General features: G+C 61.1%; 55 protein-coding genes (2 of these 55 running past the window's edge). 27 read left to right on the top strand and 28 right to left on the bottom strand.

Annotated features, from left to right (window positions below; all coding sequences use genetic code 11):
• Positions 1–569, bottom strand: the 5' portion of a protein-coding gene (locus tag G7Y31_RS03780; RefSeq protein WP_165007817.1) for a 3-hydroxyisobutyryl-CoA hydrolase. It extends 490 nt beyond the left edge of the window; only the first 569 of its 1,059 coding nucleotides appear in the window; its start codon is at positions 567–569; its stop codon lies off the left edge, out of view.
• A gap of 44 nt (positions 570–613) precedes the next feature.
• Here G7Y31_RS03780 and G7Y31_RS03775 point away from each other — a divergent pair, with 44 nt between their 5' ends.
• The 4 genes from G7Y31_RS03775 (at position 614) to G7Y31_RS03760 (ending at position 6,623) form a co-directional block, all read left to right on the top strand.
• Complete coding sequence (locus G7Y31_RS03775) at positions 614–1,402, top strand: HAD-IIB family hydrolase (RefSeq protein ID WP_268896610.1); 789 nt, start codon at positions 614–616, stop codon at positions 1,400–1,402.
• Between the two features lie 96 nt (positions 1,403–1,498).
• Positions 1,499–3,508, top strand: coding sequence for a site-specific DNA-methyltransferase (locus tag G7Y31_RS03770; RefSeq protein WP_165007819.1), 2,010 nt, complete (start codon positions 1,499–1,501; stop codon positions 3,506–3,508).
• On the top strand, positions 3,508–6,099 hold the full coding sequence (locus G7Y31_RS03765; protein ID WP_165007821.1) for a DEAD/DEAH box helicase: 2,592 nt from the start codon (positions 3,508–3,510) through the stop codon (positions 6,097–6,099). The genes G7Y31_RS03770 and G7Y31_RS03765 overlap by 1 nt, the downstream gene beginning before the upstream one ends.
• A gap of 86 nt (positions 6,100–6,185) precedes the next feature.
• Positions 6,186–6,623: a hypothetical protein gene (locus G7Y31_RS03760; RefSeq protein WP_165007823.1), complete on the top strand. Its 438-nt coding sequence runs from the start codon at positions 6,186–6,188 to the stop codon at positions 6,621–6,623.
• A gap of 77 nt (positions 6,624–6,700) precedes the next feature.
• Here G7Y31_RS03760 and G7Y31_RS03755 read toward each other — a convergent pair whose 3' ends face one another.
• Positions 6,701–7,024, bottom strand: a complete 324-nt coding sequence (locus G7Y31_RS03755; protein WP_165007825.1) for a putative quinol monooxygenase — start codon at positions 7,022–7,024, stop codon at positions 6,701–6,703.
• Between the two features lie 131 nt (positions 7,025–7,155).
• The gene (locus tag G7Y31_RS03750) at positions 7,156–9,033 is read right to left on the bottom strand and encodes an ABC-F family ATP-binding cassette domain-containing protein (RefSeq protein WP_165007827.1); all 1,878 of its coding nucleotides are present in this window, start codon (positions 9,031–9,033) and stop codon (positions 7,156–7,158) included.
• Between the two features lie 88 nt (positions 9,034–9,121).
• On the opposite strand from G7Y31_RS03750, the gene G7Y31_RS03745 reads away from it, so the two are divergent.
• A complete protein-coding gene (locus G7Y31_RS03745; RefSeq protein ID WP_165007829.1) occupies positions 9,122–10,444 on the top strand; it encodes a hypothetical protein in 1,323 nt (440 codons plus the stop codon).
• 83 nt (positions 10,445–10,527) lie between these two features.
• Here the strand turns inward: G7Y31_RS03745 and G7Y31_RS03740 are convergent, their stop codons facing one another.
• From G7Y31_RS03740 to G7Y31_RS03725, 4 genes are all read right to left on the bottom strand, one after another.
• Positions 10,528–11,472 (bottom strand): 4-(cytidine 5'-diphospho)-2-C-methyl-D-erythritol kinase, encoded by a 945-nt coding sequence (locus tag G7Y31_RS03740; protein ID WP_165007831.1) that lies wholly within the window; start codon positions 11,470–11,472, stop codon positions 10,528–10,530.
• Positions 11,473–12,333: a 16S rRNA (adenine(1518)-N(6)/adenine(1519)-N(6))-dimethyltransferase RsmA gene (gene rsmA, locus G7Y31_RS03735; RefSeq protein ID WP_165007833.1), complete on the bottom strand. Its 861-nt coding sequence runs from the start codon at positions 12,331–12,333 to the stop codon at positions 11,473–11,475.
• Positions 12,334–12,413: 80 nt separating this feature from the next.
• The gene (locus G7Y31_RS03730) at positions 12,414–13,490 is read right to left on the bottom strand and encodes a resuscitation-promoting factor (RefSeq protein WP_165007959.1); all 1,077 of its coding nucleotides are present in this window, start codon (positions 13,488–13,490) and stop codon (positions 12,414–12,416) included.
• Between the two features lie 385 nt (positions 13,491–13,875).
• Positions 13,876–14,703, bottom strand: a complete 828-nt coding sequence (locus tag G7Y31_RS03725) for a TatD family hydrolase (protein ID WP_165007835.1) — start codon at positions 14,701–14,703, stop codon at positions 13,876–13,878.
• 26 nt (positions 14,704–14,729) lie between these two features.
• Between G7Y31_RS03725 and G7Y31_RS03720 the strand changes: the two genes are divergently transcribed.
• Positions 14,730–15,230, top strand: coding sequence for a GNAT family N-acetyltransferase (locus G7Y31_RS03720; protein WP_165007837.1), 501 nt, complete (start codon positions 14,730–14,732; stop codon positions 15,228–15,230).
• 9 nt (positions 15,231–15,239) lie between these two features.
• Positions 15,240–15,740, top strand: a complete 501-nt coding sequence (locus G7Y31_RS03715) for a GNAT family N-acetyltransferase (protein ID WP_165007839.1) — start codon at positions 15,240–15,242, stop codon at positions 15,738–15,740.
• A 396-nt stretch (positions 15,741–16,136) separates the two neighbouring features.
• Here the strand turns inward: G7Y31_RS03715 and G7Y31_RS03710 are convergent, their stop codons facing one another.
• The 4 genes from G7Y31_RS03710 to rsmI all read right to left on the bottom strand — a co-directional run bounded on the left by G7Y31_RS03710 (position 16,137) and on the right by rsmI (position 22,381).
• Complete coding sequence (locus tag G7Y31_RS03710) at positions 16,137–17,363, bottom strand: MFS transporter (protein WP_165007841.1); 1,227 nt, start codon at positions 17,361–17,363, stop codon at positions 16,137–16,139.
• A 128-nt stretch (positions 17,364–17,491) separates the two neighbouring features.
• Positions 17,492–19,345, bottom strand: a complete 1,854-nt coding sequence (metG, locus tag G7Y31_RS03705) for a methionine--tRNA ligase (RefSeq protein WP_165007843.1) — start codon at positions 19,343–19,345, stop codon at positions 17,492–17,494.
• 136 nt (positions 19,346–19,481) lie between these two features.
• Positions 19,482–21,155: a BCCT family transporter gene (locus G7Y31_RS03700; protein WP_413227969.1), complete on the bottom strand. Its 1,674-nt coding sequence runs from the start codon at positions 21,153–21,155 to the stop codon at positions 19,482–19,484.
• Between the two features lie 329 nt (positions 21,156–21,484).
• Complete coding sequence (rsmI, locus tag G7Y31_RS03695) at positions 21,485–22,381, bottom strand: 16S rRNA (cytidine(1402)-2'-O)-methyltransferase (RefSeq protein ID WP_165007847.1); 897 nt, start codon at positions 22,379–22,381, stop codon at positions 21,485–21,487.
• Between the two features lie 84 nt (positions 22,382–22,465).
• Between rsmI and G7Y31_RS03690 the strand changes: the two genes are divergently transcribed.
• Positions 22,466–24,034 (top strand): dolichyl-phosphate-mannose--protein mannosyltransferase, encoded by a 1,569-nt coding sequence (locus G7Y31_RS03690; protein ID WP_165007858.1) that lies wholly within the window; start codon positions 22,466–22,468, stop codon positions 24,032–24,034.
• 4 nt (positions 24,035–24,038) lie between these two features.
• Here the strand turns inward: G7Y31_RS03690 and G7Y31_RS03685 are convergent, their stop codons facing one another.
• Positions 24,039–24,728 carry a hypothetical protein gene (locus G7Y31_RS03685; protein WP_165007860.1) on the bottom strand — a complete coding sequence of 230 codons (690 nt, stop codon included), beginning with the start codon at positions 24,726–24,728 and terminating at the stop codon, positions 24,039–24,041.
• Positions 24,715–25,128, bottom strand: coding sequence for a DoxX family protein (locus tag G7Y31_RS03680; protein WP_165007863.1), 414 nt, complete (start codon positions 25,126–25,128; stop codon positions 24,715–24,717). The genes G7Y31_RS03685 and G7Y31_RS03680 overlap by 14 nt, the downstream gene beginning before the upstream one ends.
• 59 nt (positions 25,129–25,187) lie before the next feature.
• Between G7Y31_RS03680 and G7Y31_RS03675 the strand changes: the two genes are divergently transcribed.
• Positions 25,188–25,721, top strand: coding sequence for a methylated-DNA--[protein]-cysteine S-methyltransferase (locus tag G7Y31_RS03675; protein WP_165007865.1), 534 nt, complete (start codon positions 25,188–25,190; stop codon positions 25,719–25,721).
• Between the two features lie 34 nt (positions 25,722–25,755).
• The gene (locus G7Y31_RS03670; protein WP_165007867.1) at positions 25,756–26,382 is read left to right on the top strand and encodes a DNA-3-methyladenine glycosylase I; all 627 of its coding nucleotides are present in this window, start codon (positions 25,756–25,758) and stop codon (positions 26,380–26,382) included.
• Between the two features lie 114 nt (positions 26,383–26,496).
• Here G7Y31_RS03670 and sepX read toward each other — a convergent pair whose 3' ends face one another.
• From sepX to G7Y31_RS03650, 4 genes are all read right to left on the bottom strand, one after another.
• Positions 26,497–27,702, bottom strand: a complete 1,206-nt coding sequence (gene sepX, locus G7Y31_RS03665; RefSeq protein WP_196823612.1) for a divisome protein SepX/GlpR — start codon at positions 27,700–27,702, stop codon at positions 26,497–26,499.
• A gap of 104 nt (positions 27,703–27,806) precedes the next feature.
• Positions 27,807–28,478: a GNAT family N-acetyltransferase gene (locus G7Y31_RS03660; RefSeq protein ID WP_235923012.1), complete on the bottom strand. Its 672-nt coding sequence runs from the start codon at positions 28,476–28,478 to the stop codon at positions 27,807–27,809.
• A 10-nt stretch (positions 28,479–28,488) separates the two neighbouring features.
• Entirely contained in the window at positions 28,489–29,778 is a 1,290-nt protein-coding gene (gene glp / locus G7Y31_RS03655) for a molybdotransferase-like divisome protein Glp (RefSeq protein WP_165007869.1), read from the bottom strand.
• A 61-nt stretch (positions 29,779–29,839) separates the two neighbouring features.
• The gene (locus tag G7Y31_RS03650) at positions 29,840–30,760 is read right to left on the bottom strand and encodes a UTP--glucose-1-phosphate uridylyltransferase (protein WP_165007871.1); all 921 of its coding nucleotides are present in this window, start codon (positions 30,758–30,760) and stop codon (positions 29,840–29,842) included.
• A gap of 67 nt (positions 30,761–30,827) precedes the next feature.
• Here G7Y31_RS03650 and G7Y31_RS03645 point away from each other — a divergent pair, with 67 nt between their 5' ends.
• From G7Y31_RS03645 to mscL, 3 genes are all read left to right on the top strand, one after another.
• Positions 30,828–31,406, top strand: coding sequence for a 5-formyltetrahydrofolate cyclo-ligase (locus G7Y31_RS03645; protein WP_235923013.1), 579 nt, complete (start codon positions 30,828–30,830; stop codon positions 31,404–31,406).
• Positions 31,407–31,422: 16 nt separating this feature from the next.
• Complete coding sequence (locus G7Y31_RS03640) at positions 31,423–32,088, top strand: SAF domain-containing protein (RefSeq protein ID WP_165007875.1); 666 nt, start codon at positions 31,423–31,425, stop codon at positions 32,086–32,088.
• A gap of 103 nt (positions 32,089–32,191) precedes the next feature.
• Positions 32,192–32,596: a large conductance mechanosensitive channel protein MscL gene (mscL, locus tag G7Y31_RS03635; RefSeq protein ID WP_165007877.1), complete on the top strand. Its 405-nt coding sequence runs from the start codon at positions 32,192–32,194 to the stop codon at positions 32,594–32,596.
• Positions 32,597–32,606: 10 nt separating this feature from the next.
• Here the strand turns inward: mscL and G7Y31_RS03630 are convergent, their stop codons facing one another.
• From G7Y31_RS03630 to G7Y31_RS03600, 7 genes are all read right to left on the bottom strand, one after another.
• A complete protein-coding gene (locus G7Y31_RS03630) occupies positions 32,607–32,831 on the bottom strand; it encodes a hypothetical protein (protein WP_165007879.1) in 225 nt (74 codons plus the stop codon).
• A gap of 9 nt (positions 32,832–32,840) precedes the next feature.
• On the bottom strand, positions 32,841–33,440 hold the full coding sequence (locus G7Y31_RS03625; RefSeq protein ID WP_165007882.1) for a MogA/MoaB family molybdenum cofactor biosynthesis protein: 600 nt from the start codon (positions 33,438–33,440) through the stop codon (positions 32,841–32,843).
• A gap of 68 nt (positions 33,441–33,508) precedes the next feature.
• Positions 33,509–34,687 carry a S1C family serine protease gene (locus G7Y31_RS03620; RefSeq protein WP_165007884.1) on the bottom strand — a complete coding sequence of 393 codons (1,179 nt, stop codon included), beginning with the start codon at positions 34,685–34,687 and terminating at the stop codon, positions 33,509–33,511.
• A 322-nt stretch (positions 34,688–35,009) separates the two neighbouring features.
• Positions 35,010–36,548, bottom strand: coding sequence for a HAMP domain-containing sensor histidine kinase (locus G7Y31_RS03615; protein ID WP_165007886.1), 1,539 nt, complete (start codon positions 36,546–36,548; stop codon positions 35,010–35,012).
• Positions 36,545–37,249, bottom strand: coding sequence for a response regulator transcription factor (locus G7Y31_RS03610; RefSeq protein WP_165007888.1), 705 nt, complete (start codon positions 37,247–37,249; stop codon positions 36,545–36,547). Before G7Y31_RS03610 ends, G7Y31_RS03615 begins: the two co-directional genes overlap by 4 nt.
• A gap of 157 nt (positions 37,250–37,406) precedes the next feature.
• A complete protein-coding gene (gene rpmF / locus G7Y31_RS03605) occupies positions 37,407–37,580 on the bottom strand; it encodes a 50S ribosomal protein L32 (protein WP_136140826.1) in 174 nt (57 codons plus the stop codon).
• 15 nt (positions 37,581–37,595) lie between these two features.
• A complete protein-coding gene (locus tag G7Y31_RS03600) occupies positions 37,596–37,865 on the bottom strand; it encodes a type B 50S ribosomal protein L31 (protein WP_165007890.1) in 270 nt (89 codons plus the stop codon).
• 384 nt (positions 37,866–38,249) lie between these two features.
• On the opposite strand from G7Y31_RS03600, the gene rpmB reads away from it, so the two are divergent.
• From rpmB to G7Y31_RS03570, 6 genes are all read left to right on the top strand, one after another.
• Complete coding sequence (gene rpmB, locus G7Y31_RS03595) at positions 38,250–38,486, top strand: 50S ribosomal protein L28 (protein WP_165007892.1); 237 nt, start codon at positions 38,250–38,252, stop codon at positions 38,484–38,486.
• A 3-nt stretch (positions 38,487–38,489) separates the two neighbouring features.
• Positions 38,490–38,654, top strand: a complete 165-nt coding sequence (rpmG, locus tag G7Y31_RS03590) for a 50S ribosomal protein L33 (protein WP_010187624.1) — start codon at positions 38,490–38,492, stop codon at positions 38,652–38,654.
• A 3-nt stretch (positions 38,655–38,657) separates the two neighbouring features.
• Positions 38,658–38,963 carry a 30S ribosomal protein S14 gene (gene rpsN / locus G7Y31_RS03585; RefSeq protein ID WP_035107129.1) on the top strand — a complete coding sequence of 102 codons (306 nt, stop codon included), beginning with the start codon at positions 38,658–38,660 and terminating at the stop codon, positions 38,961–38,963.
• Between the two features lie 14 nt (positions 38,964–38,977).
• Positions 38,978–39,229 (top strand): 30S ribosomal protein S18, encoded by a 252-nt coding sequence (rpsR, locus tag G7Y31_RS03580; protein WP_165007894.1) that lies wholly within the window; start codon positions 38,978–38,980, stop codon positions 39,227–39,229.
• Between the two features lie 163 nt (positions 39,230–39,392).
• Complete coding sequence (locus G7Y31_RS03575) at positions 39,393–40,154, top strand: hypothetical protein (RefSeq protein WP_165007896.1); 762 nt, start codon at positions 39,393–39,395, stop codon at positions 40,152–40,154.
• Between the two features lie 161 nt (positions 40,155–40,315).
• Positions 40,316–41,023 carry a TetR/AcrR family transcriptional regulator gene (locus G7Y31_RS03570; RefSeq protein WP_165007899.1) on the top strand — a complete coding sequence of 236 codons (708 nt, stop codon included), beginning with the start codon at positions 40,316–40,318 and terminating at the stop codon, positions 41,021–41,023.
• 7 nt (positions 41,024–41,030) lie between these two features.
• Here G7Y31_RS03570 and purH read toward each other — a convergent pair whose 3' ends face one another.
• From purH to G7Y31_RS03555, 3 genes are all read right to left on the bottom strand, one after another.
• Positions 41,031–42,551, bottom strand: a complete 1,521-nt coding sequence (gene purH, locus G7Y31_RS03565) for a bifunctional phosphoribosylaminoimidazolecarboxamide formyltransferase/IMP cyclohydrolase (protein ID WP_165007901.1) — start codon at positions 42,549–42,551, stop codon at positions 41,031–41,033.
• A gap of 71 nt (positions 42,552–42,622) precedes the next feature.
• Positions 42,623–43,177, bottom strand: coding sequence for a phosphoribosylglycinamide formyltransferase (gene purN, locus G7Y31_RS03560; protein WP_244977460.1), 555 nt, complete (start codon positions 43,175–43,177; stop codon positions 42,623–42,625).
• A 91-nt stretch (positions 43,178–43,268) separates the two neighbouring features.
• Entirely contained in the window at positions 43,269–44,600 is a 1,332-nt protein-coding gene (locus G7Y31_RS03555; RefSeq protein WP_165007903.1) for a cell division protein PerM, read from the bottom strand.
• Between the two features lie 359 nt (positions 44,601–44,959).
• Between G7Y31_RS03555 and G7Y31_RS03550 the strand changes: the two genes are divergently transcribed.
• The 5 genes from G7Y31_RS03550 (at position 44,960) to G7Y31_RS03530 (ending at position 50,975) form a co-directional block, all read left to right on the top strand.
• The gene (locus G7Y31_RS03550; RefSeq protein ID WP_165007905.1) at positions 44,960–45,709 is read left to right on the top strand and encodes a M23 family metallopeptidase; all 750 of its coding nucleotides are present in this window, start codon (positions 44,960–44,962) and stop codon (positions 45,707–45,709) included.
• 217 nt (positions 45,710–45,926) lie between these two features.
• On the top strand, positions 45,927–46,463 hold the full coding sequence (locus G7Y31_RS03545) for a PadR family transcriptional regulator (RefSeq protein WP_165007907.1): 537 nt from the start codon (positions 45,927–45,929) through the stop codon (positions 46,461–46,463).
• Positions 46,456–47,160, top strand: a complete 705-nt coding sequence (locus G7Y31_RS03540; RefSeq protein WP_165007910.1) for an ABC transporter ATP-binding protein — start codon at positions 46,456–46,458, stop codon at positions 47,158–47,160. Before G7Y31_RS03545 ends, G7Y31_RS03540 begins: the two co-directional genes overlap by 8 nt.
• Positions 47,153–49,987 (top strand): ABC transporter permease, encoded by a 2,835-nt coding sequence (locus tag G7Y31_RS03535; protein ID WP_165007912.1) that lies wholly within the window; start codon positions 47,153–47,155, stop codon positions 49,985–49,987. The genes G7Y31_RS03540 and G7Y31_RS03535 overlap by 8 nt, the downstream gene beginning before the upstream one ends.
• 262 nt (positions 49,988–50,249) lie before the next feature.
• Positions 50,250–50,975, top strand: a complete 726-nt coding sequence (locus G7Y31_RS03530; protein ID WP_165007914.1) for a M23 family metallopeptidase — start codon at positions 50,250–50,252, stop codon at positions 50,973–50,975.
• Here G7Y31_RS03530 and pcrA read toward each other — a convergent pair.
• A complete protein-coding gene (gene pcrA / locus G7Y31_RS03525; RefSeq protein ID WP_165007967.1) occupies positions 50,972–53,347 on the bottom strand; it encodes a DNA helicase PcrA in 2,376 nt (791 codons plus the stop codon). The two genes, G7Y31_RS03530 and pcrA, sit on opposite strands and share 4 nt — an antisense overlap.
• A gap of 86 nt (positions 53,348–53,433) precedes the next feature.
• Here pcrA and G7Y31_RS03520 point away from each other — a divergent pair, with 86 nt between their 5' ends.
• From G7Y31_RS03520 to pgi, 3 genes are all read left to right on the top strand, one after another.
• Positions 53,434–53,742 carry a chorismate mutase gene (locus G7Y31_RS03520; protein ID WP_165007916.1) on the top strand — a complete coding sequence of 103 codons (309 nt, stop codon included), beginning with the start codon at positions 53,434–53,436 and terminating at the stop codon, positions 53,740–53,742.
• 104 nt (positions 53,743–53,846) lie between these two features.
• The gene (locus tag G7Y31_RS03515; protein ID WP_165007918.1) at positions 53,847–55,166 is read left to right on the top strand and encodes a Na+/H+ antiporter family protein; all 1,320 of its coding nucleotides are present in this window, start codon (positions 53,847–53,849) and stop codon (positions 55,164–55,166) included.
• A gap of 47 nt (positions 55,167–55,213) precedes the next feature.
• A protein-coding gene (pgi, locus tag G7Y31_RS03510; protein WP_165007920.1) for a glucose-6-phosphate isomerase crosses the window boundary here: on the top strand, positions 55,214–56,203 show its 5' portion. Its footprint extends 636 nt past the window's final position; the window shows 990 of its 1,626 coding nt (coding positions 1–990); it begins with the start codon at positions 55,214–55,216; its stop codon lies off the right edge, out of view.

The following is a 56,203-nucleotide window of genomic DNA, read 5'->3' as shown; positions in this document are numbered from 1 at the left end:
GCCACCCCGGTATAGAGCAGGTCCGCGGCATACATGCGGTAGCCGGTGATCCCCCAGAATTTTGCCAGTGCCGGGCTCATGACCTGCTGGGACATGTACGCCATTCCCACATCAGTGAAGTAGCCAATGGCCATCTCTGGCATGGACGCAAAGGCATTCGCGGTGACCACCCGGTGGCTGCCGTGCGCGGAAATCCCCAGGCCCCCGCCCATGGCCACGCCATCAATGACGGAAATGTACGGCTTGGGGTATTCCGCAATATAGGCGTTGAGCTCGTACTCTGCGCCGAAGAACGCGTCGACTTCCTTTCCCTTGTCTGCCAAGAGCAGGTCGCGGGCGTGGCGCACATCGCCACCGGCGCAAAAGGCCTTGGGGTGGCCCGAATAGAGCAGCACCTGGTCAATGTCTGGATCATTCTCCCAGTCGCGCAGGGCCTGGGTGATAATCGCGATCATCTCCGGGTTCAGCGAGTTCAAGGCGCGGGGTCGGTTCAGTTCCAGCAATCCGGTACGGTGGTTTACAGACCGCAGCACTGGCGCATCTGTTTGTTCTTGCGTATTCACAGTCATAGACACCAGTGTTACACATCACAGACGATTTTTCGAGGATTTCCGTGGATTTTTTGCCGCAACTCATCGCCCTGGACATGGATGGCACCCTGTTGGACGGCAACGGGCAGCTGCCGGAGCAGTTTGCCGATGTCGCCTCCCGCGCCACCGCCGCCGGGGTCACCCTGGCCCCGGCCTCCGGCCGGCAATTGGCCACCTTGCAGCGCATGTTCCCCGAGTCTTCGACGTTCCTGGCCGAAAACGGCACGGTAGTAATGTATGAAGGCCGCATTGTAGAAACCACCGCCATTGCTGCCGCAGACTACCAAGCAATCCTCGACGCCGCTGGCACCTTAGACGTCGCCCATACCGTCCTGGCGTGTACCCCGCACACGGCTTTTGTCCGGCCGGATCAACTAGACTTGGCCGCAGTCGAGGTATCCAAGTACTACGCCAGTGTTACTCCCGTGGATGACCTGCGCACCATTGACGAGCCGATTATTAAAGTCGCTGTCCACTGCGCCGCCGGCGCCGAGGAGCACCTCTACCCCACGTTCCTTAACGCCGTTGGAGACCTCAACGTCGCCGTGTCCGGCGCAGTGTGGATGGATGTGATGTCCCCACTGGGCAACAAGGGGCGCGGGTTAGCCACCCTCGCTGCAGCCGCCGGGGTAGAACTATCGCGCACCGCCGCCTTTGGCGACTTCCTCAATGACTACGAGCTCCTCCACACCGCCGGTACCGCCGTCGCCATGGCCAACGCCCACCCGCGCCTTAAGGAAATCGCCGATCTCATCGCCCCACCCAACACCGAACACGGCGTTATCCAGGTCCTAGACCAATGGTTGCCGTAGCTTCGCCCAACGGTTAAAGCACCCAGCATATTGGGGCCATTGCGCTGGGAACTGTGTTAGTTTTCTTCTAGCAGTTCAACGGGAAGGTTTACGTACATGGCAGCGCAGCGTCTCCAGCTCACGTGGTATAACAAGGACAAAGCTCTCATCCCCACCGATTCCGGTAAATATGGCTACACCTGGGTAGACCCTTCCGACCCACGCTATTGCGAGACCCGCACCCTCATCTACGACGACTATGTCGAGGGCACCCAATCCCCCAAAACGGATGAGTTTGAGTACTCCGAGCTTGCGGATCTGGAACCGCAAACTGACAATTTGTTAATCCTCGGCGAATCCGGGGACGTGCTCGAAGCACTCACCCGCGTGCCCGAGCTGGCCGAAAAGTACCTGGGCAAGGTCAAGCTCATCTACATTGACCCCCCTTTTAACACGGCCCAAACCTTCGCCAGCTACGAGGACAATCTCGAGCACTCCGTATGGCTGACTATGATGCGCGACCGCCTCCTGCACATGAAGAAGCTCCTCGCTGACGACGGCTCCATCTGGGTGCACCTTGACGACGTCGAAAGCCATCGAATGAGGCTGCTCCTCGACGAGGTATTTGGCCCGCAGAACTACGTCGTCTCGATTGAGTGGGAAAAAGCATACGCACCAAGCAACAATGCATCGGGGATACCGATGGTTACTGATGGCATCCTGGTCTACCAAAAATCTGGAGCATTTAAACGCAATAAGCTGCCAAGGAGCAGCGCGATGGACGCACGCTATGCAAATCCAGATGGTTCTGTTCGAGGACGATGGAAGCAAGGCGATAAGAGTGCCCGTCACACTCTTGGGAAGCGTCAGCACCCTGGTGTATATGGCATCCAACACCCCATCACAGGCGATATGGTTTACCCTGCTATTTCTTCTAACTGGCGATTTGAACAATCCGAGATGCTGCGGATCATGCGCGAATGGGGGGCTTACGAGCTCGGAGAAGTAACCGACAGCGAGCTCGAGGCACGCAGAAAAGTCGAGGGAAACGGAGTTGAACTCAGAGACGACGTGAAGCCGCTGATCATTCCGGGCTGGGACGAGCACCACAAGACTCATGCGATCCAGCGCTACGAAAAAGGAGATTGGCCGATTTATTACCCGGCCAATGGCGGGACCGGCGGGTTTCAGAGGAAAATCTACCTCGCAGACGTTGAGGGAATGATGCCTAAGAATCTCTGGCTATCCTCAGAAGTGGGGCATAATGACTCCGCAAAACGCGAAATCCAGACGTTATTTCCCGATACGGTATCGTTTACAACCCCCAAGCCTGAACGGCTTTTAGAACGTGTCATCCACATCGGTTCCAATCCTGGAGACATCGTGCTAGACGTATTCGCCGGTTCAGGAACTACCGCTGCCGTGGCACAGAAGATGGGACGCAAGTGGGTGACGTGCGAGCTATTGGAATCTACGTTTAGCACCTTCACACGGCCGCGCCTGGAAAAGGTCGTCCGTGACGAGGACGCAGGAGGCATCACCACAACTAAGGACCGCACACTGAAGCCTTCCGCAGTGCTTCCAGAGAAGTTTGAGGTTAAGGACCTACAGGACGCGACCAAACTCCTCAATGCCATCGCAAAGGAAGACGGTGCGACCGCGGAAGATGCTGCAGCAATTAAGGCCGTCAAGCGACTGCTAGCGACTGGACCGTCGAAGACCCGGAATTGGCGCGGCGGAGGTGGCTTCCACGTAGCCCACCTATCCCCGGCATGTTTCGACTACAACCCAGAACTGGACCGAGTGATGCTGACACCAGCGGCAACAGGCCAAAGGTTGATAGAGTCCATCGCAGCCAACCTCGGCTTCGCACTGCTACACGCAGAAGATGACTATATCTTCGAAGGCCGCCGGGGCAACGCACTGCTCAAGGTCGTAGAAGGCGTAGCCACTGTTGATGTAGTGGACTCGCTGGTACCTCATGCGGCACCGGGAGAAACGATAGTCCTCGCGGCCACAGCTGTCATGGACGGGGTGCGCCAACACCTGCGCAAGGCGGTAAAGGGATCACGGGTAGTTGCCCTTCCAGACGATCTATTTCACTACAGCAAAGGCGGTGAACAGTAATGGCTAACCGGCTCAATCTCAGTTTTAATTCCGACATGCTGGAGTCAATTAGCTCCGAGTTTGACCTGCGCACGCCAAACAAGGAAGCGCTGCACAAACTAGTCTCCACGTTGGCTGGGGATTATGACCCTGCCGTCATGCAGGTACTGAATTTGGCTACTGGAGTGGGTAAGACCTATCTTATGGCCGCCTTCGTGGAGTACCTACGTCGCCAGGGCGTAAGTAACGTCGTAATCGTTACGCCAGGAAAGACCGTTCAAACCAAGACAATGCAGAATTTCCGTCCGGGATCACCGCGTTACATCACCGGGTCGTCTGCGCCGCCAGAAGTAGTGACTCCGCAGGACTACTCAGCATGGGTTTCCCGGCAAAACGGCGCACCTCAGCTCTCCTTCGGCCACGAAGTGCCTCTTCTGGCTTTCATCTTCAACATCCAACAACTCATTGCTCCAAAGAAATCCGAAGGGTCCACGCACGGATCTACCCAAGATGCTGTCCGGCGCAGGCCCCGCCGCTTCGACGAAAATGCCGGTGTCCTCTTCGACTACCTCAAAGATTTGGAAGACTTGGTAGTAATCGCTGATGAGTCTCACCTCTACAGTTCAACCGCCAAGGAGTTTAATGCGGCCCTCAAGGAATTGGCCCCAGCTGCGACGATTGGTCTGACAGCCTCCGTAAACCGGAAGTCCGACCATGTTATCTACCATTACCCCCTGTTCCGGGCGATACAAGATAAATACGTCAAAGCCCCAGTACTGGCATTCCGAAAAACTGGATATGGCGACGACGAGGCTGCCGAAGAATTACAGCTACGCGACGCTTTGCAACTCCGCGACTTCAAGCAATCCTATTATGATGCCTACGCAGCCAATAATAACTGCGACAAAGTTAATGCTGTGGTCTTTGTAGTCTGCTCTGATGTCGAACACGCCACCCAAGTCGCCGAGCTTTTACGCACTCCGGAGTACCTTGGGCGCGCCGAAGCTGTTCTGCAGGTCGATTCCAAACACGAGGACGAGCTGACCCAGCGCCTCCTGAACGAACTGGACCGGCCTCACTCCCCGGTCCGCGCGGTAGTTAGCGTGAATAAGCTCAAAGAAGGCTGGGATGTGAAGAATATCGCGGTCATCGTCACGCTACGCGCGATGGCCTCCGAGGTTCTCACGCAGCAAACAATGGGGCGCGGGCTGCGATTGCCTTTCGGCCATTACACCGGAGTCCAACAGATTGACCAGCTAGATATAATCGCGCATCAGTCGTTCAACGAGCTGCTCGCTGCTGAGAACGTGCTGCAGCAGTTTGGCCTCGAAGAAGCTATCGATAGTGAGAGCAAGGCACGAGTAAGCAAGGCCATCCGTAGAGCCGCTAGTGAACCCGATGCGGAGGAAGCAAACTCAATCAAACAGGAGAATGGGAATCAGCCCGCACTCAATAGCTCGAAGGAGCCGAAACCGGCAGGTGGCAGCAATCCCGCCGGGAATTTGCCGGATGCCATTCCCGTCCACGAATCCAGCGATGAAGACAAACCGGGAGTCTCGATTCGTACGATTACTTCCCCTGTTCCTGACTCTGCACAAGAGGCTATTCCAGGGCTAATCACCATCGAAAGAAATCCTGCGTTCGCTGAGGTTACTTACCACTTCCCAGTGACCACGATTTCAGTTCAGCAACCCCCTATTGATCTCTCAGAGATTAGTGAGGCGTCCACTGAACGTGCTGCCCGCCGCGTGACCTCCGCCGGTGACGTACTCCTGCGCAAGGAAATCATCGCCGCCCTAGGCAAGCCACTACGGCTCGGCGACCGCGAAAGTGCAGAAGTCGACTCCATCAGCGTCGATCACAAGGAGGCTGCAAATGCACTGGTCAAGCTGGTGATGAATATGGCGCTCGTGCCCAAGACTGAGCAGACTGCCCGCTATGTAGAGAAATTCCTAGTGCCAAGATTCATGCAGCTAGTGACTTTTGAAGACTGGACGATCAAATCCTTAGACTCTGCACGCCGGGAATTACAAAACCTAGTCGAAACCCACACAAAGGAAACCTTGCGCGCTACTCGTGAAGTTCCTACCATCCACCCCAAAGTCATGCCCGGAAGCGGCTACACCTTGCCTTTCGGAAAAGAGATCCATGACCAAATCGAGTCACGCGATCACTTCAGACGTGGGCAGTTTTACCGAGGTTGGATTAAATCTCTGTTCCCTGAAGAGTCTTTCGATTCCTTCAGCGGTGAATACCAACTAGCCCGCTTATTGGACACCTCACCGAGAATCATGTGGTGGCATCGCCTGCACGCTCAAGACCAGGCTTTCGTGTATTACAACGCCAAGGACCGCTATTTTCCGGACTTCGTGGCTTTGGACACCGAGGGCGTGCACTGGATCATAGAAGGAAAATCAGAACGAGGCCGGGACGATGCCCAAGTACAAGCAAAACGCGAAGCAGCCGAGTCATTAGTACGCCGCCTCATCGCAGAAGACAACTACGAGGGCCAACACTGGGGCTATCTGATCGCCTATGAACAGGACATCGCCCGGGCAGATTCGTGGGAAGACCTCAAGGCACTCTCCCAAGCGGTCAGCAACCTCTTGTAACCCGTACGCTGAAATCCGAACGAGGTAGTACACTTGGGCGCCAATAGCCTACTTGTGCACCTCGACCGATGGGAGGCAGGGAAACCATGAACGAACAGCAAAAGCTGGAGTATCGCACGCGCATGGCAGTCGCCGATTTATTCTGTGCGAACCTTGAGCGGTCGGGGAACCACGATCGGCTACTCCAGAGTCTGGGAACCGACGAATTACCTGTGATTATTCCTGCGTTGGGCACTACTCTAGCTTCACATATCCGAAATGCAGCTAAACGGTATATTGATGCTGGCGAAGGCCACGTCTTGGTCCCTGTTTGCCACGGCGATTCCGAATCTGGAGCCCTCACGCTGACCACCCTGGTCGTCACCAAGGCCACCCAAGGATTCTGGTCGTTGGATATGGACGAAGTGCACGGCAGCGCGACCATGGACCAGATCGTTGAAACGCTCGATAGCAGCAAGAAGTGGGACGTTGCCGAGCTAGATGCACAGCAACGCCAGCAACTTCAGGATATGGCGGCCGCATAGCCGGATTGTGGCCGCCAAAACCGCACATGGCGGCCGCATAATCGGGAGTGTCCGTTAGCGGCCACCGTGTGGGTGACTTAGTCCACCTTGTACTCAGCCATTTTGTCCCAGGTGGTCTTGCCCGGAATCTTGGTGTTAATGATGTCCGGGGTTTCCACCAGGTACTGCGGCATCTCTTCGCAGCCGCGCTTGAAGTGATCGGATTCAACGTGGGCTACGTCCGCACCGTCTTCGTAGGCCTCGATGAGCAGGAAGCGCGAATCATCTTCTGGGTCGGCGTACCACTTAAAGAAGATGCAGCCCGGCTCCGCATTGCAGGCGTCGGTGTACCACTGCACCTGGTCCAAGAAGGTATCCTTGTACTCTGACTTTACGTGGAACTTCACGTTGATCAAAATCATAAAAACTCCTTTATTTTGTGATGCGCGTCGGGTAACGCGGCATTCGCCTTGTGGTGCGGCATTCAGCCTGCTGGCCTTTCGGCACCGCACACCACCATGCCATAACAAGCATGGTGGTGCAGAGCCCCTGGTCAGGCCTCGAGTTTTTCGCCCAACTCCAGCCATTCCATCTCCAGCTCTTCGCGCTGGGAGGTCAGCTGTTTGAGCTCGCTATCGAGCCGGACTAGCTCCGCAGTATCCATCTTTTCGGCAGCCTGCGCCATCTGTTCATTGAGCGTGGCAGTGGCCTGGTCCAGCTTGGACATTTTGCGCTCCAGGGCGTTCATCTTCTTCGTGATCTCGCGTTGCTCTTGGGAGCTCAACGCCGAGGATTTGGCGGCCTGGGCTTTGGCGTTTGCCTGTGTCTTGGGCTGCGCCTTGCCGTCGGCGGCATCGGCAGCACTGGCGGCATCGGCGGTACGGGCGGCATCGGCAGAATTGCTCACCGTAAGCGCCGTGGGGGCAGATTCCATGGCGCGGCGGCGGGTGAGGTACTCCTCAATACCACCGGGCAAGTGGGTAAGTTTGCCATCGCCGAAGAGGGCATAGGTGTTATCCGCAATGCGCTCCGTGAGGTAGCGGTCGTGGGAAATAACCACCAGCGTTCCCGGCCAGGAATCCAGCAAGGATTCCAGTTCCTGGAGGGTATCAATATCAAGGTCATTGGTGGGCTCGTCCAGGAGCAACACATTGGGCTCAGCCATGAGCACGCGGGTCAGCTGCAAACGGCGGCGCTCGCCACCGGACAAATCACCCACGGGAGTGCGCTGGCGTTTGGGGCTAAAGCCCAGCCGCTCTGCCAACTGGGAAGCAGAGAGCTCTTTCTTACCCAGCTGGACATAGGTGGCAACGTCCTCCACGGAGTCCAACAAGGTCCGCGTGGGGTCCAAGTCATCTAATTCCTGGCGCAGCCACCCCAGCCGCACGGTGCGGCCTTCGATACGCTTACCAGCTGCCAGCGGATGCTCACCGGCCAGGGCACGCAACAAGGTGGTCTTGCCGGAACCATTAACGCCCACCAAGCCAATCCGCTCCCCCGGCGCCAGGCGCCAGGTTAGACCATCGACCAAGGTGCGCCCGTCTGGGGAGGTGATCTGGGCATCCTCTAACTCAATAACCACCCGGCCCTGGCGCTGTTTGGAAAAAGCCATGAGCTCTACCTTGTCGCGCGGGGCGGGGACATCGGCAATGAGTGCCTCGGCGGCCTCAATCCGATAACGCGGCTTGGAGGTGCGTGCCGGTGCACCGCGGCGCAACCAGGCCAGCTCCTTGCGGGCTAAGTTCTGGCGGCGCTGCTCCATGGCATCCGCCTGGCGGGCGCGCTCGGTGCGGGCGAAGATCCAATCGTTATAACCGCCCTCATAGAAATCCACCCGGCCATCGTGCACCTCCCAGGTCACGCTGGCTACGGTATCGAGGAACCAGCGGTCGTGGGTGACCACTACCAGCGCCAGCTTGCGTTGGAGCAGGTGCTGAGCCAGCCAGGCCACGCCTTCCACATCGAGGTGGTTGGTGGGCTCGTCAAGGACCACCAGGTCCAAGTCCTGCACCAGGGCCGCCGCCAGATTGACCCGGCGGCGCTCCCCACCGGAGAGTTGCCCCACCGGGGTATCTAGGCCTAAGTCCACGATGCCCAAGCCGGAGAGCACGTCGCGGATCTTGGCATTCGAGGCCCACTCGAAGACGTCTACACCTAAGGGTTCGACCACGCACTGGCCAATGGTCAGGGACTCTTCGAGCTCAAAGCGCTGGGTAACCACGGCCATGCGCAGGTCCCCCGCGTGGGAGACGCGGCCAGAATCCGGTGGCTCAATGCCCGTTAAGACTTCTAGCAGCGTGGTTTTACCGCCGCCGTTGACGCCAACGATGCCAATACGCTGGCCGGTCTGCACCCCCAACGACACCCCGTCAAGGAGAGTGCGCAGCCCAAAGGACTTGGAGACGTTTTCGAGGTTAATGAGGTTCGCCATAACCCCGCCAATCTTAGTGGAACCCGCGACCGCACCCCCACCAGCCTGCCATATTGCGAACGGATTTCAATACCAATACCCTATGGGCATGCACAAAGCTCTACTAGCCCCCGTGACCACCACCGCCGCAGCGGCACTCCTGCTGACCGGCTGCTCCACCGCTGAGGAAGACACCGCCGCAGCCCCGACGAGTGCAACCCATGAGCACGACCATGATCATGGGCATGATCATGGGGATGAACACGAGCATGACGGCCACAGCCACAGCCACGACGGCATGGAAGCCGCTGAAGGCGAAATTGAGGTAGCCCAGCTGCCCAACCGCGTGGTGGTGAGCTACGACGGGGGCCTAAGCACCCTGGACGCCAAAACGGGGCAGGTGCTATCCACCGATAAAGTACCGGGCTTCTTGCGTCTATCCACCGCAGGCGATGGGCGCCACGCCCTGGTCACCCAGGGTGATAAGTTCTTGGCCTTTGATAGTGGGCTGATTACCAAGCCCCACGGCGACCACAACCACTACTACACCGCCAACCCGCAGCTGACGAGGACCAGCTTTAGTGCGCCGCACGCCGGACACGTGGTCCACCACGATGGCCTGACCGCCCTGTTTGCCGATGGCACCGGCACCGTGGAGGTCTACAAGACCGACGACATCGCCCAGGGCAAACCCGTGGCTACCTTCGATACCGGTGCGGCCCACCACGGCGTTGCGGTCCCGCTTGCCGATGGCTCCATCGTGACCACCATCGGCACCGAAAAAGAGCGCCACACCATCCGCCACCTGGACAAGGACGGCAAGACGCTGGCAGAGACCACCCAGTGCCCTGGCGTGCACGGCGAATCCACCGCCGCCGATGGCAAGCTCTTCTTCGGCTGCGAAGACGGACCCGTGGTCTTTGACGGCAAGGACTTCCACAAAATCGACGTCCAGGCCTACGCCGGCGCCGGGGGCTACCAGCGTTCTGGAAACTCCGCGGGCTCTACCGAATCCGCAGTCATCCTGGCGGACAATAAAACCCAAAAAGACGCCGAGTTTGAGCGGCCTACCTCTGTGAGCCTCATCGACACCACCACCTACACCGCCAAGAAAGTGGAGCTGGACTCCTCTTACTGGTTCCGCTCCCTCGCACGTGGCCCGCTGGGCGAGGCCCTGGTACTGACCTACGATGGCAACCTCAACGTCATCGACCCAGATACCGGTAAGGTCAGCGCCAAGATCGCCGCCATTTCCGAATGGAAGGAAAAGGAGGAGTGGCAGCTTCCTGGGCCCATCCTCAAGTCCGAGGACGGCTACGCGTTTATAACCGACGCGAACAAGGACCAGCTGGTGGTCATCGACCTCTACAAGGGCGAAGTCGTTGCTCGCCATGAGCTGGACTTCACCCCCGTCGAGATGGCTGTGCTCTAGGCCGCAGTGCACCGCGGCGCGGACGCCCGCGCCGCGTCTAAGCGAGCACCCGCGCCGCGCCTGAGTAAGCGCCCGCGCCGCGTCTAGGCAAGCACCCGCGCCCCCGGCGCGGGGCTGTGCGTGACCATGCCGCGGGTGCCCCGATTATCGGCGCTGACCTGGGCCACGACCTCCGCAGCGGTCTCAGCGTCCTCGCACAAGAATGCACACGTGGGCCCGGAGCCAGATACGATGCCGCGCAGCGCACCGGCGGCCTCGCCGGTATCGAGGACTTTGCGCAGATCCGGACGCAACGACAACGCCGCGGCTTGCAGATCATTATGCAGCGCCGCCGCCACCTGTTCGGCGCTACCGGAAATCAGCGCGCGGCTAATATCCGCGGTGTCCAGGTGCGGCTGGCTGCCACGCCCCGCTGCGCGCAATTGGTCCAGCTTGGCAAAGACCGCCGGGGTCGACAGCCCCTGCACACTAGTAATAATGGCCCAGTGATACTGCCCGCGCGCCAGCATGGGGGAAAGCGCCTCCCCGCGCCCAGTGCCCAGCGCTGTACCACCTAGCAGCGTAAAGGGCACATCCGAGCCCAAGTCTGCGGCCATCTCCTGCAAAACACTATCCCCAGGAACCTCCACCCCCAGGTACTCCGCGTAGGCCTGGGCAGCCAAGCGTAACGTCGCGGCGGCATCGGCAGACCCGCCCGCCATGCCACCGGCAGCCGGGATAGACTTATGCAGCCGCAGCGACACCGCAGGCAGTCCCAGGGCGCCATGCTCACGGCGCAGGTACGCAGCCACGGCATCGACAGCCCGCCAGGCAAGATTGCTGGCATCGGTGGGCACCCCGGCAGCATAGGGCCCTGCCACCTGCAGCTGGTGGCGGGGGGAGGACGAGGGGGCATCGGCAAGCTCTAGCTGGACCACATCATGAATGGCCAGCGACTGGAACACCGTGGCCAGCTCATGGAAGCCATCCGGGCGCGCCGGGCCCACGCCCAAATGCAGATTGACCTTGGCATGCGCGTGAGCGTGCACCTAAACCACCCCCGCCAAACGCACAAAGTCCCCAATGGCCAGCTTCTCCCCGCGCACAGTGGGCTCAATACCCGCCGCACGCAACGCCTCCTCCGCTGCAGCCGCCGAGCCGTAGTGACCAGCGAGGGCCGCGCGCAGCGTCTTGCGGCGCTGGGCAAAGGCGGCATCAACCAGCGGAAACACCCGCGCGCGCGTGCGTGCGTCTACCGGCCAGGGCGCCTGCTCCCAACAGTCAATGCGCACCAGGCCCGACTCAATCTTCGGCGCAGGCCAAAAAACATTCTTGCCGATACCCCCTGCCTGGCGCACCTGCCCATAAAACGCTGCCTTGGCGCTGGGCACCCCATAGACCTTAGATCCAGGCTGGGCGGCCAAACGCTGGGCAACCTCTAGCTGCACCATGACCAGGACGCGGCGAATGGTGGGAAATTGTTCCAGGAAGTTCAGCAGCACCGGCACGGCCACGTTATAGGGCAGGTTAGCCACCAACGCGGTGGGACTATCAATATCGCTGGCCGTAACAGTCAGGGCGTCCTTTTCTATCAGACGCAGAGCACTGGCACGGTGCGGGGCCCGGGCTGCCACGGTATGCGGCAGCTGGGCGGCCAGCCGGGGGTCGATTTCAACGGCGGTGAGCCAATCAACCTCGTCGAGCAGGCCCAGGGTCAGCGAGCCCAGGCCCGGGCCGACTTCTACCACCCGGTCGCTGCGGTCCAGATCTGCTGCGGCCACAATGCGCCGGATGGTGTTGGGATCATGCAAAAAATTCTGTCCCAGCTTCTTGGTGGGAGTAACGTCGAGTTGCTGCGCAAGCTGGCGAATTTCCACAGGACCCAACAGGGCGGCTTTGGCTTCAGACATGCCTATTAGACTAACGCAGCTAAGCCGACGCGGTTTAACTTGTGCGTTGTAGTTAGCGCGGTGTGACTAGCCCGGTTGAGTTAGCGCAGCCCCATCTTGGCGGTACAGGCCGGCCAGGCACCCCAGCCTTGGGCAGCCTGGACGCGCTGCGCGACTGCGATCTGCTGCTCGCGGGTAGCTTGCCAGGCCTCCGGGGCGTATTCGCCACCACCGTAGCCCAGCCAGGTAGACGGGGTGAATTGCAAACCGCCGGAGAAACCATTGCCGGTGTTGATGGACCAATTGCCCGTGGCCTCACACTGGGCCAAGGCGTCCCACACGGAGCCTGCGGCCACGGCCGGGGCGGTAGAAGCCGGCTTGGTCCCGCGCGCGATGGTTGCTGGTGCCGCGGGGCGAACCTCCACGGTCTTAATCACCTCATCTGATTCCCGCTGGCCATCGACCATGATCAGGCGGCGGGTGTTAATGCGCTCGCCGGGAGTGCCTTCGGCGCGGATGGCTTCCTGGCCCTCTTCCAGCTCCGGGTCATCGACGTAGGTAGGCTCCGCCTCAAAGGTCTCGGTCTGCTCGTAGTCCGTGGTGGAGACCTGATCGACCTTGATCTTCATGCCCTCGGTCACCGGGGTGTCAGGGGCGGGGTGCACGCGGTCATCATCATCGACGTCAATGCCGCGGGCGGCAATGACATCCGCCACGGTCTTGGCGGCAATCTTGGTAAAGGTCACGCGGCCACCGTCGTTGACCTCAATGATCTTCGGGGAAATAACGTCTAGCTGCAGGCCTTCGGTCACCAGCTGGCTGCCGTCGGTCTCTTGCCCCGCGGCCACCAGGGTGGCGCCGGGAATCTGTGTGCCCAGATCCCCCAGCAGGTCCTCGATAGTCAGGGCGGTGGAGGACAGCTTGCGCTCCACGCCATCTATACTGACCGCAACGGGCTTGGCGGTGCGCACGGTCACGGTATCTCCGGAGCGCAGCTGAGCACTCGGCGGCGGGGAGACCAAGTCCTTGGCCCCCACCTCTACCCCAGCGGCGGCCAGGGCGGAGTTCACGTCCCCGCCGAAAGTGGCCAGCTTAATCTCTTCACCATTGACATCCACCGTGACGTCCTTGTGGGCGCCGGCGGCAACCACGCCGCCAACAGCCAGGGTGGAGAGCATACCGCCAGTAGCCAACCGCAGTGGCAGGGAGCGAGAGTTGTTGATCCGCTTAATCTGATGGGTCGTAGACACGCAGGTTCCTTCCGCGGGGTGCTCGTACTGTCATCATGGGCCCGCTAGCTGCCTCGCTGCGAACCCGAACCTTAAGTAACAGTACGGTAACAATGTTTAGCCGTCGATCAGGGCAGCACCACACGCAAAACGGCTAACGCTTGCGTCACACGCACCCCAGGGACATCGGCTGAACTGCACAAACACTCTTGTGAAAAGCCTCACCCTAGACCTGTGACTAGGACTGTGGCTAGGCCTGTAGCTATGCCTGTGCCTATCCCTGTGGCTATGCCTGTAGCTATGCCTGTGCCTATCCCTGTGGCTATGCCTGTAGCTATGCCTGCGGCAGGCCAAAAACCCGCGTAAAAGTCGCACCCACGGCCACAGCCAAGTCGCTGACCTCCACCCCGCGGGCATCGGCAATGCACTGCCACGTATGCCCAATCAAGGCTGGCTCATTGCGCTGCCCGCGGAAGGGCTCCGGAGTCATATAGGGGGCATCGGTTTCAATCAGCAGCTGCTCCACCGGCACCAGGGCGGCTGCTTGGCGCAACTCCTCATTGCGCTTGAAGGTCACGTTGCCCGCAAAAGAAAGCACCCAGCCGCGCGCGACGGCCTCCTTAGCAACCGCCAGTGGGGAAGAAAAACAGTGCAACATCACCGGCACATCCACATCAGCCAGGGCCTCTAGCAGCTGTGCGTCCGCCTCACGGTTGTGAATCATCAACACCTTGCCCACCTGCTTGGCTAAACGGGCATGCCAGTCCAGGGCCTCCAGTTGAACCTCTAGCGGTGCGGTTGTCTCCGGCGCATGCTCTATCCAATAGGTATCCAGGCCGGTCTCCCCCACGGCCACGCAGCGCGGGTCAGCAGCCATGCGCGCGATGGACTCCCGTGCTGCGGCGTCAAGCTCGTGTGCCCGCACCGGGTGCACCGCACAGGCCGCCCACACCCCAGGGTGAGCGTGCGCTGCATCCAGCGCCGCTTGGGACTCAGCTACATCATCACCGACGGTAACCATGCGTTCCACACCGGCGGCGGCTGCGCGGGCGACCAAGGCGGCATCCTCATCCGGGTGGGAATACAGGTGCGTATGGGCATCACTCAAACCAGAAAGGCCAGGCACGGCAACGGGGGTAGGACGCGGCTTCTTCTTCGACATGGCTCCACAGTGTAGCCTTGGATTTCATGCATATCCGGGAAGCCACCCTAGCCGATGTCCCAGCTATGACCGCTATCCTCAACTGGGCAATCACGCAAACAGATGCCCTCTTCCGCGCCAACGAGGCCACTGTGGCCGAAAGGGAGGAATTCCACCGCCAGCTGGAAGCCGACGGCTACCCCTGCCTAGTCGCCGAGGAAAACGGGCAGCTGCTGGGGTGGGCACTATACAAGCCCTACCGCGACCCGCAGCTGTGGTACCGCGCCTGCGAGGACACCATCTACATTGACCCCGCAGCACACGGGCGCGGTGTGGGCACAGCGCTGATGGCCGAGTTGGTGGCCCGTGCCTGCGCCGATCCCAAAGCCCATAGTCTGATAGCCCAAATCACCGGCGCCAATTCCGCCTCTGTGGCCTTGCACCGCAAGCATGGCTTTAGCCAGGTGGGCACCCTGCGCCAAGTGGCCCGCAAGTTCGACCGCTTCCTGGACCTGCACATTCTGCAGCGTCTGACCCCGCACCCTTAAGGAGACCCCATGCTGATCCGTCCCGCACAGCTTGCCGATGCCCCCGCGATCACCCAGATCTATAATTGGGCCTCTGCTCAGCCCGCCCTCAACCTGGTCACCTGGCAAGAAAATGCCGCTGACCGCGAGACATGGTTGCGGGAACAAAACCAGGCCGGCTACCCGGTTTTTGTTGCCGAGGAAGACGGCCAGGTATTGGGGTGGGCGGCGTATTTCCAGTTCGTCACCCCCGCCATTTATTACGGCACGGTGGAAAACTCGGTGTATGTGGACCCGCAGGCTCAAGGCAAGGGCGTGGGATCGCAATTGATGGCGGCAGTCCTGGAGCACGCGGAGGCCAATGACTACGTGCGCACGATGATTACCTACATTGTCGACGAAAACTACGGCTCCCTGGCCCTCCACCTCAAGCTCGGTTTTGTGGAAACCGGGCGCATGCCCAACATCCATACCAAGGCGGGCAAGCGGCTGGGCTTGGTGCACCTGCAGCGCGATTTCAACCGGGACTAGGAGCCGGGACTAGGAGCGCTGCGCTAGTTCATCACCGGCTGCCCCCGGCCGAGCCAGAGTTGATGCTTTGTAGTGCGGAAGCTGGCCCACGCACTACCCTCTGGCTGCTAGTCCCGTTTCCCTCGGTGCACTAGTCGTCCCGTCGCCTCTGTGCGCTAGTCCCAACAGTCCCACGCGCTACCTGTATATGAAACTATCCCGCGATATATACAAGTAGCCGCAAGCGTTCCGTGCGACCTGGGAAAACTCGCCCGCCTGCGGGCCACCTGTATATGAAACTATCCCGCGATATATACAAGTAGGACCTCGCCCGATGGACCAGGGCGATGTGCGCCGTCAGGTGCGCGACTTGGTGCGCCGTCAGGTGCGCCGTTAGGTGCGCGGCTTGGTACGCCGTTAGGTGCGCGGCTTTGTGCGCTGCGCTAGTTCCTCATCGACTACCACCGGGCGACAGGCGCGTGCCCCGCACCAGGCCATAACCAGGCTCAAGACGATGAGCAGTACCAGCACCTGCGTCCAGCCGCCCCAAGCCACAGACATCACGCCCACCAGGAAGGGCAGAATTCCAGCCATGAGGTAACCGCCGGGTTGGACAAAGCCGGACAGCCTGGCGGTTACTAGTGGGGAACGCGTGCGCTGGCCTAGCAGGGCGAGTGCCAGCGGGAAACACATGCCACCAATACCCAGCAATAGTCCCCACAGCAGCGGTGCACTTGTCGGCTGCCATAGCACCCCGCACCAGCCGATTGCGGTGATGAGTGACAGCGCAATGGGCACGGGAACCAGGTTGCGCATCCGCGCGCACAGCCACGGCATGAGCACCCCACCGAGGATATTCATACTGCCAATGAGGATGAGCGCCCAGGCAGCCACGTCTGCGCCCACGCCGCGGTCGGCCAGCATCTGCGGCAACCACCCCATTTGGACGTAGGCACCCGCAGACTGCAGGCCAAAGAAACCCAGCAAATACCACGCTGTAGGCGAGGTGCGCATGGGTTTACCGCCACTAACCTGGGTGCCGCGGGGGACGTCGCGCCCCAGCCGCGGGGCCAACGGCAACCACCACGCAAGAGCGATTACCGCAGGAAGCGCCCAAACTACCAGAACCAGCTGCCAGTCGCGCAGTAGCAGCGAAGACAACGGCCCCACCGCCCCGGACAGGCCCAATACTGCGGTATAGGCACTCATCGCCACGACCGGGGAAAGCGCTGAGCGGGTGTTTTTGATCCACGCCGGCAATAAGACATTGGCCACGGCAATCCCCGCGACAACTACCACGGTGCACAGGAAGAACAGGGCAAAGCTACCCAACCAGGGGCGCAGCGCCAAACCTGCCGCTATGGCCAAGACGCCGCACAGCAACGTCGGGGTCAGCCCCAATTTGCGCGCCAGCGGCACCGCGCACCAGCCCATGAGGGCAAAGCACAGCCCGGGTAAAGCAGTGAGTAGACCCGCCGTGGAGGTGGATACCCCCAGGGCTGCGCGCACCTGCCCCAGCACCGGCGCCAGCGAGGACACACCTGCACGCAGGTTGAGGGCCAGCATGACTATTGCCCCGAGCGTCACCCCCGCCCCTAGTCGGGCGCGCAACGCGGCGCTGTCTTGAGACGACTGCTCTGTCATATGCCCTCCTTGGGATAACACAGCTGCTGGAGTAAAGCTATTGGGATAACGCAGCTGTTGAGATAACAAAATCGCAGTAATTAAAAACAGCCCTTCCTTTTAAAGGGGAAGAGCTGTTTAGCGGGCACTTATTGCACGGGTGCCCACTGCGGTCCGGTTTGCGCCAGCTCCGGATCCAGCTTGGCCACCAGCGGTTCTGGCTTAGCCAGCGGGGTGCCCGGGGTAACGTCCACGCGCTGCCATACTGCCTGCTGGTTGTCGTAATCCCCGGTGATAATCGGGTAGCTGTGACCCTCCGGCGGCAGGCCTACGCCCACCAGGTCCACCGGCTGGGTATCGCTGACTTCTTCTACCCGCGGTTGCGCGGCCCACACGCCGTCGCGCCCCAGCGTCTCATGGACCTTCTGGGCGGTAAACGGTAAGAAGGGAGTTAGCAGCACGTTGCAGTCTGAGACCACCTGCAGTGCAGTCCACAACACGGTGGCTAGGCGTTCGCGCTGGGAGTCGTCTTTAGCCAGCTTCCACGGCTCCATCTCTGCGATATAGGCGTTGGCTTCTCCCACCACGTGCATAATCGCGGTAATGGCCTGCTTGAACTTGGACTGCTCCAGCGCGGCGCCTGCGGTAGCGAAGGTCTCTTCCGCCAGGGACAGGATGCGCTGATCGGCTTGCTCCAAAGACGCTGGCACGGGCACTTCCCCAAAGTTCTTGTGTGCCATGGATACCGTGCGGTTGACCAGGTTGCCCCAGCCGTTGGCTAGCTCATTGTTGATCCGCCGGACAAACTCCTCCCACGTAAAGTCCGTGTCATTATTCTCCGGGCCGGCCACGGCAATGAAGTAGCGCAACGGATCCGGGCCAAACTCCGCTAGGAAGTCCTTGACGTAGATCACTACGCCCTTGGAGGAGGAGAACTTAGAACCCGACATGGTCAAGAATTCCGAGGAAACAATCTCCGTGGGCAGGTTCAGCTCGCCCAACCGGTGCTCCGCACCGCCCTTGGAGCCCTTACCGGCGTAGCCCAGTAGCTCCGCTGGCCAAATCTGGGAGTGGAAAGTGATGTTGTCTTTGCCCTGGAAGTAGAAGTGCTTAGCATCCGGGTTCTGCCAGAACTCCTTCCAGGCATCCGGACTTCCGGTGCGGTAGGCCCACTCGATGGAGGCAGAGAGGTAGCCAATCACGGCATCAAACCACACATAAAGCTTCTTGGCCCCATTAGTCTCCCAGCCTTCCACCGGGACGGGAATACCCCAGTCAATATCGCGCGACATGGTGCGCGGGCGCATGTCTTCTAGAAGGTTCAGGGAGAACTTCAATACATTAGGACGCCAGTCCTGGCGGGACTTCAGCCACTCCTCCAGCGCGTCCTTGACTGCTGGCAGGTCCAGCAAGAAATGCTCGGTCTCAATAAACTGCGGAGTCTCCCCGTTAATCTTCGATACCGGGTTGAGCAGATCTACCGGGTCCAGCTGGTTGCCGCAGTTATCGCACTGGTCCCCGCGGGCATCCTCAGCCCCACACAGCGGGCAGGTGCCCTCAATATAACGGTCCGGGAGGGTACGCCCGGTTGACGGGGAGATTGCCCCCTGGGTGGTCTCTTTGATCATGTAGCCGTTTGCATACAGACCCTTGAATAACTCCTGCACCACGGCGTAATGATTGCGAGTGGTGGTGCGGGTAAAGAGATCATAAGACAGGCCCAGTCCGGCAAGGTCTTGAACAATCTGGCGGTTGTAGCGGTCCGCAAGTTCACGCACCGTCACGCCTTCTTTATCGGCCTGGACCAACAAGGGCGTGCCGTGCTCGTCCGTGCCGGAGACCATGAGCACATCAGCCCCGCGCATTCGCTGGTAGCGGGCAAACACATCCGAGGGAACCCCGAAGCCGGCCACATGGCCAATGTGGCGCGGGCCGTTGGCGTACGGCCACGCCACATTCACTACTACATGTTCTTTATGTGCATGCTCTTTGCGCTCAGTCATGCCCACTACTCTATCGCGACCGCCTGCCGGGATGCGCTTGAGGTCCCAGCGAGCGCCCAGCAAGCCCATAGCGAGCAACAAGTAAAGGGCTAGCACAGAACAAGCAAAGTTCTAGCTAGCCCTTAGGCGCGAAAACCTAGTGCTTCTTGCGCAGGTGCAGCAACTCGTTGCGGCGGCGCTTGAGCTCTTCGGCGCGCTGGTATTCGCGGTGCAAGCGGCGTTCACGGGCCAGCTTGCGTTGGAAGGCCTGCGACTCGCGGTATTCCAGGTAAATGACGTCGGTGCTCAACCCCCGGTAGATGGCCACCATCAGGCCCACGATGATGAAGAGGAAGGGCAGCGCCGCCACGATGGTGACGTTTTGCAGGTTGGACAGGGAGTCCTCGTTGGTCAACAGCAGGGTCAGGCCTACCGCTGCGGTCAGCGCACCCCAGGTGGCGGACAACCACGGTTTGGCATTGGCCGCACCGTTTTGGGACATCGAGCCCATCACCGTAGATGCCGAGTCCGCAGAAGTAATAAAGAACGTCGCCAACAAGATAGCGCCCACCACGCCGGCCACGAAGCCACCGGGGAAGGTGTGCAGCAGGTTAAACAGCTCTTGCTCAGAGGACTCACCGGCGATGGAGTTGCCCTGCTGCTCCAGGTGGATGGCGGTGCCACCGAAGATGGCAAACCACACGGTGGACAGACCAGAAGGCACCAACATCACGCCCACACAGAACTCGCGTACGGTGCGACCGCGCGAAATGCGGGCCAAGAACATACCCACGAACGGCGACCAGGAGATCCACCATGCCCAGTAAAAGATGGTCCAGGACGACAGCCACTCCGCTGCTTCGCCGTTGTTGGACTCGGCGGTGCGGCCGATCATCTCCGTGAAGTTGTCCAGGTAATTGCCCACAGAGCCCGGGATCAGGTTAAGGATGGACACCGTGGGGCCCACGATGAAGACAAAAATAGCCAGCAGCGCTGCCAGCACCATGTTGGCATTAGAGATGTACTGGATACCCTTGCCCACACCAGACATGGCAGACAGGATAAACGCCAGGGTCAGCACCAGCACAATGCCAATGACCACGTTATTAGACGGGTTTTCAATCAACCCGGAGGCCTGCAAGCCTGCCTGCAGCTGGATAGCGCCCAGACCCAAGGAACAGGCGGTACCAAACACAGTGGCAAACACCGACAGGATGTCAATGATCTTACCCAGCAGGCCGTCAGCCCTGCGCTGGCCGATGAGCGGCACGAAGGCCTGGCTCAACAATTGGCGCCGGCCAATACGGAACGTCGAGTAGGCAATGGCTAGGCCCACGATGGCGTAGACCGCCCACGGGTGCAGCGTCCAGTGGAACATCGCGTGCGCCATGGAGGTGCCCACCTCGCCCGGACCATGGCCCGGCACGCCGTTGCGGTAGTAGTTCAGCGGTTCCGATGCCCCGTAGAACATCAGACCAATGCCCATACCGGCGGCAAACATCATGGCAATCCACGACGGCGTGGAAAACTCCGGTTCTTCCTCGGCTGCACCCAGACGAATGGTGCCAAACTTCGATGCTGCAATCCACAGCACAAAGACCACAAACACGGTGCCAAAGAGGACATAAGCCCAACCGAAGTTGCCCACCACAAAGCTCAAAGCGCTAGCTGCGAACTCACCGAAGGACTCTGGGGCCGCCAGGCCCCACCCCACGATGGCGGCCACCAGCACCGCGGTGACCGAAACGACGGTCCAGTCGATGGGGGCATCGTCAGAATCTGCGGCCAACTCCACCTCGGGCTCGCCGCTATCGGCTGCCTCGAAGTCCATATCCAGCATGTCTTGGAGCTGGCTGGTCGCTGAGCGCTCATCTAGCTGCTCGTCGACGGTCTGGTATTCCTCTTGAAATTCTTGGAGCGCTTCCTGCTGCTGTGCAGAAAGCGGGCCGTGTACTATTTCTTCCTTAGTAACGTCGGGTATTACCCCGCCGGTTTCTGGATGTTCTGAATTTGCCATAACACCCAGGGTGTGTCAGCCGCAGCGTTTCTTTCAAATACTTTTTGCGGAATTTCTCACACTTTTCCAGCGCTCATTCTGCGTTTGCCCAGCAAAATCCCAGTGAACCCCACAGATAACAATTGGACAACAATCCTGAGAATTTACTTATCGTGTGCTGCATCTCGCACCTCATCCCTTGCCGCTAGGTAGGCGTCGTACAACTCCCGCACACTCGCGCCAGTCCCCGCGGCCGCCTGCTTGCAGGCTTCTTTGGCCCGCAGCCCCTGAGCCACCAAGTGCTCTACCCGCGCCACCAAATCAGCCACCTCTACTGCTTCCTCGGCACCACCTTCAATCACCACCGTAACCTCCCCACGCACGCCATTGGCTGCCCACGCCGCCAATTCCTCCAGGCTGCCGCGCGCAATTTCTTCATAGGTCTTGGTCAGCTCCCGGCACACCGCCGCGCGCCGCTGCGGGCCTAGCACCTCGGCGGCATCGGCAAGCGTTGCAGCCACCCGGTGGGGAGATTCAAAAAAGACCACCGCACGCCGTTGCCCCCGCAACGACTCCAGCCAAGCCTTGCGCTGGCCGGATTTGCGCGGGGCAAAGCCATCAAAAATAAAATGCCCCACCCCCAGGCCAGACAGTGCCAGGGCCGTCGGCACAGCAGAAGGCCCCGGAAAGCAGGTCACCGGCACACCAGCCTCCGCCGCCGCGCGCACCAGGGACAGGCCCGGGTCAGAGACAATGGGCATACCGGCATCGGTAACCACCACCACGGTGCCGGTGCGGGCGGCATCGACCAAGCCCTGCGCACGCTCTTGCTCATTGTGGTCAAAGTTGGACACCACCTTGCCAGAAATCTCCACCCCCAGGGCCTGCGCCAGGGCACGGACCCGACGGGTGTCTTCGGCCGCAATCACATCTGCCTGTGCCAGGGCTTGGAGCAGGCGCGCTGAGGCATCCCCGATATTGCCCAGCGGGGTGGCCGCCAGCACAATACCGCGCGGCAGCGGGTCAAGCTTTAGAGTCAAGGCGCCCAAGTGTGCAGTCATGTCCCCCATATTCTCACACCCGTCCCGCCCCCTCACACTGCTGATACCCCCACCAGCTCACCGTCTGCCCTAGACTTCTACACCGTGACTCCCACTGCCGTCCTTGCCGATGCCCCCAGCGCCCACGCTGCCACCTCCCTTCCGGCTCCCCGCACCTACCCGTGGACGCGGGCAGATACCTATTCCACCGCCGTGATTGCCGTGCTGGCCCTGCTCACGCGCTTTGTGGGGCTGACCTTCCCAGTCTCCCAGGGAACGCCGGTTTTTGATGAGAAACACTATGTGCCCCAAGCCTGGGACATGGTGCGCAGCTGGGACAACCTTTTTATCGGCGGCATTGAATCCAACCCCGGCTACGGCCTGGTGGTGCACCCGCCGCTGGCCAAACAGCTGACCGCGCTGTCAGAGATGCTTTTTGGGTACACCCCGCTGGGCTGGCGGGCCATGGCCGCGCTGTGCGGGGTGGGAGTGGTGCTCGCCACCATGCAGCTGGCCCGCACGCTCTCGGGTTCCTGGCAGGTGGCAAGCTGCGCGGGCATTATCGCGGTATGCGACGGCGTGCTGTTAGTGACCTCCAAATTCGGCATGTTGGACATTTTTCAGGTGCTCTTTGTGATCCTTGCGGCGTGGTTTTTGGCCCGCGACCACCAGCAACAACACGCCCGGCTGCACGCCGCGTGGGAGGCTGGCGGCATGGGCACTAGCAACTTCGGCCCTCGCTTTGGCTTCCGCTGGTGGCGGTTTAGCGCCGGGGTCATGCTGGGTCTAGCCCTGGGGGTGAAGTGGTCCGGGCTGTACTTCATCATGTTCTTTGGGCTGATGTCCGTCTTTAGTGATCTGGCCCTGCGTCGGCGCTATGGCGTTCGCCGCTACGTGCTGGGCACCTTGGTGCGCGATACCCCGGCGGCAGTGGCCTCCCTGGTGGCCGTGCCCCTGGCCATCTACGTGTGGACCTGGCGCGCATGGTTTGCCTCTGAGACTTCTGTCTACCGCCACGCCAAGGTAGACGGCAGCATTGAGGAAGGCTCCGCGCTGCTGCACCTGCCCGAGTCCGTAGCCGGATGGCTGTATTATCACGCCACCGTATTAGAGTTTCACGGCTCGCTTACCTCCTCCGGCGGACACTCCCACCCGTGGGATTCCAAGCCGTGGGCCTGGCTGGTAGCCGCCCGCCCCATCCTCTACCTGTCTAATACGGAGACCACCTGCATGGGCGGCAAGGCGTGCCGGCAGATGCTGTATTTGTTTGGCACCCCGATTATCTGGTGGCTGATTGTGCCCGCCGTGTTGTGGGGGTTGTGGTCGCTGATTATTCGCCGCGACCGCCGCTTCCTTGTTCCCCTGGTGGGGTTTGGCGCGGCCTTCCTGCCCTGGTTGGTAACCATTGACCGGCAAATGTATTTCTTCTACGCCGCCACCTTTATCCCCTTTATCATCGTGCTTCTGGCCTTGATCGTGGGGCAAGCCGTGGGCACCGGCCGGCCCATAACCAGCCCGCTGTTTGTCCGCCCGCTGCCCAGCGGGACCCTGGCGGCAATTGTCTACCTGGGGGCCGTGGTGGGCTTCTTCATCATCTTTAGCCCCCTGCTCTACGGCTACGCCGTACCGGAGGGCTATTACCAATCGCTGATGTGGCTGCCCAGCTGGAGATAGACCCCTAATCGACCGGGTTGGCTCCCAAGTGGCGCAGCCACCACCGCGGCGTATAGCCGCTGGTGGCTACCCAGGCCACGGCCAAAGACACCGTGGCAGCCGCCAGTGCTGCCAACGAATAGAACTGCTGCGCCCCCAGGGTGCCCAGCACAATATCGCGCACCGCAAAGCCCAGCAGGAACATAAACATGGTGCCCACCACCGGGGCCATACCTATAGCCGATTGTGGGCGCCACGCGGCATAAAACAGCCCAAAGCCCAACCCAAAGCGCAATGCGGCGGCCTCAATCAACAGGGCCTGCTTGTGGGGGTCTGCATCCGGGGCCAGGGTCTGGGAGTCCGTCCAGCGCTCCACCCCGGAAGAACTCAGCACCACACCCACCGCCCACAGGCACAGCAGTGTTCCCACGAGCACCAACAACATGCGGGCTATAACCAACCAGAGGGCGCGGGTGCGCGCTGCTGCCCGCCACGCGGGTTCTACTCCCGCCACGATGACCTCTGAAAGGTCTGCAGGGGGCGCCATCCCGGAATCTGCCAGGAAGCTCCGGGCAAAGCGCGCGCTGCGCTCTTGAAACTGCGCGCACTGGCGGCATTGGGCTACGTGCGCGTCGATCACGTCATCTGCCAGCGCGTAGTCCTCCCCGTCTAGGCGTGCTGACAATGCAGCTTGGACCTCATCATGGTTCAACACGGCTCAACACTCCATCCAAACTGGCGCGCCCTGCGCCAAAGACCACAATCATGAGCAGGGATACCAGCAACACCAAGGGGTATTCCACCCCACCATCAGTGGCAAAAAGCCCGTTACCCAGGTGGACAAAGTAGCCAGCCAGCCCCACCAGCACCGCCAACGTCCCGGCCACCGCGGTACTGAGCAGCCCGACCACCAGCAGCGCCCCGCCCAGCATCTCGATTACTGCTGTAATCCACGCGGACAGGTGGGGTTGGACTATCCCCCACTGCGCAAACTCCTCAGCCGTTGCTGCAATTCCGCTGAAAAACACCTTGTCCACGCCGTGTGCTACAAACACCACGCCCACCACCACGCGCAGCAAGAGCAGGGCGGCGTCACGAACGGCAGGTTTATCCATGGCCATTAGACTACCTTTTCTACGCTGGTTTTCCCCTCTTTGCTGAAAGGTGCCCGCTCATGGCCTGGCTTGCCCTGGATACCCCACCTGACTGTCCTCTAGGGCGAATCCACCTGGTAGTCGGCCCGTACGCCCTCCACCAGGTGCTTTTGCCCACGGACTTCCCGCACGCTCTGCCCAGGCAGGAGGAGGATCCGCGCCATCCCATTTTGCTCCAGGCTCGCGCCCAGCTGCTGGAGTACTTCGCGGGTACCCGGGTCAGCTTTAGCCTCCCGCTGCCCGCACCTGACCCCGGGTTTGCCGGGGCCGCCCAGGCCGCCCTAGGCCAGATTCCTTATGGTCACCGTTGGAGCTATGCACAGCTTGCCGATACCGCCGGGAACCCCCGCGCCGCCCGTGCTGCGGGTTCCGCCTGCGCGCGCAATCCGCTGCCGCTGATACTTCCCTGCCACCGCGTGGGCCCTGCCAGTGGAGCTTTAGGCAATTATCGTGGAGGCTCTGACGCCAAACGTTGGCTCATTGCCCATGAGGCTGCGCACTTATCTCCCGGGACCGGGGAACCTTTTGACGGCTGTGACAGTCCAATTATCTAAACCATCCACCCACACGAAATTCAAGGAAACACCTATGAAGAACTCTATTGAATCCTCCGGCCTGGTCCGCGGCAGCGACGGGCGCCTTCGCCCCGCCTGGGCTGCTACCTCCAAAATGTTGCAAGACTATTACGACGAGGAGTGGGGCTTTCCAGTCCACGACGAACAAGGCCTCTTTGAGCGCCTGAGCTTAGAGACCTTCCAGGCCGGGCTGTCGTGGTCCACGGTCTTAACCAAGCGGCCGGCTTTCCGGGAAGCCTTTGCAGATTTTGATCCGGAGCAGGTAGCCCAGTTTGAGGATGACGACGTAGAGGTTCTGCTGGAGAACGAGGGCATCATTCGCAACCGCAGCAAGATCTGCGCAGTGATCAACAACGCGCAGGCCACTCTGGAGCTGCGCGCTGACGTAGGCCTGGACCAACTGATCTGGTCTTTCCTCCCCGAACAGCAACCCGCCGAGTCCCAGACCACCTGCCCTGAATCAAAGGCCATGGCCAAGGCACTCAAGCAGCACGGCTTCCAATTCGTAGGACCCACCACGTGTTTCGCGCTCATGCAGGCCATCGGGATGATTAACGGACGGGTTCCGCATGACGCAGATAAACCAGAGCGCAGCAGCACAGCACCAGGCACATTGCCCAGGACAAAGCATAGGGAGTAGTAGAAGTGAGCTGCTGGTGAGCAAACGCCGTCGCCACGATGGAGCTGGCTAGCGGGATAAACATCGCGGAGGACAAGGACTCCACAACGAACTCCTCGCTGCGAGAGGGGCGAATTAGCCCACTCGGCGCCTAGAGAGCTCGTCGCGGGGGCTGCGACGGTTGATAATGCGTGGAGCACCCAGGTGTTCTGCATCATAGCTGGAATCATAGACGGCCAGGAACTCGAAATCCGGGCTTTCATCGTCAGCCTCAAGGACTACCGCGCCGGGGCGGCGCAGGCTGCGCGGCACGGATAGTTCTTCATTCTCTGCATTGACCACTCCCAGGCGGGCGCGGCGCAGGGCGCGCACGCGGCGTTCCCGCAGGCGCTGCTCCGCCAGGGTTTGGTTGCGCAGCGCCACCAGGTAGGCGGTGGTAGCAACGCCCACGACTTCGGCCAGCCACCATGTCCAGCCACCGAAGACAATGCCCAGGGCCACCGTGCCAATCACCAACACGGCCAGCACAGTCAAAATCCGCTGGCGGCGTTGGTAACGCGTGACCCGGGCAGCGCTATCAGCCTCCGGATCCCAGCCGCCGCGCCCCAGACGGCGGCGAGCAAACTCCATGTCCTCATCGGAAAGGTCCTCCTGCGCTGCAGCGGGATCCGCCGCGGTGGAGTTCCCCGCATCCTTTGCAGCAGGGGCGTCGCCGTCAGCACCTTCTTGCCCATCGGTTTCTTCCTGGGAATCCACAGCGCCGGGGTAGAGCAAATCTACCGGGGACGTATAGGACTCCTCTAAGGGGTAAGCGTCCTCGTTGTCGGTCGCAGTGGGTGCGGTAAAGACCTCAGCGGCTTCTTCTTCGGCCTGCTCTTCTGCGGCGGGTTCTTCCGCCAACAGCACGTCATCATCGTCATCGCCGTCAAATTCGTCGACAGCACCCGCAACGACGGCAGTGTCGGCAGCGTTAGCAGTATTGACAACCTCAATGGCACCGACAGCGTCAGTAGCGCCGGTGGGGTTGCTGTGCACAGTATCCTCGACCAGCTCCCCTTCGATGGTCGCAGGGGCAGCAGGGGTGGAGGCAGAGGGGGCATCGGCAAGCTCTGCAGTAACTTCCTCAGCCTCTTCGTCTTCTACGGAGTCCACCACGGGGCGAGCCTTTAGGCGCGGGCGGCGGGCACCCGCAAGCGGGCCGGAGTTGCCGTTGAAGAGCACGCGGGTGTCATCAAAGCCCTCCCCGGTGTGGTTGACCGGCTTTTGGCCGCGCAGCAACCAAGGGGCCAAGACAAAAAGCCACACCACAATAATGAGGATGATAATTGCACCAGTGGACACGCAGGCGACCTTTCTGCAACGAAGACAGTGTGGCCGCCAGTTTAGCGGCTCCTCCACCCCCAGCCGGCCACCGCACCGCCCAAACGTGCAGGTTGTGGCTATAGTTACGGAAGTGACACACGGGGCGCAACGCGGCCCTGCTCCACCAAACGCTCCACAGCGGTGGTGGGAAAATCCTCCTGATTAAGCGCCAAAAAATAGTGGTCCCGCCACTGGCCATCAATATGAAGATTCCGCCGCAAATAGCCCTCGCGCTGAAAACCACAATTCTCCAACACACGCCCAGAGTACGGATTATCCGGCAAGTACGTAGCCGTCACCCGGTGCAGACCCACCCGCCCGAAGGCGTGGTCCACCCCCAGCGCACACGCAACAGTAGCTACCCCGTTGCCCTGATAGCCAGAGGCCACCCAATAGCCAATCCAACACTCGCTTACCGCGCCATGCTGGATATTTCCCAGCGTCAACTGGCCAGCGAAACTGCCATTGACCTCGATGGCAAACGGAACCACCGTGCCCAGTCGGGCGCTGCTACGCAAGAAGCTCAGGTGCCGCAGCCAGGCGCCGCGGCTATGCGCACTGGCCCAATCCCCCGGAACAGTAGGTTCCACTGGGCGCAACAAGGCCTCATCATTAGTGCGCATGCGCATCCACCGCTGCCCGTCGGAGCGCGCCACCGGACGCAAGCGCACCTGGAGTTTGGAACGCTGCAACAGCGCACTCGGAGTGCTTTCCGGCCAGCCGGGAGTATCCCCCACGCCGCTAAAGAGACCCACCAGCGCTTCCTTAACCGCGCTGCGCCAAAAACATCACGTCCACCACATCGCCGGGGCGAATATCATCCACCGCCTCCGGAACGCGGATCAGCGCATTCGCCCCGGAAAGCCCGGCCAGCAAATGTGCGGGAGCGCCAGTGGCACCACTGAGGCCCTCCACCAGATAATCACCGGTTTCGGCATCACGCATAAGACGGGCCCGAATATAACCGCGCCGGCCCGGACGGGACTCAATATGGTTGAGTGCACGGGCGCGCACCACCCGGCGCGCGCCACTATGCTTGCCCAATGTCACCCGGATCAGCGGGCGGATAAACACCTCAAAGATCACCAGCGCGGACACCGGATTGGCGGGCAGGAGGAAGGTGGGCACCCGCCCAGGGCCTAGCGCACCAAAGCCCTGTACAGAGCCGGGGTGCATGGCTACACGCGAGGTATCAATCTCCCCCAACTGCTCGAGCACGCCGCGGATTTCCGCGGAACCCTCCCCGCCCACAGCACCGGAAATGACCACAATTTCGCTGCGCGACAGTGCGGCCTCAATGGTCTCTTTGATCCGTCGAGGTTCACCACCGGCAATACCCACCCGATTGACTTCTGCACCCGCTTCCTTCGCCGCCGCGGCCAGGGCATAGGAATTGACATCCAGAACCTGCCCCAGGCCCGGCTCCTGGTCAATATCCACCAGCTCCTTGCCATAGGAAATAATGCTCACCCGCGGGCGCGGGTAGACCAATACCTTGTTGTGTCCCACGGCAGCCAGCAGACCAATGTGCGCTGGGGTCAGCACGGTGCCTGCCCCCACGGCGACATCGCCAGGCTGAATATCATCACCCACTCCACGCACAAAGTCCCCGGAGCGCACCGGGCGCAAGGACGTCACGCGTTTGCGGCCGCGGTCAGACCACTCCAGAGGCAAGACGGCATCGGCAAGCGTAGGCAACGGCGCCCCCGTGTGCACCCGCATGGCCTGCTTGGGCTGCAGGCGCAGGGGCTGGCGTGAACCCGCCGGAATCTCGCCTACCACCGGCAGGGAGCGCTCCACCTCCGCAGCAGCGGGCGGGGCGTCCTCCTCACTGTCTACCGCACGTCGGGCCACCAGGCCCTTTTCGCCACCAATATCAACCGCGCGCACCGCATAGCCGTCAATTGCTGCCTGTGGGAACCCCGGCAGCGGGGCGTGGGCCTGGACTTCCTCAGCGCTAAGCAGCCCCAGGGCATTCGCTATAGCTATGCGTACTGGTTCGGGAGTAAGAGCAACGCGAGTAATTAACTCCAGTTGTTCTTCCACTGAGCGCATGCGGGCAGTCCTTTCTGCAAGGGTTGTGGTGGTGACGGTGCTAGGAACAGCATATGCCCCCTTACCTAGTCTCCGCTTCAAATGCCGTCATGATGGCCTTCAAGGACTTATACAGCGCAGGACCATAGACCGGATCATGCAACCCAAAGTCCACGCACGCCGGAATATAGCCCCCGGGATTGCCCAGATCATGGCGCTTACCGCGGTGGACAACCACGTGCACCGGCTCCCCGGCGGCGATGAGCTTATCGATGGCATCGGTAAGCTGCAGCTCCCCACCCTTGCCGGGAGTAATCTGACGCAAAGCCGCAAAAATCTTGCGGTCCAGCAGGTAGCGGCCCGTGGCCACCAGGTTGGACGGCGCTTGGTCCGGCTCCGGCTTTTCCACCATGCCGACAACCTTCTTCACCAGCTCATCTTCGGTGTCTTCGACATCGAAGACCCCGTAGTTAAAGGTCTCCTCGCGCGATACCTCAAAAGCGCACAGCACGGAGCCGCCCTTGGCGGCGCGCACCCGGGCCATATCCTCCAGCACGGTGGCGGGTAGCACAATGTCGTCCGGTAGCATCACGGCAAAGGCGTCCTCATCGGCATCCAACACCGGCTCCGCCAGGCTTACCGCATGCCCCAGGCCCAGCGGCTTGGCCTGCTCAATAGCAATTGGGGCGATCAATTGGTTGGCGCGCTCCACCTTGTCCGCCTGCTCGTCCTTGCCGCGTGCACGCAGCATTTCCACCAGCTCCGGGAAGGTATCAAAATGCCGCAGCACCTCCTGCTTGGAAGGCGCGGTAATTACCGCCAGGCGTTGCGCCCCCACCGCGGCGGCCTCCTGCGCAATCAGCTCAATGCCCGGGGTGTCCACCACCGGCAGCAGTTCCTTGGGCACGGTCTTGGTGGCGGGAAGGAAACGGGTGCCCATGCCAGCGGCAGGGACCACCACCGTTCTAACGCCCACGGTAGCCTCGTCACGTGAAGTAGCCATAGGGGCCAGCCTACCGCCTAGACTCTGTCAAAGAGTGGACCAACAAGTCTAAATGACAAGGATTGTTATGAGTACTGCTGCACACATTTCTCACCGCAAGCAACAGCTGCGCGCCCAGCTCCAGCGTGCCCGCCAGCAACTCAATAGTGAGGCTGCAAAGTCTGCCGATACCGCCATCCGTGCCCACATCTGCCGCCTCGCCCAGGGGCGCACTGTGGCAGCCTACGCCCCCATGGCGGGCGAGCCAGGCGGTGCCCAGTTAGTGCCCGAGCTTGCCGATGCCGCCACGCAGCTCTGGTTGCCCATCTCCGGGCCCGCAGGCCAGCTGCTGTGGGCGCGCTACACGGGACCAGACTCCCTGGCACCAGGAGCTCTGGGGATTGCAGAGCCCACCGGGCAGCGGCGCGATTCCACCGTGCTGGCTGAATTGGACCTGATTGTGGTCCCCGCCCTGGGCTGCACCCCCGACGGGGTGCGCCTGGGCAAGGGCGCTGGCTACTATGACCGGGCACTGGCGGGCGTCAGCACCACCACCGCCGTGCTGCTCTATCCCGGGGAGGTACGCGCAGACATTCCAGTCGAGGACCATGACGCTCGCATGGACATGCATATTTCTCCAGCCGGGGTGGAACCTTTCGGGAGTTAAGGCAGTCTAAAGGGGCATGAGCTTTCTGCGTAGCCCCGAACTCGCCCTGGCCCACTGGCGGGCCCAGCTGTCCTCGCCCGGCCGGGCTCGCAGCATGCTGGTTCGCCGCGCTATCGCGACGGTCCTTTTTACGGCAGCGCTGCTGGTGCTGGCCTTTTCCGTTAGGCAGAGCCCGCAAGCCTATGTCTTTGCTGCGCCGGTGACTCCGGGCGAAGAACTTGGGGACTCGCAAGTAGAGCTGCGCCGCATTCCGCGCGCAGCACTGCCCAAGGACTACTTTGGGCCCGGGTCCTCGCCCGTGGGCTCCGTGGTGGTGGCTGGGGCAAGCCCTGGGGAAATCATCACCCCCGCGCGGGTTTTGGGCACCCAATACACCACGCAACTCGTGCGCCGGGACATTGGAGAGACAACAGGGACGGTGGTGAACTTGGTGCCGGTCGCCTTGGCAGATCCGGACATGGCCAGCCTGCTCCACCATGGCGATACCGTCAGTGTGCTCAGCGCTGGTGACAAAGGCGTCATCGCTACCGGCGGCCGGGTGGTCAGCGCGGGGATTACCAGCCCGGGAACCATCCTGCTGGCCTTCGGCGAAGCTGCTGCGCAAGAGGTTGCCGCTGCGGGGTTGACCATGCCGCTGACAGTGGTGATCACCGGCCCGCGAGCGAGCGGATCTTTGCAATAAGGACAGAACAACATTAACCTAGGCTGAGCCTTCATAACGTTTTCTTAAATCCCAGCGGGCAATAGCTCCGCTGGGTATCTTTTTGCGAAAGGGATCATTATCCATGCTTCAGGGCTTTAAAGACTTCATCATGCGCGGCAACGTGATCGAGCTGGCCACCGCCGTTATCATCGGCTCCGCCTTCACCGCCGTGGTCACCGCCATCTCTGATCACCTGATCAGCCCGATCATCGCGCTGTTCGGCGGCACGAACGTGGACGGATTCGCCTACTACCTGCGCGAGGGTAACGACGCCACCTTGGTGGACCTGGGCGCCATCATCACTGCCGCGCTGAACTTCCTCATCGTTGCCGCCGTAGTCTACTTCGTCTTCATCGCGCCGATGAACAAGTACAACGAGGTCATGGCTCGCCGCCAGGGCGTGGACCCCGAAGAGCCCGCCCCCACCAGCGAGCAGCTCCTGGCAGAAATCCGCGACCTGCTGGCGGAGCACCGCAAGCAGCACTAACTAGCACCAGCTACTGCCCATAATGGGGCGGGCGCTGTTCCTCATAAAAGGCGGCGTCGTGGCTAGCCGGTTCCTCATCGCTAACCCGGTCCAGGCTAATAAGCCGGTTCCCATCGGTATCAAAAGCCGAGTGGAACTCGGGGCGATCAGCACTACGGTCATAGTCCACGGCGTCGCTTTTGCGTACCGCCCGGCGACGGGCAGAGCGGGGACGGCGGGGATGTTGCTCAGCCAATAGATTCCCCTAAATGCTGTACTTCTGCAGCTGATCAATAAGGTGGTGTACCAGCGGCGGCAGGGTGGCCATGCCATCGCGCAGGGCGGCGCGCGAATTGGCCAAGTTCACCACCACGGTGGAACCCGACACCCCAGAGATACCGCGAGATACACAGGCATCGACCGCACCGCATGCCTGTCCGGAAGCACGCAGAGCTTGGGCAATACCGGGAACCATCTGGTCCAAAATAGAGCGGGTGGCCTCCGGGGTTTTATCCCGCGGCCCCACCCCAGTGCCGCCCACGGTCACCACCAGATCCACCCCGCCAACGACGGCGGTTTCGATAGCCTGGCGGATCTTGGCCTTCTTTGAGCGCACCACTAGTGCACCGTCGAAGGCAAACTCTGCTTCCGTAAGCAGCTCCCCCACTAAAGCGGCAGTGCGCTCAGTGTCAGCCGTAGGGTGGTCGGTGACCAAGACCGCCAGCGCCCGGCGCACGGCCCGGGGGCGGGTCTCTTGCTCCGTTGCCAACAAGAAATCAGCGTCCGGTTCCACCAAGTCAAGGAGAGCCTGCGAGGATCGCGACAACTCCCCCGTGCGAAGTCCGGTGGACGCAGAAGTGGACATATTCATCAGCGCTCCTTACAAGAGCTAGCAGTTGGAATTATTCAGACGACGTTTACTACAGGTTCAATCTACTCGGAAGTAAGCGTGACCTCTACCTGTCGCGGTTGAGAATTATCCTCGCGGACGACCTCCAGGGTTACCGTGGCCCCGAACTCCTGGGAGCGGGTGGCCGCAATCAAAGAATCTGCAGAGTCAATCTGGCGCTCATCTACCCTGGTGATAATGTCGCCCTCGCGCAACCCCGCGGCATCGGCAGGACTGCCCGGCTCCACAGCGCGGATAAGGGCGCCATCAACCATCTCCCGGGGGCTAACCTGCACACCCAGCATGGGGTGCTTGACCTGGCCAGTATTGATCAGCTGATCAGCCATCCGCTTGGCAAAAGTAGACGGAATGGCAAAGCCTAGACCAATAGAGCCGGACTCCTGGCCTCCCGTGGCAGACAACGAGGCAATCATGGAATTCATGCCCACCAAGTTGCCTTCCATATCCACCAAAGGACCACCGGAATTGCCGGGGTTAACGGCGGCATCAGTCTGGATGGCATCAATAAGCGAAGACTCGCCACCGCCCTGGGAAGCTCGCACCGGACGGTTGAGGGCAGAGACAATACCGGAAGTAACGGTGGCATTGAGCCCCAGCGGGGAACCCACCGCCACCACCCCCTGGCCCACGCGTAGCGCGCTGGAGTCCGCAAAGTCCAGGTATGGCAGGTTCTCCACGTCACGAATCTTAATCACGCCAACATCCGTATTAGCATCCGAGGCCACCAAATCAGCCGGATGCTTGGAGCCATCATTCATGGTCACCTGAATCTGTCCACCCCGCGCGCCCGCTACCACGTGATGATTAGTCAGCACATAGCCATCCGGGGAAATCACGGAGCCCGAACCCGAAGCCACCGCCCGCTCGCTGGCCACCTGGATAGCCACCACCGCGGGCAGGACTTTGGCGGCGACAGTCTCAATCGAGCCATCCACAACCGGGGCGCTTTCTTGGGAAATCGGTTGGCGCAGTACCTCATTGACGGTGGAGGTATCTGCCCGCCCGGCCCCCAGCTGACTGCCAACGTACCCACCAGCCGTACCGGCCAATAGCGCGCCCACCAGCAGTCCGGCCACCGCGCCGGTGCTCAAGCGAGCCGAATGAGCCGGGGCCGGGGGTGCCTCCCCCGCGCGAGGCTGGTTCCACCCCTGCGAAGCCTGAACTTGCTCGACATCCTGCGGGTTAGCGTGTTCACCGTGCATGGTGCATTCAACCTTCCTGCCGCAGCTCGGACTGCGGCCAACCTCAATTATTGTGCGCCCCTTGCGCTTCGAACCAGACTCAGTGAGTCTGATTCAGTGCGGCTGAATCAGCGTGCCTGACTCACTGTGCCGGACTCGTGCCGGACTCACTGTGCCTGACTCATTGTGCACTGCCGGGCTGCAGCCAGACTGGAACCACTCTGCCAAGGCCCTAAGATTAGCTGAAAGCTTCCTGTGAGGGCTGAGCTGGGGCCAACGCCTGGACACAGCTGGCGCTCGCGTCTGGACAAAGCCGGTGCTCGCGTCTGGCTGAAACTGCTGCTCACGTCTGGTTAAACCAGCGCTGCGCGAAAATCTCCCGGCGCTCACTACCGGAGTCCTCCCCCTCCAAGCCGGCGTCCTCATAACTGCGCCCAGACCCCGGTTGTCCGGGGAGGATAACCTCCATGCGGGTGCCGCCATCTGGGGACTCCTTGACCATAATCCGGCCCTCGTGGCGCTCAATAACCTGACGCACAATGGCCAAACCCAATCCGGATCCCGGCATGGAACGGGCCTCCGCAGAGCGATAAAAACGCTCAAACACCTTATCGCGCTCCTCTGGCGGAATACCCGGGCCAGAGTCATCCACACGCAACCGCATTTCATAATCGCTAATCTGGTGCATAGTCACCCGCACCACGCCAGAGGGTGGGGACCACTTGGCGGCATTATCCATCAGGTTGAGCGTGGCCCGGCCCAACGCAAATTGGTCACCCTGCACGATCCACGGCTCAATACGCACCTTGAACTCCACGTCGGGCCGACGTCGGCGGGCGCGCTCCAAGGAAGTCTCCATGACCTCATGCAGCTCCACTACCTCCGCCTTCTTCTCAGAGGCGTCCTCGCGCGCCAGGTCTACCAAGTCTCCAATGAGCGTGGACAATTCGGTCATCTGCGCCAAGACATCCTCTTCGAGTTCCTTACGGTCCTGCTCGGAGATAGTCGTCGCTGCACCAGGTTTATTCACCATGAGCAGCAACTCAATGTTGGTACGCATAGACGTCAGTGGCGTCTTGAGCTCATGGCCTGCGTCTGCCACAAACTGTGACTGCTGGATTCGAGCTTCTTGTAGCACCGAGAGCATCTCATTGAAAGAGATAGTCAGCTGGGCAATCTCATCGCTGCCCACCACCAAGATTGGGCGCAAGTCATTGGTCTGAGTCACATAATCTGCGGCCCGTTGGAGGCGAGTAATCGGCCCCAAGCCAGTTTTAGACACCCACATGCCGGCCAGCAGGGCCATGAGGATGCCAAGCGAAGCGATGACCACCAGCACCGTTCCGGTAGTAGAAATCAGCTCCCGGGTGTGCGCCAGATCCCGGGCGAGTACCACCACAGCCCCACTGCTGTGCTGCTTGGTTATCACGCGTTCCTGGCCGATAGTGCGCACCGATGTCTGCGTCTGCGACTGCGTTTCCGTCGGATTGAGCTCACCACCTACGGGAATAGAGTCCCCATAAGAATAAGTCCACTCCGAAGGAGAGATGGACACTCGAGTATTCGGATGGAACCCCTTGAATGTGGAGATCTGATCGGCTATGTCTTCAGTAGGGTCCGCGGCCAAGGTGTATTCCAACAAGGCAGTGGATTGGGATTCCAACTCACTATCAATGTCAGCTGTCATCAGCGACCCCACCAAGCCGTACGTAACCAGCGTCATCAGCCCTACTGCCCCGGCGCAGACCACCCCCGTGAGTAACGAAAGCCGCCACCGCAATGGCGCGCGTGCTTCCCAACCCCGAGCAGGCGTCCAGGGGTCTGCCTGGACGCCTTTGCCCGTGGACTCAAACTCCACTTCCACGGGCTTTCGCAAAATCACGACAAGCTCTCCCGCAACACATAGCCCACCCCGCGCACCGTGTGAATGAGGCGGGACTCGTGTTCAGCTTCCGTCTTCTTGCGCAGGTAGCCGATATAGACTTCCAGTGCATTTCCGGAAGTGGGGAAATCATATCCCCAGACTTCTTCCAAAATGGTATTGCGCGAGAGCACTTTGCGCGGGTTTTCCATCAACAGCTGCAGCAAAGAAAACTCGGTGCGGGTCAGTGAAATCAACCGCCCGCCGCGGCGGACCTCCCGGGAGTCAGAATCTAACTGCAGGTCTTCAAAACGCAACACGGGGGACTTCTGTGACGCAGGCACCCCACGGACCTCAGAGGCCGCTGCGCGCCGGACCAGGGAACGCACCCGCGCCAACAACTCCTCTAGCGCGAAAGGCTTGGGAAGGTAGTCATCCGCCCCCGCATCCAAACCCGCGACACGGTCAGAGACGCCATCGCGGGCAGTCAGCATCAGAATTGGCCGGCCCCAGCCTTCACTACGCAGCTTGCGGCACACCTCCAGGCCGTCAACATTGGGCATGTTCACATCGAGGATGACTAAGTCCGGGTTGTCCCGTTGCACGGCGTCAATGGCTTCTTGGCCGTCGCTGGCCAGATCAACGTCATAGCCATTGAAGCTCAACGAGCGGCGCAGCGACTCCCGTACAGCTTGCTCGTCATCGACAACCAAAATTCTCATGGATCTAAATGTCCTTAAACCTAGTGGTGAAAACCGGTAGCGGAGAAGAGTATAACCCACCCCATTGCACCGTGGGGAGCGCATAAAAAAGGCTATATGAAAATCCCCGTCACCGACATCGTAAGTCGGTGACGGGGATTAAGCCAGCTGCTGAATTCTAGAACTGCTCAACGTCAACCAGGCCGAGCTTGGCGGCCTTGACCAGGCGGCGCGGGATGCGCACGGTCTGGCCGTCGATCTTGACTTCCTGGAGGGCCACGTTGTCAGCCTTCCACTGGGAACGACGCGAGTGAGTATTCGCGCGGGACTTACGGAACTTGGGGGTTGCCATCTTCTTCTATCCTCCTTACGCGTTCTTCTTCTTGCGGCGAGCCATTGCACCGAAGCGCTGGTTGAAGCGCTCCACGCGGCCAGCGGTGTCCATAACGCGCTGGGCGCCGGTCCAGAACGGGTGGGACTCGGAGGTCACGTCCACGACGATGAGCGGGTACTCATTGCCATCTTCCCACTGCACGGTGCGTGCGGAGGTGGCGGTGGAACGGGTCAGGAACTGGGAACCAGTACCTGCATCCTGGAACACCACGGGGTGGTAATCCGGGTGGATATCCTTCTTCATATGTATCTTCCCTCAGGGTTGGACTACGGGTCGGTTCCCCCGTCTGCGCGGAAGATCGTGCCCGAGTTGGGATGTAGACAATGGACTGACAAACTATCAGGTGCAGTCCAGGCCGGAGCCTGGGCAACTTGATACATGCTACACCGCATGCGAGGTATTCTAAAATCTCTCCCGGCGGGATCAATTAGGCAAATCCTTAGCGGCTGTGTAAACTTGCTGCTTGCTGTTGTCATACTGTACGTAAAACGCCTACGTCTACTGGTATTTGGCAGCCGGTCCATGCCGCTCACCCTCACACTTCGAGCGTCGTAGCACCCTCACACTCGCTACTTTCGGGCCTGCGGTCACTAGCCATGATGTGGGCGGCTAGGAGAAAGAAGACCCATGTCGGCTATTTGCCAGGTAACGGGCCGCAAGCCGGAATTCGGCAAGCAGGTCTCGCACTCGCACCGCCGCACTTCGCGCCGTTGGAACCCCAACGTGCAGCGTCGTCGCTACTACCTGCCCTCTGAGGGCCGCACCATCACCCTGACTGTTTCCACCAAGGGCATCAAGATCATCGACCGCGACGGCATTGAGTCCGTGGTGGCCAAGATTCGCGCACGTGGGGAGAAGATCTAACAGATGGCACGCAACGACATCCGCCCAATCATCAAGCTGAAGTCCACTGCGGGTACCGGTTACACCTACGTCACCCGTAAGAACAAGCGCAACAACCCGGATCGCATCACCTTGAAGAAGTTCGATCCGATTGTCCGCAAGCACGTCGAATTCCGCGAGGAGCGATAATCTATGGCTAAGAAGTCTAAGATCGCCAAGAACGAGCAGCGCAAGGAAATCGTCGCCCGCTATGCGGAGCGTCGCGCTGAGCTCAAGGCAATTATCAAGAACCCGAACACCTCTGATGAGGACCGCTTGGACGCACAGTTCGAGCTGAACCGTCAGCCTCGTGACGCCTCCCCGTCCCGCGTCCGTAACCGCGACGCTGCCGACGGCCGTCCGCGCGGCTACCTGCGTAAGTTCGGTCTGTCCCGTGTCCGTATGCGTGGCATGGCTCACCGTGGTGAGCTGCCAGGCGTTCGCAAGTCCAGCTGGTAAAGGGGAAAAGCACAATGGCTATCAAGCGCAATGCTAAGAAGTTCCGCGTGGAGCAGTCCCGCCGCCCTAAGAAGAACCCGCTGAAGGCTGCCGGGATCGAAAAGGTCGACTACAAAGACACCAAGACCCTGCGTCTGTTCATCTCTGACCGCGGCAAGATTCGTTCCCGTCGCGTCACCGGCCTGACCCCGCAGCAGCAGCGTCAGGTTGCTACCGCGGTGAAGAACGCTCGCGAAATGGCTCTCCTGCCGTTCACCACGCGCTAAACAGTAGCGTCGGTTTCAACAGCGTTTCTTCTTCAGACCCGTTGTCCGCCCCTAGAGGCGCGCAGCGGGTCTGAGTCGTTTTCCCGCCTGCTAAAATTGGGCAGTCGACACAAACTTGGCACCGCACATTCACCCTCACCCCCGTTGCAGAAAGGACCCCGCCATGGCATTGCACCCCTCGCTGTTAGCCTTGAGCGAAGTGGCACTCCACTGTGACTCCCGCGCTGCTGCGCGCGGCATCGTGGCAGAGTCCCAACAAATGCTGCGCAACGCGGTCGAACACCGGGAAGATGAAGAGGCCTTGGCGGCGTGGTTCTCGCGGCTGGTCTGCGATCTGGTGCGCTGCCCCGCCGTGGACAGCCAAGTGCGGCTAACCGGTGCGGTGGCTACATGCGATGCCCTGCCCACCTCCCCCATCCGGTGGCTCGGTGAAGATCCGGAGCTGGCACAGTTTCTCACCGAGGTTGGTCTGTACGGCGACCCGGTGGCTCTTACTCCTGAGTATGCTGCTGACGCCGGGCTGGTGTCTGCCCATGCCCCTGGGCTAGAGATCGCCTTAAACCAGCGCCCACCGCACATGCAGATGGTCTACGGCCTTCCAGACCGCGCAGCGGTGGTGGACATTCAGGGCCATTTGCTTTCCCCCATCCGCGCTATCGCCCGCTGGGCGGCCCCGGCCCCGCGTCAGGTGGCTGACCGTCTGGCCATTGGTCGCGAGCGGGAGCTGCTCACCGCTGCGGAGGCAGATGCCTTGAGTCAAGCGTGGGCTACCGGTTTGGCTCTTGAGTTACGCAATTGGCACACCCATGTCACCAGCGCAGACCTTTGCTGGGATGACCTCACCGCGCTGGACCGCACCGCCTATGGTGCAGCGTCTCGCATGGTGGCGCAGGTTTGTGATTCCCTGGGTGCACGTCACGGTTGAAAGTGCACCCGTTGCGTATAATCTAGTGGTGTTATGCGCGCCCCCAGAATTCTGCCTGCCTCAGCCCTTGGCGGTTGGAGCCCTTGGCTGCTCTGGAGCACGTGAACCAATTAGGGGGCGGCGCACGTTATGAATGTTAATTGTCAAAGGAGACGACCGCAGTGGCAGGAGCTGTAGGCAGGCCGCGTAAGAATAGCCCGCGCCGCCGGGGAAAGACGGCGCGGGAGGAGATCCTCGACGCATCTGCGGAGCTTTTTACCACCCAGGGTTTTGCCACTACTTCCACGCACCAGATTGCAGAGGCCGTGGGCATCCGCCAGGCGTCGCTGTATTACCACTTCCCGTCGAAGACGGAGATCTTTTTGACCTTGCTCAATTCCACTATTGCCCCTTCCTTGGGCTTGGCGGAGGAGCTGCGGGAGCATTCTGATGCCCCTGCGGAACAGCTGCTGTGGGCCCTGGTGGCCGCGGAGTCGCGCCTGTTGTTGACCAGTGGGTGGAATGTGGGCCGGCTCTATCAGCTGCCGGTGGCTAACTCGGAGGAATTCTCTGAGTACCATGAGGCGCGCGCCCAGCTGCAGGAGCATTTCCGCACCCACGCCGCGGCCATTGTGGGCGCCGATGATCCCCGCGTGGAGTTGCCCTTCCACATTGCGTTGTCCGTCATTGAGATGCGCCCCAATAATGGTAATCCCCCCTACCGCGCCGCCCAGGACATCCCAGAGACCGCAGTCATGCTTGCCGATGCCGCCTTGGCAGTCCTCGGCGCCCAGCCCCCCGCGGACCGCTACCAGGCAACCTTGGATTTGCTCAAAAACCGCAAGGACGCTATTGCTACCGTCCCTGCGGACCCCAAGAATAAGGAGTAGCTTCCCCTTAGTGGGAGAAGTGGCGGGTGCCGGTGAGGTACATGGTCACCCCTGCTGCCTGAGCAGCGGCAATGACTTCCTCATCACGGATGGAACCGCCCGGCTGCACCACGGCCTTTACCCCTGCGTCTAGCAGCACTTGGAGGCCGTCGGCGAAGGGGAAGAAGGCATCGGAAGCGGCATAGGCACCACGGGCGCGCTCCTGACCATCTTCTGCCAGGGAGTTGGCGCGCTCCACAGCGAGCTTGGCGGAATCAACGCGGTTAACCTGGCCCATGCCCACGCCCACAGCGGCATTGTTCTTGGTCAAGATGATGGCGTTGGACTTGACTGAGCGCACGCTGCGCCATGCAAATTCGAGCTCTGCTAGCTCGGCGCCGTCTAGCGCCTCACCAGCAGCCAGGGTCCAGTTTTCCGGCTTATCGCCCGGCGCCTGGTAGAGGTCCGGCTCCTGGGTAATAACGCCGCCGGAGATGTGCTTGATCTCCACGCTGGGGGCCTCGTACTCGGCGACCAGAATGCGCAGGTTCGGTTTGGCGGAGAGGACCTCCACCGCGCCATCCTCGTAGGACGGTGCCACAATGACTTCGGTAAAGATCTCCTTGACCTGCTGCGCCATCTCCACAGTGACCTCACGGTTTACCGCAATGACCCCGCCAAAAGCAGAGACCGGGTCGCACGCGTGCGCGGCGCGGTGCGCCGCCGCGATGGACTCGTCAGAAACCGCAATGCCGCAGGGGTTGGCGTGTTTAATAATGGCCACGCAGGGGCGCTGGTGGTCCCAGGCCGCCCGCCAGGCGGCGTCGGCATCCTGGTAGTTGTTGTAGGACATGTCCTTGCCACCTAACTGCTGGGCATTGGCCAAGCCCTTGGTGCCGGTGCGGCGCACGGAGGCGGCCTGGTGGGAGTTCTCGCCATAACGCAAGGCGCCATCGCCCAGCTGATCCACAAACCAGGCGGACACGGCGGCATCGTAGTCCGCGGTGTGCAAGAAGGCGTCCCGGGCCAACTCCCGGCGCTGCTCCAGGCTGAACCCACCCGCTGCTACTGCAGTAGCCACATCCGCGTAGCGGGCCGGGTCCACCACAATCGCCACCGAGGGGTGGTTCTTGGCCGCCGCGCGCACCATGGACGGGCCTCCAATGTCGATCTGCTCCACGCAGCCGTCAAAGTCAGCGCCGGATGCCACGGTCTCCCGGAAGGGGTAGAGATTGACCACTACCAGCTGGAAGGCTTCGACTCCGAGCTCAGCAAGCTGTGCGAGGTGGTCCTCCTTGCGGGTGTCTGCCAAAATGCCCGCGTGCACCTTCGGGTGCAGGGTCTTTACCCGGCCCTCCAGGCACTCGGGGAACCCGGTCACTTCCTCCACAGGAGTGACGTCAATGCCCAAGCTGGCAATCTTCGCGGCAGTTGAGCCGGTAGAGACAATCTCTACCCCGGCGCTATCAAGCGCCCGGGCTAGCTCTTCCAGGCCAGTCTTGTCATAAACGCTAATCAATGCCCGCTTAATCTGCTTGACATCAGTCATGGTTGGCATCTTCCTCTTCAAAGTGGGAGTGGTACATAGAATTCTGCGAAAGTCGTGACTTGCCCATCGACTTAGATATCAATGCGCAACGTGCCCTGCTCCGCGCGAGCTGCCCGCAATACGGCGACGATGAGTTCCCGCTCTACCTTCTTGATGCGCTCGTGCAGGCTGGCCTCCGTATCTCCAGGTTCAACTTCCACGGCGCGCTGCGCGATAATCGCGCCGGTATCTACCCCGGCGTCGACAAAGTGCACGGTAGAACCGGTGACCTTCACACCATAGGCCAGCGCATCCCGCACCCCATGGGCTCCGGGAAATGCCGGCAGCAACGCGGGGTGGGTGTTGATGGTGCGCCCCTCGAAGCGTTGCAAAAACGCCGGGCCAAGAATGCGCATAAAACCAGCAGAAACCACCGCGTCCGGCTCGCCTACAGCGGCGGCCATGCGGTGGTTCCAGCCCTTTCGATCCGTGGCGTCAAAGGCCACAATTTCCGCGGGGATTCCGGCAGCGCGGGCACGCTCGATGCCCTGGCAGTCCACATCTGCGACCACCTTGCTCACCCGATAGGACTCGTCCTGATTATCAATGATGCTCTGCAGGAGAGAACCGGTACCAGATACCAGCACCACAATGTTCAAGCCGGTATCTGGCGCGGAGTCTTGGGCAGTACAGGCTTGGGCAGTACAGGGCCGTTGCGATGAAGTCACGGCTTCCAGCCTAGTCAGTGGCCTCTTCTTCCGGAACTTCGGGGTCAGCCACTTCTTCCGACAGCTCGGGGTCAGCCACTTCCTCCGGAAGCTCCGGGTCAGCCTCGCCTACTGGAGCTTCGGGGCTCTGCCGCCTCCGCAGGGCTTCCACCCCGGCTACTGCCAGGCCAGTTAGCGCCGCCCATATTCCACACAGGACTGCAGCTAGCCACCACCGTGGTCCCACCCAGCCATAGTGCCCCAGCGTTCCCGATGCCGCGTACACCAGGATGGCAGTAAACGCCACGGTCCATCCACCGGCTGCAAGCGCATGGCTCCAGTTGGGCCGGCGCCACACCCCCACGCCGATGCCAACCGCCACCGGCAACACCAAGGCGATGGGTGCCCAGGCGGGGGCATCGGCAGGCACGGCAGCCAGCAGCGGCAGCGGAGGCAGCGGCACCAGGACGGACTCGAAGACGCTCACGCTGGCTTCCCCCAGCTGGAAATCAGCACCAGAGAGCACCGCCAGCACCGCCACCACCGCATTCGGAGCATAGGCGATGCTCAACCCCAGCAGACCGGCCACCGTCCCACCGTCGGTTACGGGGTACTGTGCCCACAACTGGCCCTGCTGGTCCCAGCGCACGGCCACCAGGACCACCAGAACCACCGCTGCGGCAGCCGCTAGCGTCAGGAAGAAATACATGGCGGTAATGGCGGCATCGACAAGCCACCGAGGTACCCCGTAGCGGCCTGCCAGGGCCTTCCACAGGCGCGGGCCCATGCCCAGGGCCAAGGCCACCAGGTGCAGCAAAATTGGCCGCACCAGTGCAGCTAGCACCGGCGGCGCCTGGACGTCATAGACCTTGGAGGCGTCCCACAGCATGAACCAAGCCACCAGGGTCAGTACCGTCGGCACCAGCACGCAACAAGCGGCCAACAGCAGCAAATCGCGCTCACTGACGCGCTCCTTAACCCGGTGGTGCACACGCCGCGCCACCAACCAGACCAACAGCCCGGCTGGGATCAGCGGAAACAACGCCAGGCTGGCGTCTTGGATGCTCAGCGCACCTAGCGACACCACCATCCACGCAGAGCCGATAATGGTGGGCAGCCAGGCCATCGGCGCCCCCGCCAGCAGCACTCCAGTCAGGGACGCGGCAATGATGACGCCCACGAAGATGACGCTCGGCAGCCCAACCACCAGCAGCATCTGCCACAGCATGCCCGGAAGGGTCTCCGGCTGGTGTCTGCGGTGCTGAGAGTTCTTATCTCGCACCTTGGTGGCCACCCGCGCAGCGGCGGGTTGCGCGCGGTTGCGGCGGGATTCGCGGGAGTGCGGGCTGGTGTTCTTGCTCATCGTGCCCACCACTTTGCCACGCCTTGCGCTCACTGCCGGTTATCCCACGCGTGCCATACCTTATTAATAAGGCACACGCTGCACGATAAGCCACATGCTGCCCGCAGATTTGCTGGCATCACAGGCGTAACAAGCTGCGAAAACTTAGGCAATTTTAAGACGTGCGGCTCGGAGGCCTAAAATGTGGCCACATGGGGGTACGCGGCCCGTCGAGGGGTTGCCCAATCGTTACCGAAACGCTATTGTTACCATTCGTTGGTAACAAGAAGGTCACAAATGTGTAACTGAGCCAGCTCAGCACCCAACTCAGGGTCCAGCTCAGCGCCCACAACACATGGAGACACGAAGGAAGAAGTTTAATGCGAAGCACGACTCAGCGCAGCGGCACCGGCCGCCACCGCAAGATCACCCCCTCGCAAACCGCCAAGGGCCGCATGGCCCTCTTCACCGTCGCCGCTGGCGCAGTGTCCTCCGCTGGTGTGGGTGGCGCCGCCGCTGCCTCCCTGCAGAGCAATGCCCCCGCCACGCCTAATGTCCAGCTGGCCAGCACCTCTAACCCATTGGAAAAGGCTCAGCCAGAGCTTGCCGAGGCCCCCTTGGACGCCGCACCCCAGGTGCTCACCATGGCAGAGGCCAAGCCAGTGACCAACCTCACCGAACAGCTTGAGAAGGCCATCGAGGCCTCCGTAGCCCGTGCCGCGGCTGACGATGCCGCCCGTGCACCATCTGTTTCCCTCCCCGCTGTGGGCGTATTGACCTCCCCCTTTGGACCGCGCTGGGGCAGCTTCCACAGCGGCATTGATATCGCCAACGCCAACGGCACCCCAATCCTGGCCGTGATGGACGGCACCGTTATCGACTCCGGCCCCGCCTCCGGCTACGGCAACTGGATCCGCATCCAGCACGAGGATGGCTCGATTTCCGTCTACGGCCACATGGAATCCCTCGACGTTACCGTGGGGCAGCACGTTGTCGCCGGCCAGAAGATTGCTGGCATGGGCAACCTGGGTTTCTCCACCGGCACGCACCTGCACTTTGAAATCCACCCGGACGGCACCAACGCTGTAGACCCGGCCGCATGGCTGGCCAGCCGCGGTATCTCCGTTTAAAACGCACGCTTTCATTACTTCTTCCCCAGACCCGCTCCGGCGGGTCTGCTTGCGTTTTCGGGTTATGCACTAGTCCCCTAGTCCCATCCGTCACGCGTTGAGGCTCAGGAACGGATCAATCCGGGTTTTGGGATAGGGCTTGCCAAAGTTGTGGTTACCCGGTAAGTTACCGAGTAAGTTACCCACTAACCTACTGCCTCGTAGAAAGATGCGCCCTATGTCGGTTAAACATAGCCTTCTGGCATTGCTGGCCCGCGCGCCAGCAACAGCCAGCACCATTCAGCAGGAATTTGATACCCAGCTCGATGGCCTCTGGCCACTCAACATAGGCCAAGTCTCCCAGACACTTGCCCGGTTGCAGCGCGACGAGCTCATCGCATCCGCCGGGACCACCACAGGACCCACCGGGCGCACGGCGGAGCTGTATGCCTTGACTCCTGCTGGCCAAGCAGAACTCGAACACTGGTGGTCTAGCTCGATTAGCCGTGGTCCCTCAGAGCGCGACGAGCTGGTGCTCAAACTGGCGCTTGCAGCACTACGCCCGGAACTCGATTACATCGACATTGTCGATACGCAGCGCTTCGCCACTATGGAAGAACTGCGTGCACTCAACACCGCTAACCGTTCACTGCCTGAAGATCGCAATGCCCAACGCTTGGCCACCGAGCGGCGCATCTTCGAGTTAGAGGCCACTTTGCGCTGGCTTGACCGCGTAGAAGCCCTATCCCCCATCGAAAGGACCTCCCATGAATAACTACGCGCCCCTACCGCTGGAACTAGATAACGTCAGTTGCGTCTTCGGTTCCGGCCCCCGCACCGTGACTGCCCTGGACGGGGTCAGCCTGCAGCTCAAGCCAGGCGAGCTAGTAGCCGTGATGGGCCCGTCTGGCTCCGGAAAGTCCACATTACTCAACGTCGGCGGGCTTTTGCAGCAACCAACCTCTGGGCGGGTGCTGCTAGAAGGCGTGGATGCCGCCGCACTATCGCCCAACAAAACCGCAGAATACCGCCGCCGGCACGTGGGGGTGGTCTTCCAAAACTTCAATTTGGTCTCCGCGTTGACGGTGGGCGAAAACGTCACCCTCCCTCTGGAACTGGACGGACTCAGCAGCGCTCAGTGTCGCGAGCAGGCAGAAGCCGCATTGGAAGAAGTTGGATTAGCTGGCACAGCGGATCGCTTCCCGGAGGAGATTTCCGGCGGACAAGCTCAGCGCGTGGCGATTGCCCGCGCCCTGATTGGTCCACGCAAGGTCCTCTTGGCAGACGAGCCCACCGGGGCCCTGGACACCAGTACTGGCGAGGCCATTATGAATGTACTGCGCAGCAAGATCGATGGCGGTGCCTCCGGGATCATCGTCACCCACGAGCCCCGCTTTGCCGCATGGGCAGATCGCGTGGTGCTGTTGCGTGACGGCCGTGTCACCACCCCGCAAGGAGGAAGCCATGCCTAGCTATCGCGCTGCAATTAAGGTCAGCCGCCGGGAGCTACTGCGCTTTCCCAAGGCATTCTTGGCCGGTTTACTACTCATTGCCCTACCTGTGGCAATCCTTACGGGTTATAGCCTGCGGGAGCACTCGCTTACTGAGGTACTAGACCCCGTGCGCGCTGCCGCGCCCCAGGAAGAAATCACAGCCGAATATGTTGGGGGTACGTGCACACAAACTCTCGACGCCACGTTCGAGTGCCGCATGGCCGATGGCACAGTCATCGACAGGCATGACTTGTCAGAGACAGACATACCGAGTCTGGCCACCGTGGAAGCCGCGTTGGGGCCGGATTTCACCGTCCAGGCCGTTGTGAACACTTCGGCGCAGCTAGAATTCCGCGGAGAGCAAGTTAATGGTGGACTCCTGCAAACTCCAGCCAGTTTCATCTCCCCTGCGGCCAACATTAGCTTGCAACAAGATGAGATTATGCTGCCCAAGTCCCTGGCCAAGCAGCTGGGGGTCAGCGTAGGCGATAGGATCCAAGTCAGCTCGCGCGGCCTTACCCGCAGTCTCACGGTGGTCAAGCTGTCCCCACAAAGGCAAGCAGTGGTTGCCGCTGGCTCCTTCTTTGACCTGGAGCACTCCGCGCCCTATGACCCAACTTTTTCTGTGCAGTGGCACATCCACTCTGCTCGCCCGCTGACGTGGGAGGACATAGAGCGCGCAAACGCCCACGGCGCCATTGTGCAATCTCGCTCCTTCATCGACACCCCACCGGAAGGCACCCCGGCAGAAGTACGCGAAGACGCTGAGAGCTGGACCTCCTATAGCGGTTCCTCACAGTGGCACAAGGTCCTCGATGCCATCGAGACAGCCATTGTCTATTTCGTAGCAGTACTGAGTATCTTGCTGTTTATCTCGCCGGTATTCGCGCTGACTCTTACACGCAATACCCGGGTCTTTGCACTACTGGCATCCCAGGGGGCTACCCGCAGGCACCTGCGCGCCGCCGTTTTCTTCAACGCTGGGTTGATCGGCGTCATAGGCTCTAGCCTTGGCACCGTGGCAGGTCTCGCCGCTGGTTGGGCCTGGTGGAACTACGATGCCCCCGGATGGTCTCCAACGGTGCCCTGGGGATGGACGGCAACCATATGGGGTACGGCCATCCTGGCAGCGCTTGGCGCCGCTGCTGTGCCCGCGGTGTTGTCTGCCCGCAAGGCGCTGGCTCAGTCACTGGCCGGCGCGCAACCAGACCGCATTTTGGCATGGAAGCACTGGATGGGCGTGGGCCCCGGTGTCTTGGCCGTGAGCATTCTAGGAAGCTACGGGGTATGGCTAGCACAGCCCGAATTCCTCCACCACCCACGTATGGAAGACTTGCTCATGCCGCTGCTGCTTCTAGCCCTCGTAGGCGGCACTGCGGCCTCCACACCGGCGCTGATAGTGGCCGTGTCCTGGCTGTGCCAGCGCGGCCCGCTGGCGCTGCGCGTTGCGGGGCGAAGCCTCACCCGGCAAAGCCTGCGGTCCATCCCGGCCGCTGCCGCTGTGGCTGCCCTAGCTGCGGTATGTATGTTTGCAGATACCGCCTCCTCAACGGCTAACGCCCATCAGGCTGCCTGGAATCAGGCCTTTAGCCCCAATAACCTGGCCGTAGTTCATGGCGAGGATGCCTCTGCCATTCCTACTGTGGTTAATCAGCTGCGCAACGACTACGGCAACATAACCACCACGGACATTGTTTCCGTCAAAAACCTCAACGGGTACTACGCAGGCGGCGACTCCGCTGCACGAGAGGTGATGCTCACTTTCCCAGAAGCCATTGACTGTGCTCAGGGACGGCGCTATTCAACGGACCCCTATGATGACAGCATCATCCACCCCAATGGAGCCGACGCCCGGGAAGATGCCGCTGCCGCCCGCGATTGTCTGGGCAGCTTTAATCAAGAACCCCAGTTCCCGGCCCTCGCCCACAACGCGATAGTTCCGATCGTGGATTCGAGCACTATGGACCAAGTCCTCGACCTGTATACCTTTGCTTCGCCGGAGGACAGGGCGAAGGCGGCCGAGACCCTGCGCGCCGGAGGTGTGCTGGTCAGCCGCGGCGCAGGGCTCAACCACCTCGATAACGCCACGCTCCAGGCAGGTTTCTACGACGACGGCGTGGACTACTATGCCGCCGAAGACACCCCAGATCGCACCAGCACCGCACAGGTTCCGATAGCTCCAGTGCTCTCAGTTGGCACTGCGGACGCCTTAATCCTCAGCGCGCCAGCTGCCAAGGAGTTGGGCCTAGAGTCCCAGCGCGTGGCCACCGTGGTGCACTTCCCCACAGACATCGGTCCCCACCTGGCCAACAAGCTCACCAAGGCAGTGCCGGAAGATATTAACCTGTCAATTTCGGTGCCGTGGTTTCCGCTGGGAGCGCTACCGGAGCTGATTGCTCCTGTGGCTGGCATCGGCGTGCTCTGTACATTTGCGCTCATTATTGCACTGTCGGCGGCAGCTGTGCGGCGGGAGTCCGGGGTATTCCACCAGCTAGGCGCAACGGAAGGCTTCACCGCACGCGTCGCAGCGCTAACCTATGGCGGTATTGCCGCCGCCGCACTGTGGTGTGGGCTCCTCGTGGGCGCGGCGTTTGGTTTCTTGACCACCGCCCGCGATTCCTACACGGTGGCCGGGGACCTCTACCAGCTGGGCACTGCCGCCTTCTTCCGGTGCAGTTGGGGCATGGCGGTGCTGGCATTGACGATGCCCCTGCTATGCGCCGGGTTGGCTTGGTGGGTCCACCGCCCGCAGGGCTCCGCCTATGCTGCTCGCGGTGAGTCCAGCGGCTCTCGCGGGCTCGTGTAGCACCCCCGTGTTCTACCCCCGTTCACTCAAGTAGGGCTTTACACTGGTCACAATTTTCACATCGGTAACACGCGTAACAAGCTGGCATGTTCGACAATTTTTCGAAACTTCGGCCCTCTACCAGCAATTTTTACACATTGCCAAGGCGCGGCGGAACGGATAACTTTTATTCCGTTGCCACAAAAGGCGGCCCAAGCGTGGAGCGACACGCCGCCGGCATACTGATTGCCCTGTGACCATTAACGTGCAAAGGACCTCATTGATGAAGCGCACCCACCTAGTCGCCGCCGGCGCCATCGCGCTGGCTGGCGTTCTGGCCTCCCACGCTTCGGCGCAGACCCCGGCACTGTCCCTGAACTTTACTCAGGGCTCTTCTGGCGAGCCCGATGCCGCCGGCCTGCTGGGCGCCGCAGTCGGACTAGCCAAGGCTGCTGACGGCATTGCAAACAACGGCGTCATCCCCCAGGTGCGCTACCAGTCCAACCAGATCAACGTGGTGCTCGACCCCTCCGTGGTACCGGGCCTGGCAGAGGCTCTGGCACCGGCAAACCCGGCCCAGTTGCACCCGGGCATGCGTGGCACTTCGCCCTCCGGCTACCCGGTGGTCTTCCCGACCTCAGGTACCTTTACCTCCGGGTTCGGTATGCGCTGGGGGGCTATGCACAACGGCATCGACGTGGCCAACCCTGTGGGAACCCCTATCTACTCCATCATGGATGGCACGGTCATCTCTTCCGGCCCGGCCCAGGGTTTCGGCAACTGGATCCGCATCAAGCATGATGATGGCTCTGTGTCCGTCTACGGCCACATGAGCGCTAACTCCCTGCTGGTAAGCGAAGGTCAGCGAGTCACAGCAGGCCAGCAGATTGCCTCCATTGGCAATGAGGGCCACTCCACTGGCCCGCACCTGCACTTTGAAATTCACCCGGATGGTTCCACCCCGGCTGACCCGCAGGCGTGGTTTGCTGCGGCGGGAATCCCGTTCTAGAGCTTTTCCATCGGCACACCACCAATGAGCATCAGCCGAACGGTTCCGGCCGAACCGAAGTCGATGGTCACGGTGGCTCGCGGGCCACGGCCATCGGCAGCAATCACTGTGCCCAACCCATACTTGGCGTGATTGACGCGGTCACCAACAACTAAATCAAGCTCGTTGTTCTGCGGTTTAGGCTGCAGGCGTTGCGGGGTGCGAACGGTTCGCTGCGTTGGGGAAGACGCGGAAGGCCCGTGGTACCACTCGCCACGCAGTGAGCTGTGGTGTTCTTCCCGGCGCCAGTCGAGGAGGTCCTCCGGGATCTCTGCGAGGAAGCGGCTGGCCGGATTCGTAAGGGCATTGCCCCAGGAGGAACGCACCAGAGCCCGCGAGATATACAGCTGCTCACGGGCGCGGGTAATGCCCACGTACGCCAGGCGTCTTTCTTCACTAAGCTCCTTGGCGTCTCCCAGCGCGCGCATGTGCGGGAATTGGCCATCCTCCCAACCGGTGAGGAACACCACGGGAAACTCCAGGCCCTTGGCCGTGTGCAAGGTCATCAGCGTGACTACTCCTGCCCCGGTATCCGGGATTTGGTCCGCATCAGCTACCAAGGAGACCTTCTCCAAGAAGGCCTGGAGGGAGCCTGCACCCTCCCCCTCCTCCTCCGCGTCATCCCACGCCATCTGGTTGGCGGCTTCGGAGCTAAACTCGTGCGCCACGGAGACCAACTCATTGAGGTTGTCCAGTCGCGCCCCGTCCTGCGGATCATTGGAGTTCTCCAGCTGTTCGCGGTATCCGGTAGCATCCAGCACCGCCCGCACCAGCTCGCCCAAGTCCGGCTGCCCGGTTACCTCATTAATCATGGAGGGGACCTGCTGGGCTATGCCCTCCATCATCTGGTTAAAGCGGGCCACGGCATTGCGCCCGCGGGGGCTTAGGCCCGGGACACGGCCTTCGGCGGCATCATGCAAAGCCTTGCCAAAACTGATTCCCTGGTTCTGGGCGTGCAACGCAATCTGGGCCTGCGCGGTATCCCCAATAGCGCGCTTGGGCACGTTAATAATCCGGCGCAAGCTCACCGTGTCATCCGGGTTGTCAATAATGCGCAGGTAGGCGACCATGTCCCGGATCTCTTTGCGCTCATAAAAGCGGGTGCCACCTACCACCTTGTATGGGATCCCAGAGCGAATGAAGATGTCCTCTATAGCGCGCGATGCATTATTGGTGCGGTACATGATCGCAATATCAGACAGACTGCGGCCTTGGTCGTGGATTTTATCCACCTCTTGGGCAATGAACCGTGCCTCATCGTGTTCATTATCCGCCACATAGCCAATAATCTTCGTCCCGGCACCGTGCTCGGTCCACAGTTTCTTCTCCCGGCGGCCCTCATTTTGGGCAATCACCGCATTAGCAGCACTCAGGATGTTTTGCGTAGAGCGATAGTTCTGTTCCAGCAAAATGGTGCGCGCCTGGGGGTAATCGCGCTCAAATTCCTCGATGTTGCGAATGGTCGCCCCGCGGAAAGCGTAGATGGACTGGTCAGAATCACCCACCACGCACAACTCCGGTTGGCCATTGCCGTCGCCCACCAGTGCCGCAACCAAGGCATATTGCGCGTGGTTGGTGTCTTGGTACTCGTCAATGAGCACATGCTTAAAGCGGCGACGGTAAAAGTCCACCACCTGCGGGTGTTCGCGGAAGATGCGCACTACTTCCCCAATAAGATCATCAAAGTCCACCGCATTGGCCGCACGCAGTCTGCGTTGGTATTCCGCATAGACATCCGCAACCGCTTTATCGAAGGGATTGCGGGCTGCCACCGCTTCTGGTCCAATCAGCTCATTTTTAAAGTGAGAAATCTGGTTGGCCAGCACTCGTCCGGTGAACTTCTTCAGGTCCAGATTCTGTTCTTTGGCAATCATGCTCAGCAACCGGCGGGCATCATCACCATCGTAGATAGTGAAGTTGCTATTGAGCCCCGGTACCAACTGGGCGTTCTGGCGCAAGATGCGCACGCAAATAGAGTGAAAGGTAGACACCCACATGCGCTCTGCCACGGGGCCCACCAAAGCGCCCACGCGCTCCTTCATCTCCGCCGCGGCCTTATTGGTAAAGGTAATGGCCAGCACTTCCCACGGGGCCACGTGGTGACGGCGCATGAGGTAGGCAATGCGCCGGGTCAGCACGGCAGTCTTGCCAGAGCCTGCTCCCGCCACAATCAGCAACGGCGCACCGATGTGTTCCACGGCAGCCCGCTGCTGGGGGTTGAGCCCTGCCAGCAGGGAGTCTGCGGGGGCATCGGCAAGCTGCCCACCAGCAGGCGAGACATCGGCAGGCGCGGTGGCGGCAGGGCGGCGGCTAAAAGGCGAGACATCGTTCATAATGAGGATCCACCGTACTAGCACCAGCGCATCCCTGCCGAATGCCAAGTTTTCCTATTGCCAGGTGCGCGACTAGATTTAACGCCATGAGTGAGGCTCAACTCCCCGACTTCGAGGTCCGCATGCCCAGTGGCACGGATGATCCGCTCTCGGATGCCGAAATTCAGCGCTACCGGGAAGAGATCAACCGTATGGACCGCATTATTTTGGACGCCGCCAAGCGTCGCCAGGAGATTTCCCAGGCCATCGGGCGGACTCGCATGTCCTCCGGCGGCACCCGGCTGGTGCATACGCGCGAAATTGCCATTGTTAACCAGTTCCGCGATGAGCTGGGCGAAGAAGGCCCGGCCATCGCTTCTGCCTTGTTGCGCATGGGCCGCGGCAAGCTGGGTTAGGGTCAGCCTGGGCTAGCGTCAGCCTGGGCTAGGGTCAGCCTGGGCTAGGGGCAGCCTAGGGCTGGGGTAAAACCAGGATCGGATTATAGCTGGACTTTATAACGATGAACGCAGTACTTATTGCCGTGATCATCATGCTGGCACTCGCCATGTTGCGCGTGCACGTGGTGGTCTCTTTGTTTATTGGTGCGCTTGCCGGTGGGCTGCTGGCCGGGCTGGGGCTCGACGGCACGCTGGTGGCTTTCCAAGAGGGCCTGGGAGGCGGGGCGAAGATTGCGCTGAGCTACGCCCTGTTGGGCGCTTTTGCCATGGGGGTTGCGGCCACGGGACTGCCGCAGCTGCTGGCCAATCAGCTCTCCACCCGTATTGGCGGCGCGGGCTCGAAATGGCTGCTCATCGGGGCATTGACGGCCATGGCCGTGATGAGCCAGAACCTCATCCCCGTCCACATTGCGTTCATTCCTCTGCTGGTGCCCCCGCTGCTCAAGGTGATGAACTCCCTGCGCCTAGACCGGCGCCTGGTGGCATGCTGCCTGACGTTCGGGCTAGTGACTACCTACATGTTTGTGCCGGTGGGCTTCGGCTCTATCTATCTCAATGACATCTTGCTGTTCAATATCCAGGAGGCAGGCTTGGACACTGCGGGCATGAACATCATGTCCATCATGGCCATTCCTGCACTCGGCATGCTGTGCGGCCTGCTGGTGGCGGTGTTCTTTAGCTACCGGTCGCCGCGCGACTATGCCGATGCCCCCTTGGCCGGCCAGCCTGCTCCAGCCGAGGTGGTCCCGTTTAAAGTTGGCGTGGCCGTGGTGGCAATTGTGGCCACCTTCGCGATGCAGATCGTGATGCAGGCCCTGGACTTTGCGTCCGACGGCCTGATGGTGGGCGCCTTAACGGGTCTGGCTATTTTGCTGCTCACCGGCGCGGTGCAGTGGAACCAGGCTGATGATGTGTTTTCTTCCGGCATGCGCATGATGGCGCTCATCGGCTTCATTATGATTACCGCGCAGGGCTTTGCTGCGGTGATGTCCGCAACAGGCCAGGTGGAGTCCCTGGTTGCCGCGACGGCGGAGCTCTTCGGGGACAATCAATTCGCCGCCGCCGGAGCCATGCTGGCAGTGGGGCTGGTGGTCACCATGGGCATTGGGTCCTCCTTTTCTACCTTGCCCATTATTTCTGTCATCTTTGTGCCCTTGTGCTTGTCGCTCGGCTTTAGTCCGGCAGCCACCGTGGCAATTATTGGTACTGCGGGCGCGCTGGGCGATGCCGGCTCGCCGGCCTCCGATTCCACCTTGGGGCCCACCGCGGGCTTGGGCACCGACGGTCAACATGATCACATCCGCGACTCCGTGATCCCTACCTTCTTACACTTCAATCTGCCACTGCTGGCAGCAGGCTGGGCAGCGGCACTGATCCTCTAATTCTGCGCTACGGTAGTACCCAGGTACTACCGACAGAAAGGACCCCCATGTCCCCCTCCCAGCTCGAAGCTCTCGCCCGCGATAATTCCTTGAACCTCCGGGAGCTTTTTGCCACCGACCCCAATCGCGCAGCCACTTGGACTTTTGATGCCGCTGGGTGGCATGTGGACCTGTCCAAAAACCTCATTGATACCCACGTCCGGGACGCCCTAATAGACACCGCTCGCGCAGCCGGCCTGGAGCAGGCCCGCGAAGACTTGTTTAGCGGTGTACACATCAACACCACAGAAGATCGCGCGGTACTCCACACGGCACTGCGCGCCCCGGCTGGCACCCGCCTGGAGGTAGACGGCCAAGACGTCGACCACGACGTCCAGGAGGTCCTGGCGCGCATGGAAGGCTTCGTGGCGCGTTTGCATAATGGGACCTGGACCGGGCACACCGGCAAGGCGATTGACACGGTGGTCAACATTGGCATCGGCGGATCCGACTTGGGCCCGGCCATGGCGGCCCAGGCCCTGCGCACCTACCATGTAGGCACCATTGCCGCCCACTTTGTCTCCAACGTGGACCCGGCGGATCTCAGTGCTACGCTGGCGCAACTGAACCCGGAGACCACGCTGTTTATCGTCGCCTCCAAGACGTTTACCACCCAAGAAACCCTGGCTAATGCCCACGCAGCCCGCCGCTGGGTGCTCGACGCCTTTGACCACGATCAGGCTGCTATCGCCCAGCACTTTGTGGCGGTATCCACTAATGCACAGAAGGTGGCTGAGTTCGGCATTGATACCGCGAACATGTTCGGCTTTTGGAATTGGGTAGGCGGGCGCTATTCGGTAGATTCTGCCATTGGGCTTTCGCTTATGGCCACCATCGGGACGCAAAATTTCCGGGACTTCCTCGCGGGTATGCACGCGATGGATACCCATTTCCGCACTACGGCTCTTGAGTCCAACGTTCCTGTACTCATGGGGCTACTGGGGGTATGGTACACCGACTACCTGGGTGCGCAGACCCACGCGGTATTGCCGTATTCC

Origin of the sequence: Corynebacterium lizhenjunii (genome assembly GCF_011038655.2) — a bacterium.
GTDB classification, from domain to species: Bacteria; Actinomycetota; Actinomycetes; order Mycobacteriales; family Mycobacteriaceae; genus Corynebacterium; species Corynebacterium lizhenjunii.
This window is presented reverse-complemented; position numbering and strand designations above follow the sequence as displayed.

Bases quoted from the DNA above. Each gene is read 5' to 3' on its own strand.
- G7Y31_RS03770 (WP_165007819.1), top strand. From the start codon at position 1,499: ATGGCAGCGCAGCGTCTCCAGCTCACGTGGTATAACAAGGACAAAGCT.
- G7Y31_RS03765 (WP_165007821.1), top strand. From the start codon at position 3,508: ATGGCTAACCGGCTCAATCTCAGTTTTAATTCCGACATGCTGGAGTCA.
- G7Y31_RS03760 (WP_165007823.1), top strand. From the start codon at position 6,186: ATGAACGAACAGCAAAAGCTGGAGTATCGCACGCGCATGGCAGTCGCC.
- G7Y31_RS03755 (WP_165007825.1), bottom strand. From the start codon at position 7,024: ATGATTTTGATCAACGTGAAGTTCCACGTAAAGTCAGAGTACAAGGAT.
- G7Y31_RS03750 (WP_165007827.1), bottom strand. From the start codon at position 9,033: ATGGCGAACCTCATTAACCTCGAAAACGTCTCCAAGTCCTTTGGGCTG.
- G7Y31_RS03745 (WP_165007829.1), top strand. From the start codon at position 9,122: ATGCACAAAGCTCTACTAGCCCCCGTGACCACCACCGCCGCAGCGGCA.
- rsmA (WP_165007833.1), bottom strand. From the start codon at position 12,333: ATGTCTGAAGCCAAAGCCGCCCTGTTGGGTCCTGTGGAAATTCGCCAG.
- G7Y31_RS03730 (WP_165007959.1), bottom strand. From the start codon at position 13,490: ATGCTCTCCACCCTGGCTGTTGGCGGCGTGGTTGCCGCCGGCGCCCAC.
- G7Y31_RS03725 (WP_165007835.1), bottom strand. From the start codon at position 14,703: ATGTCGAAGAAGAAGCCGCGTCCTACCCCCGTTGCCGTGCCTGGCCTT.
- G7Y31_RS03720 (WP_165007837.1), top strand. From the start codon at position 14,730: ATGCATATCCGGGAAGCCACCCTAGCCGATGTCCCAGCTATGACCGCT.
- G7Y31_RS03715 (WP_165007839.1), top strand. From the start codon at position 15,240: ATGCTGATCCGTCCCGCACAGCTTGCCGATGCCCCCGCGATCACCCAG.
- G7Y31_RS03710 (WP_165007841.1), bottom strand. From the start codon at position 17,363: ATGACAGAGCAGTCGTCTCAAGACAGCGCCGCGTTGCGCGCCCGACTA.
- metG (WP_165007843.1), bottom strand. From the start codon at position 19,345: ATGACTGAGCGCAAAGAGCATGCACATAAAGAACATGTAGTAGTGAAT.
- G7Y31_RS03700 (WP_413227969.1), bottom strand. From the start codon at position 21,155: ATGGACTTCGAGGCAGCCGATAGCGGCGAGCCCGAGGTGGAGTTGGCC.
- rsmI (WP_165007847.1), bottom strand. From the start codon at position 22,381: ATGACTGCACACTTGGGCGCCTTGACTCTAAAGCTTGACCCGCTGCCG.
- G7Y31_RS03680 (WP_165007863.1), bottom strand. From the start codon at position 25,128: ATGGATAAACCTGCCGTTCGTGACGCCGCCCTGCTCTTGCTGCGCGTG.
- G7Y31_RS03675 (WP_165007865.1), top strand. From the start codon at position 25,188: ATGGCCTGGCTTGCCCTGGATACCCCACCTGACTGTCCTCTAGGGCGA.
- G7Y31_RS03670 (WP_165007867.1), top strand. From the start codon at position 25,756: ATGAAGAACTCTATTGAATCCTCCGGCCTGGTCCGCGGCAGCGACGGG.
- glp (WP_165007869.1), bottom strand. From the start codon at position 29,778: ATGCGCTCAGTGGAAGAACAACTGGAGTTAATTACTCGCGTTGCTCTT.
- G7Y31_RS03650 (WP_165007871.1), bottom strand. From the start codon at position 30,760: ATGGCTACTTCACGTGACGAGGCTACCGTGGGCGTTAGAACGGTGGTG.
- G7Y31_RS03645 (WP_235923013.1), top strand. From the start codon at position 30,828: ATGAGTACTGCTGCACACATTTCTCACCGCAAGCAACAGCTGCGCGCC.
- G7Y31_RS03640 (WP_165007875.1), top strand. From the start codon at position 31,423: ATGAGCTTTCTGCGTAGCCCCGAACTCGCCCTGGCCCACTGGCGGGCC.
- mscL (WP_165007877.1), top strand. From the start codon at position 32,192: ATGCTTCAGGGCTTTAAAGACTTCATCATGCGCGGCAACGTGATCGAG.
- G7Y31_RS03625 (WP_165007882.1), bottom strand. From the start codon at position 33,440: ATGTCCACTTCTGCGTCCACCGGACTTCGCACGGGGGAGTTGTCGCGA.
- G7Y31_RS03620 (WP_165007884.1), bottom strand. From the start codon at position 34,687: ATGCACGGTGAACACGCTAACCCGCAGGATGTCGAGCAAGTTCAGGCT.
- G7Y31_RS03610 (WP_165007888.1), bottom strand. From the start codon at position 37,249: ATGAGAATTTTGGTTGTCGATGACGAGCAAGCTGTACGGGAGTCGCTG.
- rpmF (WP_136140826.1), bottom strand. From the start codon at position 37,580: ATGGCAACCCCCAAGTTCCGTAAGTCCCGCGCGAATACTCACTCGCGT.
- G7Y31_RS03600 (WP_165007890.1), bottom strand. From the start codon at position 37,865: ATGAAGAAGGATATCCACCCGGATTACCACCCCGTGGTGTTCCAGGAT.
- rpmB (WP_165007892.1), top strand. From the start codon at position 38,250: ATGTCGGCTATTTGCCAGGTAACGGGCCGCAAGCCGGAATTCGGCAAG.
- rpmG (WP_010187624.1), top strand. From the start codon at position 38,490: ATGGCACGCAACGACATCCGCCCAATCATCAAGCTGAAGTCCACTGCG.
- rpsN (WP_035107129.1), top strand. From the start codon at position 38,658: ATGGCTAAGAAGTCTAAGATCGCCAAGAACGAGCAGCGCAAGGAAATC.
- rpsR (WP_165007894.1), top strand. From the start codon at position 38,978: ATGGCTATCAAGCGCAATGCTAAGAAGTTCCGCGTGGAGCAGTCCCGC.
- G7Y31_RS03575 (WP_165007896.1), top strand. From the start codon at position 39,393: ATGGCATTGCACCCCTCGCTGTTAGCCTTGAGCGAAGTGGCACTCCAC.
- purH (WP_165007901.1), bottom strand. From the start codon at position 42,551: ATGACTGATGTCAAGCAGATTAAGCGGGCATTGATTAGCGTTTATGAC.
- G7Y31_RS03555 (WP_165007903.1), bottom strand. From the start codon at position 44,600: ATGAGCAAGAACACCAGCCCGCACTCCCGCGAATCCCGCCGCAACCGC.
- G7Y31_RS03550 (WP_165007905.1), top strand. From the start codon at position 44,960: ATGCGAAGCACGACTCAGCGCAGCGGCACCGGCCGCCACCGCAAGATC.
- G7Y31_RS03545 (WP_165007907.1), top strand. From the start codon at position 45,927: ATGTCGGTTAAACATAGCCTTCTGGCATTGCTGGCCCGCGCGCCAGCA.
- G7Y31_RS03540 (WP_165007910.1), top strand. From the start codon at position 46,456: ATGAATAACTACGCGCCCCTACCGCTGGAACTAGATAACGTCAGTTGC.
- G7Y31_RS03535 (WP_165007912.1), top strand. From the start codon at position 47,153: ATGCCTAGCTATCGCGCTGCAATTAAGGTCAGCCGCCGGGAGCTACTG.
- G7Y31_RS03530 (WP_165007914.1), top strand. From the start codon at position 50,250: ATGAAGCGCACCCACCTAGTCGCCGCCGGCGCCATCGCGCTGGCTGGC.
- pcrA (WP_165007967.1), bottom strand. From the start codon at position 53,347: ATGAACGATGTCTCGCCTTTTAGCCGCCGCCCTGCCGCCACCGCGCCT.
- G7Y31_RS03520 (WP_165007916.1), top strand. From the start codon at position 53,434: ATGAGTGAGGCTCAACTCCCCGACTTCGAGGTCCGCATGCCCAGTGGC.
- G7Y31_RS03515 (WP_165007918.1), top strand. From the start codon at position 53,847: ATGAACGCAGTACTTATTGCCGTGATCATCATGCTGGCACTCGCCATG.